The 57,671-nt window shown below is 36.7% G+C and carries 61 protein-coding genes, 1 tRNA gene, 1 pseudogene and 2 other annotated features (1 of these 65 running past the window's edge); of the genes and pseudogenes, 20 read left to right on the forward strand and 43 right to left on the reverse strand.

Annotated features, from left to right (window positions below; all coding sequences use genetic code 11):
- Positions 1–210, forward strand: partial view of a hypothetical protein gene (locus AC3WTI_RS11690; RefSeq protein ID WP_097840649.1) — the 3' portion only. Its footprint begins 117 nt before the window's first position; the window shows 210 of its 327 coding nt (coding positions 118–327); its start codon lies beyond the left edge, outside the window; it ends in the stop codon at positions 208–210.
- 127 nt (positions 211–337) lie between these two features.
- Here AC3WTI_RS11690 and AC3WTI_RS11695 read toward each other — a convergent pair whose 3' ends face one another.
- The 4 genes from AC3WTI_RS11695 to AC3WTI_RS11710 form a co-directional block, all read right to left on the reverse strand.
- Complete coding sequence (locus tag AC3WTI_RS11695) at positions 338–883, reverse strand: hypothetical protein (protein ID WP_097840650.1); 546 nt, start codon at positions 881–883, stop codon at positions 338–340.
- A 1,174-nt stretch (positions 884–2,057) separates the two neighbouring features.
- Entirely contained in the window at positions 2,058–2,630 is a 573-nt protein-coding gene (locus AC3WTI_RS11700; protein WP_097840652.1) for a recombinase family protein, read from the reverse strand.
- Positions 2,631–3,283: 653 nt separating this feature from the next.
- Positions 3,284–4,099 carry a hypothetical protein gene (locus AC3WTI_RS11705; RefSeq protein WP_097840653.1) on the reverse strand — a complete coding sequence of 272 codons (816 nt, stop codon included), beginning with the start codon at positions 4,097–4,099 and terminating at the stop codon, positions 3,284–3,286.
- A gap of 375 nt (positions 4,100–4,474) precedes the next feature.
- A complete protein-coding gene (locus tag AC3WTI_RS11710; protein WP_306615039.1) occupies positions 4,475–5,020 on the reverse strand; it encodes a TRADD-N-associated membrane domain-containing protein in 546 nt (181 codons plus the stop codon).
- A 521-nt stretch (positions 5,021–5,541) separates the two neighbouring features.
- Here AC3WTI_RS11710 and AC3WTI_RS11715 point away from each other — a divergent pair.
- Positions 5,542–5,614, forward strand: a tRNA-Val gene (locus AC3WTI_RS11715).
- 439 nt (positions 5,615–6,053) lie between these two features.
- Here AC3WTI_RS11715 and AC3WTI_RS11720 read toward each other — a convergent pair.
- The 10 genes and pseudogenes from AC3WTI_RS11720 to AC3WTI_RS11765 all read right to left on the reverse strand — a co-directional run bounded on the left by AC3WTI_RS11720 (position 6,054) and on the right by AC3WTI_RS11765 (position 10,460).
- Positions 6,054–6,242 (reverse strand): hypothetical protein, encoded by a 189-nt coding sequence (locus AC3WTI_RS11720; RefSeq protein WP_097840655.1) that lies wholly within the window; start codon positions 6,240–6,242, stop codon positions 6,054–6,056.
- A 40-nt stretch (positions 6,243–6,282) separates the two neighbouring features.
- Complete coding sequence (locus AC3WTI_RS11725; RefSeq protein ID WP_000771627.1) at positions 6,283–6,531, reverse strand: DUF4176 domain-containing protein; 249 nt, start codon at positions 6,529–6,531, stop codon at positions 6,283–6,285.
- 29 nt (positions 6,532–6,560) lie between these two features.
- Positions 6,561–6,752 (reverse strand): hypothetical protein, encoded by a 192-nt coding sequence (locus AC3WTI_RS11730; protein WP_002075027.1) that lies wholly within the window; start codon positions 6,750–6,752, stop codon positions 6,561–6,563.
- A gap of 16 nt (positions 6,753–6,768) precedes the next feature.
- On the reverse strand, positions 6,769–7,638 hold the full coding sequence (locus tag AC3WTI_RS11735; protein WP_087957859.1) for a WXG100 family type VII secretion target: 870 nt from the start codon (positions 7,636–7,638) through the stop codon (positions 6,769–6,771).
- A gap of 446 nt (positions 7,639–8,084) precedes the next feature.
- Positions 8,085–8,681 (reverse strand): hypothetical protein, encoded by a 597-nt coding sequence (locus AC3WTI_RS11740; protein ID WP_142286619.1) that lies wholly within the window; start codon positions 8,679–8,681, stop codon positions 8,085–8,087.
- A gap of 207 nt (positions 8,682–8,888) precedes the next feature.
- Positions 8,889–9,157 (reverse strand): annotated as a pseudogene (locus tag AC3WTI_RS11745) (hypothetical protein).
- Between the two features lie 18 nt (positions 9,158–9,175).
- Positions 9,176–9,535, reverse strand: a complete 360-nt coding sequence (locus AC3WTI_RS11750; protein WP_087957853.1) for a hypothetical protein — start codon at positions 9,533–9,535, stop codon at positions 9,176–9,178.
- Positions 9,536–9,659: 124 nt separating this feature from the next.
- Positions 9,660–9,842: a DUF3976 domain-containing protein gene (locus AC3WTI_RS11755; RefSeq protein ID WP_001178300.1), complete on the reverse strand. Its 183-nt coding sequence runs from the start codon at positions 9,840–9,842 to the stop codon at positions 9,660–9,662.
- Positions 9,843–9,870: 28 nt separating this feature from the next.
- On the reverse strand, positions 9,871–10,248 hold the full coding sequence (locus AC3WTI_RS11760; protein WP_087957851.1) for a permease: 378 nt from the start codon (positions 10,246–10,248) through the stop codon (positions 9,871–9,873).
- Positions 10,245–10,460, reverse strand: a complete 216-nt coding sequence (locus AC3WTI_RS11765) for a helix-turn-helix transcriptional regulator (protein ID WP_097840656.1) — start codon at positions 10,458–10,460, stop codon at positions 10,245–10,247. Before AC3WTI_RS11765 ends, AC3WTI_RS11760 begins: the two co-directional genes overlap by 4 nt.
- An 825-nt stretch (positions 10,461–11,285) precedes the next feature.
- Here AC3WTI_RS11765 and odhA point away from each other — a divergent pair.
- The 6 genes from odhA (at position 11,286) to AC3WTI_RS11795 (ending at position 21,778) form a co-directional block, all read left to right on the forward strand.
- Complete coding sequence (gene odhA / locus AC3WTI_RS11770; RefSeq protein ID WP_097840657.1) at positions 11,286–14,153, forward strand: 2-oxoglutarate dehydrogenase E1 component; 2,868 nt, start codon at positions 11,286–11,288, stop codon at positions 14,151–14,153.
- Between the two features lie 133 nt (positions 14,154–14,286).
- Positions 14,287–15,546: a 2-oxoglutarate dehydrogenase complex dihydrolipoyllysine-residue succinyltransferase gene (odhB, locus tag AC3WTI_RS11775; RefSeq protein ID WP_087957845.1), complete on the forward strand. Its 1,260-nt coding sequence runs from the start codon at positions 14,287–14,289 to the stop codon at positions 15,544–15,546.
- Positions 15,547–15,671: 125 nt separating this feature from the next.
- Entirely contained in the window at positions 15,672–17,591 is a 1,920-nt protein-coding gene (locus AC3WTI_RS11780; protein ID WP_097840658.1) for a putative thiazole-containing bacteriocin maturation protein, read from the forward strand.
- The gene (locus tag AC3WTI_RS11785; protein WP_087957841.1) at positions 17,588–19,537 is read left to right on the forward strand and encodes a TOMM precursor leader peptide-binding protein; all 1,950 of its coding nucleotides are present in this window, start codon (positions 17,588–17,590) and stop codon (positions 19,535–19,537) included. The genes AC3WTI_RS11780 and AC3WTI_RS11785 overlap by 4 nt, the downstream gene beginning before the upstream one ends.
- A gap of 16 nt (positions 19,538–19,553) precedes the next feature.
- On the forward strand, positions 19,554–21,095 hold the full coding sequence (locus tag AC3WTI_RS11790) for a SagB family peptide dehydrogenase (RefSeq protein WP_097840659.1): 1,542 nt from the start codon (positions 19,554–19,556) through the stop codon (positions 21,093–21,095).
- Positions 21,096–21,187: 92 nt separating this feature from the next.
- A complete protein-coding gene (locus AC3WTI_RS11795) occupies positions 21,188–21,778 on the forward strand; it encodes a class I SAM-dependent methyltransferase (protein WP_087957837.1) in 591 nt (196 codons plus the stop codon).
- A 30-nt stretch (positions 21,779–21,808) separates the two neighbouring features.
- Here AC3WTI_RS11795 and AC3WTI_RS11800 read toward each other — a convergent pair whose 3' ends face one another.
- The 3 genes from AC3WTI_RS11800 to AC3WTI_RS11810 all read right to left on the reverse strand — a co-directional run bounded on the left by AC3WTI_RS11800 (position 21,809) and on the right by AC3WTI_RS11810 (position 24,289).
- Positions 21,809–22,219: a DUF3908 family protein gene (locus AC3WTI_RS11800; protein WP_087957836.1), complete on the reverse strand. Its 411-nt coding sequence runs from the start codon at positions 22,217–22,219 to the stop codon at positions 21,809–21,811.
- Between the two features lie 146 nt (positions 22,220–22,365).
- The gene (locus AC3WTI_RS11805; RefSeq protein ID WP_097840660.1) at positions 22,366–22,854 is read right to left on the reverse strand and encodes a GNAT family N-acetyltransferase; all 489 of its coding nucleotides are present in this window, start codon (positions 22,852–22,854) and stop codon (positions 22,366–22,368) included.
- A 100-nt stretch (positions 22,855–22,954) separates the two neighbouring features.
- Positions 22,955–24,289 (reverse strand): CoA-disulfide reductase, encoded by a 1,335-nt coding sequence (locus AC3WTI_RS11810; protein WP_097840661.1) that lies wholly within the window; start codon positions 24,287–24,289, stop codon positions 22,955–22,957.
- 199 nt (positions 24,290–24,488) lie between these two features.
- Between AC3WTI_RS11810 and AC3WTI_RS11815 the strand changes: the two genes are divergently transcribed.
- On the forward strand, positions 24,489–24,929 hold the full coding sequence (locus tag AC3WTI_RS11815) for a hypothetical protein (RefSeq protein ID WP_097840662.1): 441 nt from the start codon (positions 24,489–24,491) through the stop codon (positions 24,927–24,929).
- Between the two features lie 185 nt (positions 24,930–25,114).
- On the opposite strand, the gene AC3WTI_RS11820 is transcribed toward AC3WTI_RS11815, so the two are convergent.
- On the reverse strand, positions 25,115–26,350 hold the full coding sequence (locus AC3WTI_RS11820) for a TcaA 3rd/4th domain-containing protein (RefSeq protein ID WP_097840663.1): 1,236 nt from the start codon (positions 26,348–26,350) through the stop codon (positions 25,115–25,117).
- A gap of 19 nt (positions 26,351–26,369) precedes the next feature.
- A complete protein-coding gene (locus tag AC3WTI_RS11825; RefSeq protein ID WP_097840664.1) occupies positions 26,370–27,155 on the reverse strand; it encodes a zinc ribbon domain-containing protein in 786 nt (261 codons plus the stop codon).
- Positions 27,156–27,352: 197 nt separating this feature from the next.
- On the opposite strand from AC3WTI_RS11825, the gene AC3WTI_RS11830 reads away from it, so the two are divergent.
- The gene (locus AC3WTI_RS11830) at positions 27,353–28,186 is read left to right on the forward strand and encodes a hypothetical protein (protein ID WP_492304366.1); all 834 of its coding nucleotides are present in this window, start codon (positions 27,353–27,355) and stop codon (positions 28,184–28,186) included.
- Between the two features lie 14 nt (positions 28,187–28,200).
- Here the strand turns inward: AC3WTI_RS11830 and AC3WTI_RS11835 are convergent, their stop codons facing one another.
- The 10 genes from AC3WTI_RS11835 to trpE form a co-directional block, all read right to left on the reverse strand.
- Positions 28,201–28,884, reverse strand: coding sequence for a DUF2278 family protein (locus AC3WTI_RS11835; RefSeq protein WP_097840666.1), 684 nt, complete (start codon positions 28,882–28,884; stop codon positions 28,201–28,203).
- 91 nt (positions 28,885–28,975) lie between these two features.
- Positions 28,976–30,475: an L-lactate permease gene (locus AC3WTI_RS11840; RefSeq protein ID WP_087957819.1), complete on the reverse strand. Its 1,500-nt coding sequence runs from the start codon at positions 30,473–30,475 to the stop codon at positions 28,976–28,978.
- A gap of 110 nt (positions 30,476–30,585) precedes the next feature.
- Positions 30,586–30,945 (reverse strand): DUF4029 domain-containing protein, encoded by a 360-nt coding sequence (locus tag AC3WTI_RS11845; protein WP_087957817.1) that lies wholly within the window; start codon positions 30,943–30,945, stop codon positions 30,586–30,588.
- Positions 30,946–31,019: 74 nt separating this feature from the next.
- Complete coding sequence (trpA, locus tag AC3WTI_RS11850; protein ID WP_087957816.1) at positions 31,020–31,796, reverse strand: tryptophan synthase subunit alpha; 777 nt, start codon at positions 31,794–31,796, stop codon at positions 31,020–31,022.
- A 3-nt stretch (positions 31,797–31,799) separates the two neighbouring features.
- Complete coding sequence (trpB, locus tag AC3WTI_RS11855; RefSeq protein ID WP_087957814.1) at positions 31,800–32,993, reverse strand: tryptophan synthase subunit beta; 1,194 nt, start codon at positions 32,991–32,993, stop codon at positions 31,800–31,802.
- Positions 32,990–33,604, reverse strand: a complete 615-nt coding sequence (locus AC3WTI_RS11860; protein WP_097840667.1) for a phosphoribosylanthranilate isomerase — start codon at positions 33,602–33,604, stop codon at positions 32,990–32,992. The genes trpB and AC3WTI_RS11860 overlap by 4 nt, the downstream gene beginning before the upstream one ends.
- Positions 33,601–34,362: an indole-3-glycerol phosphate synthase TrpC gene (trpC, locus tag AC3WTI_RS11865; RefSeq protein WP_087957811.1), complete on the reverse strand. Its 762-nt coding sequence runs from the start codon at positions 34,360–34,362 to the stop codon at positions 33,601–33,603. The genes AC3WTI_RS11860 and trpC overlap by 4 nt, the downstream gene beginning before the upstream one ends.
- Position 34,363: 1 nt before the next feature.
- Positions 34,364–35,389 carry an anthranilate phosphoribosyltransferase gene (trpD, locus tag AC3WTI_RS11870; protein WP_087957809.1) on the reverse strand — a complete coding sequence of 342 codons (1,026 nt, stop codon included), beginning with the start codon at positions 35,387–35,389 and terminating at the stop codon, positions 34,364–34,366.
- Positions 35,386–35,973 (reverse strand): aminodeoxychorismate/anthranilate synthase component II, encoded by a 588-nt coding sequence (locus AC3WTI_RS11875; protein ID WP_087957808.1) that lies wholly within the window; start codon positions 35,971–35,973, stop codon positions 35,386–35,388. The genes trpD and AC3WTI_RS11875 overlap by 4 nt, the downstream gene beginning before the upstream one ends.
- Positions 35,970–37,388 carry an anthranilate synthase component I gene (gene trpE, locus AC3WTI_RS11880; RefSeq protein WP_142305812.1) on the reverse strand — a complete coding sequence of 473 codons (1,419 nt, stop codon included), beginning with the start codon at positions 37,386–37,388 and terminating at the stop codon, positions 35,970–35,972. Before trpE ends, AC3WTI_RS11875 begins: the two co-directional genes overlap by 4 nt.
- Positions 37,389–37,440: 52 nt before the next feature.
- Positions 37,441–37,685: a binding site (T-box leader), on the reverse strand.
- Positions 37,686–37,727: 42 nt separating this feature from the next.
- Positions 37,728–37,965: a binding site (T-box leader), on the reverse strand.
- Positions 37,966–38,271: 306 nt separating this feature from the next.
- On the opposite strand from trpE, the gene putP reads away from it, so the two are divergent.
- Together putP and AC3WTI_RS11890 are read left to right on the forward strand one after the other, a co-directional pair.
- A complete protein-coding gene (gene putP, locus AC3WTI_RS11885) occupies positions 38,272–39,750 on the forward strand; it encodes a sodium/proline symporter PutP (protein WP_087957804.1) in 1,479 nt (492 codons plus the stop codon).
- Positions 39,751–39,913: 163 nt separating this feature from the next.
- Positions 39,914–40,312 (forward strand): Ig-like domain-containing protein, encoded by a 399-nt coding sequence (locus AC3WTI_RS11890; protein ID WP_087957802.1) that lies wholly within the window; start codon positions 39,914–39,916, stop codon positions 40,310–40,312.
- A 24-nt stretch (positions 40,313–40,336) separates the two neighbouring features.
- Here the strand turns inward: AC3WTI_RS11890 and AC3WTI_RS11895 are convergent, their stop codons facing one another.
- Together AC3WTI_RS11895 and AC3WTI_RS11900 are read right to left on the reverse strand one after the other, a co-directional pair.
- Positions 40,337–40,693 carry a PH domain-containing protein gene (locus AC3WTI_RS11895; RefSeq protein ID WP_253621710.1) on the reverse strand — a complete coding sequence of 119 codons (357 nt, stop codon included), beginning with the start codon at positions 40,691–40,693 and terminating at the stop codon, positions 40,337–40,339.
- A gap of 116 nt (positions 40,694–40,809) precedes the next feature.
- Positions 40,810–41,721, reverse strand: a complete 912-nt coding sequence (locus tag AC3WTI_RS11900; RefSeq protein WP_087957799.1) for a DMT family transporter — start codon at positions 41,719–41,721, stop codon at positions 40,810–40,812.
- A 199-nt stretch (positions 41,722–41,920) separates the two neighbouring features.
- Here AC3WTI_RS11900 and AC3WTI_RS11905 point away from each other — a divergent pair, with 199 nt between their 5' ends.
- The 6 genes from AC3WTI_RS11905 to exsF all read left to right on the forward strand — a co-directional run bounded on the left by AC3WTI_RS11905 (position 41,921) and on the right by exsF (position 47,138).
- Positions 41,921–42,652 (forward strand): alpha/beta hydrolase, encoded by a 732-nt coding sequence (locus AC3WTI_RS11905; RefSeq protein WP_087957797.1) that lies wholly within the window; start codon positions 41,921–41,923, stop codon positions 42,650–42,652.
- Between the two features lie 92 nt (positions 42,653–42,744).
- Positions 42,745–43,263 (forward strand): YjcG family protein, encoded by a 519-nt coding sequence (locus AC3WTI_RS11910; RefSeq protein ID WP_087957795.1) that lies wholly within the window; start codon positions 42,745–42,747, stop codon positions 43,261–43,263.
- Between the two features lies 1 nt (position 43,264).
- A complete protein-coding gene (locus AC3WTI_RS11915; protein WP_048526727.1) occupies positions 43,265–43,687 on the forward strand; it encodes a GNAT family N-acetyltransferase in 423 nt (140 codons plus the stop codon).
- 99 nt (positions 43,688–43,786) lie between these two features.
- Positions 43,787–45,853, forward strand: a complete 2,067-nt coding sequence (locus AC3WTI_RS11920; protein WP_087957793.1) for an ATP-dependent helicase — start codon at positions 43,787–43,789, stop codon at positions 45,851–45,853.
- Positions 45,854–45,996: 143 nt separating this feature from the next.
- Positions 45,997–46,467, forward strand: a complete 471-nt coding sequence (cotY, locus tag AC3WTI_RS11925; protein WP_087957791.1) for a spore coat protein CotY — start codon at positions 45,997–45,999, stop codon at positions 46,465–46,467.
- A 167-nt stretch (positions 46,468–46,634) separates the two neighbouring features.
- On the forward strand, positions 46,635–47,138 hold the full coding sequence (gene exsF, locus AC3WTI_RS11930) for an exosporium protein ExsF (protein ID WP_000492933.1): 504 nt from the start codon (positions 46,635–46,637) through the stop codon (positions 47,136–47,138).
- 74 nt (positions 47,139–47,212) lie between these two features.
- Here exsF and AC3WTI_RS11935 read toward each other — a convergent pair whose 3' ends face one another.
- A complete protein-coding gene (locus AC3WTI_RS11935) occupies positions 47,213–47,398 on the reverse strand; it encodes a hypothetical protein (protein ID WP_033657682.1) in 186 nt (61 codons plus the stop codon).
- A gap of 101 nt (positions 47,399–47,499) precedes the next feature.
- Complete coding sequence (locus AC3WTI_RS11940; protein WP_087957789.1) at positions 47,500–47,859, reverse strand: DUF1360 domain-containing protein; 360 nt, start codon at positions 47,857–47,859, stop codon at positions 47,500–47,502.
- A gap of 125 nt (positions 47,860–47,984) precedes the next feature.
- On the opposite strand from AC3WTI_RS11940, the gene exsY reads away from it, so the two are divergent.
- Positions 47,985–48,443: an exosporium assembly protein ExsY gene (gene exsY, locus AC3WTI_RS11945; RefSeq protein WP_087957787.1), complete on the forward strand. Its 459-nt coding sequence runs from the start codon at positions 47,985–47,987 to the stop codon at positions 48,441–48,443.
- 60 nt (positions 48,444–48,503) lie between these two features.
- Here the strand turns inward: exsY and AC3WTI_RS11950 are convergent, their stop codons facing one another.
- The 10 genes from AC3WTI_RS11950 to AC3WTI_RS11995 all read right to left on the reverse strand — a co-directional run bounded on the left by AC3WTI_RS11950 (position 48,504) and on the right by AC3WTI_RS11995 (position 56,526).
- Positions 48,504–49,028: a spore coat CotO family protein gene (locus AC3WTI_RS11950; protein WP_087957785.1), complete on the reverse strand. Its 525-nt coding sequence runs from the start codon at positions 49,026–49,028 to the stop codon at positions 48,504–48,506.
- A 141-nt stretch (positions 49,029–49,169) separates the two neighbouring features.
- Complete coding sequence (gene fabI / locus AC3WTI_RS11955; protein ID WP_000421885.1) at positions 49,170–49,940, reverse strand: enoyl-ACP reductase FabI; 771 nt, start codon at positions 49,938–49,940, stop codon at positions 49,170–49,172.
- Positions 49,941–50,049: 109 nt separating this feature from the next.
- The gene (gene rfbD, locus AC3WTI_RS11960; protein ID WP_097840669.1) at positions 50,050–50,904 is read right to left on the reverse strand and encodes a dTDP-4-dehydrorhamnose reductase; all 855 of its coding nucleotides are present in this window, start codon (positions 50,902–50,904) and stop codon (positions 50,050–50,052) included.
- An 11-nt stretch (positions 50,905–50,915) separates the two neighbouring features.
- Positions 50,916–51,887 (reverse strand): dTDP-glucose 4,6-dehydratase, encoded by a 972-nt coding sequence (gene rfbB, locus AC3WTI_RS11965; RefSeq protein ID WP_087957781.1) that lies wholly within the window; start codon positions 51,885–51,887, stop codon positions 50,916–50,918.
- 15 nt (positions 51,888–51,902) lie between these two features.
- The gene (gene rfbC, locus AC3WTI_RS11970) at positions 51,903–52,448 is read right to left on the reverse strand and encodes a dTDP-4-dehydrorhamnose 3,5-epimerase (protein WP_087957779.1); all 546 of its coding nucleotides are present in this window, start codon (positions 52,446–52,448) and stop codon (positions 51,903–51,905) included.
- A gap of 8 nt (positions 52,449–52,456) precedes the next feature.
- The gene (locus AC3WTI_RS11975) at positions 52,457–53,194 is read right to left on the reverse strand and encodes a sugar phosphate nucleotidyltransferase (RefSeq protein ID WP_087957776.1); all 738 of its coding nucleotides are present in this window, start codon (positions 53,192–53,194) and stop codon (positions 52,457–52,459) included.
- A 14-nt stretch (positions 53,195–53,208) separates the two neighbouring features.
- Positions 53,209–53,889, reverse strand: coding sequence for a glycosyltransferase family protein (locus tag AC3WTI_RS11980; protein WP_087957774.1), 681 nt, complete (start codon positions 53,887–53,889; stop codon positions 53,209–53,211).
- Between the two features lie 12 nt (positions 53,890–53,901).
- On the reverse strand, positions 53,902–54,588 hold the full coding sequence (locus AC3WTI_RS11985; protein WP_087957772.1) for a glycosyltransferase family protein: 687 nt from the start codon (positions 54,586–54,588) through the stop codon (positions 53,902–53,904).
- Positions 54,585–55,274, reverse strand: coding sequence for a class I SAM-dependent methyltransferase (locus tag AC3WTI_RS11990; protein ID WP_087957770.1), 690 nt, complete (start codon positions 55,272–55,274; stop codon positions 54,585–54,587). The genes AC3WTI_RS11985 and AC3WTI_RS11990 overlap by 4 nt, the downstream gene beginning before the upstream one ends.
- 151 nt (positions 55,275–55,425) lie before the next feature.
- Positions 55,426–56,526, reverse strand: a complete 1,101-nt coding sequence (locus AC3WTI_RS11995; protein WP_097840670.1) for a glycosyltransferase — start codon at positions 56,524–56,526, stop codon at positions 55,426–55,428.
- Positions 56,527–56,691: 165 nt separating this feature from the next.
- Here AC3WTI_RS11995 and AC3WTI_RS12000 point away from each other — a divergent pair, with 165 nt between their 5' ends.
- Entirely contained in the window at positions 56,692–57,597 is a 906-nt protein-coding gene (locus AC3WTI_RS12000) for a BclA C-terminal domain-containing protein (RefSeq protein ID WP_253621522.1), read from the forward strand.
- The last annotated feature ends 74 nt before the right edge of the window (positions 57,598–57,671 follow it).

Here is a 57,671-nt window from a genome sequence, read left to right on the forward strand (position 1 = left end):
GGATACATTAATGAGGGAGAATTTGAAGCTCTTGATTATGATATGACTCGTGAGGAGGTAGCTCAGTTGATTGGCGGTGTAGGTGAACTATACAAAGAAGAAGACTACATAGAAACCATAATTTACAAAGGTGAAGGCAATATAAAATTTGCTATGCTGAGATTCGAAAATGGCAAGTTGGATATGTGGAACAAACAGGATAAAGAATAATCGCTTTATAGATAGTTAGATATAAGGAGCTAGACTGAAGAGGTCTACTCCTTTATTACATTCTTACAGGTACCTCTCTTACCTACTCATGAGATACGCTATACAAATGTAACCTTAAGTGCAATAACTATATCCCTTTTCTGACCTGTTCTTGATTAGTAAATGGCTTCATTAGTAGTAAACTCAATGATAATCCACACAGTACTAATCCATTTACATATAATTGTACTGCGCTCTCCTCAGTATTCAATAGTTGAGCACGAATCTTTTTGGCAACTTCAGAGGCACCTCCTAATAGCATTCCTACTCGGAGGATAGCTCTCTTAGGAAATAATCTGCTCTCGCCGCTAGAGTATGTATACTTCTCTCCATTTCTCGATGTTACCGTATATGATCCTCTTCTTTTCATTTTTTGAAAGAAGGAACTTATTTTGTTTCCCTTCATAAGCGTGACCCCATCTGAAACAAGTTCATCCTTGTGAGATTCAAATAGATTAGTTATCTCTTTATTTGATACATCGTAAAAATCTGCGACCTGTTGAAGAGTAGCCATTTCCAACTCAGGTGGCAACAATAATTCTTTTACTTTGTTAACTACTTCCACCTTGTCAACTAAACTATCACGCTTATCTTTCGGGCTGATTACCTCATTAGTTAATTTTATGTTACTCATGAATATTCCCCCTTTGTTTATTTTTATTATATGTCATCTCATTCGATAAACCAATAGTATCCATATATTCTAAATATAGGTATTACCTAGGTGATACTGAGGAGATATGTTCTCGTATATCTAACACCCTAGCTAGCTTTCTTTACTTCCTCACTGCTTGGTAATCGGCTTACGAGATAGCATCAGTAACTCATGGATACCATCCTCAAATCTATTCAAAACGGTGTATGAGACCGCCAGCATTGAGCTAAAACAGTGTATGAAACCACCAGCATTAAAACAGCATCAACCTTACTCTCCCAAGGGATTAAACCCATTTCATTTTCGGGTTTCTCTGTATTCTGTATATAACTACATTAGTCCATCTCATAGGCAAGACTCTGAAAGAGTTCACCTAATAGATTCCAGCTCAGTAAAAAATAAATACAAATGACTACTGAGGAAGATTAATTAGTTATCCTATATAGGTTTACTACTTGGTGAAACCAAGAGAAAGACTATATAACTATCCTCAAAGAGTTTATCCTTCTCTAGGTTTTAAGTATTTAAATGCATTTAAAACAAATAACTACCTGAGGTAGAACTAATTAGTTGAACTTAATAGTTTTAACTTACTTAGATTTAACTACAGAGTATCAAAGTAAGTACTTTTAGAAGGAGCTAACGAGGACGGGCAACGGAGATGTAACTATGAGGGCGAATGTTGGAAGAATAAATTTTATAAAATTGACTGAGGAGATAAAACTTAGGGGGGCGATTTTGTGTCTGTATAGTAACGCTGTATGGCACCATCCGATATGTGCACCCACCCCTATGTTTGTAATATGTGGGACTAAGGAGGTAGGGCCAAGGAATATCCCCCACAACAGTCACAGAGGGGCAGCTAACGAGAGCAACTGTCAGAGTCTAGCCATACAAGGCGACAGCACAAGTAGTACATATGAGCTTGCACTCCTCATGTAATCAACTACCGGTCTTCACCTCATACAACTATCAATGATAGATACCTTATGAGCCGGCACTCCTCAACCGTACATACAAGTATCAGCTTACGTATTCACTTATCAGATCCACAAGAAAATACTGTTAGGTGCATACCCAAGAGATGTATCTACAGGAGTCATACTCGTATACAAATAAAAAAGAAACCACGAGGTAGCAACTTAATTGTCACTTATCTCGTAGTTCTTTCTTGTAATTTTCTCTTATTGATCTCTTTATATAGCTTACCTTGAGAGATCCCCACTTGACTAACAATGTCCTTGATAGAATATTCTCCTGAGTCGTACATCTGTAGGGCTACTCTTATTTTGTCATTGTCTAGTTGAGGTCTACCTAGTTTAATTCCACGTTTCTTTGCGCTTACTAATCCTTCTTTTGTTCGCTCCGCTATTAAGTCCCTTTCTAGTTGGCTGATTACTGCCATCATAGAGAACATAGCTTTTCCAGTTGGCGTTGAAGTATCCATGTTTTCCTTTAGTGACACGAAAGTAACACCCATGGCATTTAACTCTTCGACAGTTGTAAGGATATCCAGAGTGTTTCTCCCTAGTCTGCTAATCGCTTCTACAATAACAGTATCACCTTCTCGTACTGTATCCATGAGCTGGGTTAATCCTGCTCGGTCTTTCTTAGTCCCGGTATACTTCTCTTGGATTAATCTATCATAGCCGTACTTGTTTAGTGCTTCTAGTTGTCTATCAAGTAACTGCTCATCGGTTGAAACTCTAGCATAAGCGATTCTCATCAAGCTTCTCTCCCTTACATTTATTGTACCTTTAATGTAACATGAGCGATTATTAAATGTAAAGGTTTTGTGTAACCTTTTATGTAATAATTTTATGTAACACCAAAAAGGCTTAACAGCAAGGTTTGCTTCCCTAGTTAAATGATTACACTTATCTATCGTTTTATGTAATCTTAGGATAGACTCAAAGGTATAACTATCAGTATGTTTACAGTGAATAAAACTAGTGAGGTAGGGCTATAAAGTTTCTACTTTCTTGTTTGTATAGACGAGGTGGAACAACACGAATAGTATCTAACTGGGTATAGCCTAAGGGTATTTCGTATTCTCAAGTAGAGCTATATGCCCTTCATAGTTCCTATGTTGATGTACTGAAAAGTGACCACATCGAGGTGGGGGTTTTACCTCTAGAGTTAAACTAAAGATACTCCCCTTTTCCTACTCGTGTGTATGTAAGATATAGCAACCCTAAGATACAACTGCACAATCCTTCCACTTCTCTACTTAAAAGATGTTATTTTCAATTTCTTAATTCTTTAGTAACTTCAATCTCATCGGAAATCTTAACACGCAAAGTTGCAAACCCAAAGTTTCTATAACTCCATCGATACTCTGTGTTATCTTGTAGAATCGTTTTTATTCAATAGCTATTATTAATGTTTTCTTAACTGTTCATCTATAAGGCGATATAACTCATCCAGTTTACTATACATTTCTTGATCCACTTCAGAAACATGTCCATGTACAACTAAATTTCGATATTTACTAACTTCTACTAATTTCAGATAAGTAGTAACATCAATAACAGCTCTTTCACGCAACCTTCCAGCCATCGCCATTAAACTAACACTTGAAGAAGATTCACTATCTTTGTTTAGATACTCTCTACATAATTTTTCTAACTCAATATACTTAGAAATAAATTGATAAGAATCAATAGTAGACTCAATACCATCTTTTCTTTTATTACGCTTTTCTAGCATTTTTTTCGCCCACTCTTCTATATTAATAGGACGTATAATATAGAGTGCAATTACAAATGCACCAATTATAATAGCCACATTCATTGAACCTACTATCATGTAAACCCACGGCTTTATTACTGTAGTTTTGATTGCATTAAACTGTAAAACACATAAATCTGCAATTAATGTTATTCCTGTTGAAATTGATAATATCAGTATGTAATTATAATATTTACTAATAGCTTCATCGATAATTTCTGTTTTTCCATCATCACTTTCTCTAACGTTCCACATGAATTGATGATTGAAGGTATAAGCAGCTAATACAAATCCAACTAAACCAGCTATCGTTTGTGCACCAGTGCTAAATATATAATAAACATTATTCAACTCCTCATCTTTACTTGGTATCGTTTTAAAAAACATACCACTAACAATTATGCCAATCATAAATGCTAAAATTATCATTATTACTATTGAGTATTTCTTAATGAACCCTTTCACCCATCATTTCCTCCTCTATAATATTTCACTACATAGATTAAACTAGCTTTATTACAATATCAAACATAATCTACCTAAAAACCTCAGTTAAAACAAAACTTCGCTACATCAATAAGCGTTAGCAGTCCGTAAACATTTGGATGTTGTTCAAACTTTTGGATTTTAATTCTCAATAACCAACTGATATGACTATAGTTCTTTCATTCACCTGAGTAACATCCTCTCTCCTTCAAGCAAATCTCAGAAGCTTGTGTACCACCTGTAAGTTATACCTTCTTAAAATGAAAGCAAAAGAGATGGACTATATAGTCATCTTCCATAGTCTAACCCCATAGAAAAAACACTGCTTAGATTCAAACAGTGTTTAGGTGATACCTATTTACTTTCTTCCCCCTGAGCTGGAGCTTTTGGAGAAATACCATTAATCTTTAAAGCCAGCTCAACAAATGCATCTTCTCTCTTATCTTCATTCTTAATCTTAGATAATAAGAAGTTACTAAAGTAGAAATGATGCGTGTTCACAAAACGATTATGAAACTCTGTTAATGCTTTTACAGTCTCAGAATGCATCTTCAAGTAAATTACAGCAATAAAGTTTGATAGTATAGCTCCTATCGCTCCTACCGAAGCTACAATTATTTTGTTTTCTAGCTCGTTGGAACTGTTAGCAATTAAGAAATACAAAGTTATTCCAATTATTGCAAAACCAATTAATATACATACTATACCAACAACAAATATCCATGAGCTTTGTTTTAGGTTCTCATCATAGTATCTCTTCAATTCAAGATGATGATGCTTAAAGAGCTTCTCCGACCTTTCCTCTAATGAGGAATGAGAAATGCTTAATAAATCTAACTCATTTTCTATTTCTTGGAGTTCAACTCTAAACGCCGTTAATGATCTACTTAAAGGTTGCAAAACACAATACACTAACATGACTATGAAAAATAAAATTAGGATAAATAACGTAGGTTTTGTATATATTCCAATACTATTTTTTTTGAGCGTATCTTCTGCTTTATATACAAGAAACACCAATGCACAGATATTCACGATACCTAAAACAAAGAAAAGGATATTTCTTTTCTTATTCCAGTCAATCCATTTCTTTAAATCTATTTTTCTATTTTCCAGTAAAGATTTTCGTTGATTCGGTTGTAGATCAGTATTTACCTTAAACTCCTCCTTTCATTTATATATCTTTCTATTATAACATAACCTAACTCAACAGATAATATTTTCCAGTTCTGAATATCCCCAAGGGAGCAAAGCCTACCTAGTCTACTAATTAGCAATAAACTTGAGAACGTTAACCCAAAAGTCACATCTGTGGGGGTCGCTCCTCATTGTTATTGACTTATAATTCAAACTACTATAGAATTTTACTCAACAAATACTATTTTAAGTGGTTCACAACGAGTCAGCCTACTTATATAGCCGATCCCGTAGCTCAGCAGGGAGAGCGCCACCTTGACAGGGTGGAAGTCGTGAGTTCGAGCCTCTCCGGGGTCATAAAACCTAATAGTATCAAGGTTTGAGAGGGTATTCTCAAAAGCTAAAACTGTGGAGGTCTCCATCAGACACCACAAGTTAAAAGAGGACTACTTCTAGTCAGCAAATCAGCTGGCTCAGGGGGCATCCTCTTGTTTGTTTCCATAAAACTGAGAAAGGACCGAAAAGAAAATGCTACTTAAGTTTGTATAGTAATTAAAATTATAGTTTTTACACTCGTTGAAATCAGTTAGATAACTCTTAAGACTACCGTTTATTTAACTCAGATCCCCCTAGTTTCGCCTACAATAATCCCCCTCAGATATCCTAATTTAACGATGCTCTACTTAGTAATTCTATACAAAAAATAAAGCAAGGATTTCTCCCTGCTTCTGTTAGCTTCTTTTATTGAGAAGATTAACCACCAATATCCTTATCTGCCAGTCTATACATCTTATATCTATTTTGCCCTCTTCTTTTTTCGATTTCTAAATATTACCTCTAACACTACTACTGCGATGAATCCTACAGTTATTTGTAAACCTGTAAACAGAAGTTTAACATTTAGAGGAATGTCAGGTGCACTCCACATTAACGCTGGAGGAATAAGGATACCAATAATTACAATAATTCTCATTATCTTCCCCATTTTGTTTCTCCTATCATATCTTTAAGATTTACGTTTCTTTTTACAATTCTACTAATTTCTCACGTAGAACCAATTCACTCTCAGTCATATACCCTCTATGCATTTCCTCTACAATTTTATCATGATTAAAACATAATACTTTTTCATCACCTAGATAGCCTACTGGATAAGGAACACCCACATAATCAAAATCACGTTTATCTGCTGATACAATCATTCTTCCAATAATCATAATAATTGGTTCTACACCTTCTAGTTTTACTACTGTTCCTATTGGTAAAAGTTTCATTGATTTATTCCCCCCTCTTATATTATGTATTATTTATTTTTAAATTTACTATACATCCGTTCGTAAAGTTTATTAGTACCAAGTGCACATGCTCCTAAAATAAGAACAGCTATAATAAAGCCAATCTTTTTAGGTAATTCATAAGGAGACATAATAGCGACTACAAGAAATATAGCAATTGCGACATATGTAATATATTTTCCAGCCTTAAATGGTTGCATATAAAATGCTCCTCTCTTAATCCTCAAATTTAATGGTACCACCTAGTCCATAACCATCTCCAACATACAATCCCGTTTCTTTTCCTAATTTAAAGTCATAGCCAAATGTTCCCAAACCCAATTCCCCTTTTACGACGACATCTTTATCTCCTATAAAAGGCACAAATTCTGGGATATGAAAAAGTTCCATCTCTACTTCATACTTATTAGTAGTAACTTCCGCTGCATTTTTTAGTGTATATTCATCCACACCATACGCAAAGTTTCCTTCACCGAACTTTTGAGTAATTTTGATATCCTTCATTTCAAAACCTGCAGGAGTAAATATAGGAACTTTTGTGCTATATTCGTTTTCTAAAACTGACCCCTCTATCTTTCCACCAATAATATTCCCTGCAAATAAATCATCTTTAGCAGCATCAAAAGAATAAGGAATATTTAAATCCACTTTCCCAGATAAGGCTTTCATTGTCAATTCCCCATTTGTTCCTACACTATTCTTTGCTTCTACCACTGCTCCCTCTAACGTCCCACCAAATCGGTCTCCTTCTTTCCATTCTGCTTTCCCTTGCAAATACTCCACATCATTTTGAGATTTTGCTTTTGCTAACATATAATCCATTTGGTCTGCTTCACGAAATTTCTTAGCAGAATGTTTGAGTTCTTCTGAAATTTTATCCAATAGATTATTAACTTCAAAAATCTTTGGTTTAGCTTCATTAAACATTTGATAGAAATTTTGACTTGTTGCACCTGTCCACTGAGACGCTATGTATTCTGTTTGGTTATAAAGGTCTTTGTGCATATTGTCTAAAGTTTGTTTTATATCTTGTACCAACTTAGCAGATTGCTCCAAACGTTCTGGAGTAACTTTGATTAAATCCATAAGCCTTTCCCCTTTTTAATTTTCATATAGAATATTTTACCACAATAGGGTTTTCGCAACTATGAATATTTTATATAATCTTAAAACTTCGAAGTCTTTTTCTCCTCAGGTTTCCCCTTATGGCACTTGAATTTATAACTTATGCATTCGCGCTAACTCAATAAGATCATCTAGTCCCATTCTACGAAATTATTTCTACTATTAAATATGTAGACTTACCCCCATCCTATTTTTCTAGATAAAACTAAAGAGGTATGCCTATCAACTGTTTCCTGTATAGTATCTCTATGGAACGGAGCTACAACAACTTTCATCCCCTATCATCTGCTATAACCATGAAAGATTGTTGATGGTGATTCTGAGTTCGAGCCTCTCCAGGGTCATAAAAAAGAGAAACCATATCAACTTTCTACGTGATATGGTTTCTCTTTTTTTATCTAAGCTAATCACTTCCCACCAAACATCTTCTCCAAAGACTTCGCATTAGCAAACAATACTTCTTTCAAGTTATCATCTGCAATGATTTTATAGTCGCCATCTTTGTTTTTCTTTAAGTTCAATGTAACTTCGCGAGTTGCCATGATTGCATCTTTATCTGATAAGTGTTTGACGATTGCTGATGTCATCGTTTTTTCGATTGCTTTTTCAGACTGCTCCTTGTCTTCGCTAAAAGCACTAGCGAAAGCCATTGGCATAACTTCTCCCACTGCTTTTGTTACAGCAACGGATAGATCAGCAGATGTAATTTTCACTTTCACTTCTGCTTTGTCATCCTTTTTCGACACTTCTTCTGGCTTTTCAAATTTAAAGTTTTTCGTAATCGCACTCAGCATTGCTTTTGCCTCAGCATCATCTGTTTTTTCATTTAGTTTATTAAATTCTTTGTCACTCTCAACAAATGTACGAGCCTTTTCTACATCACCTTTTTGTATCGCAGTTAAAAATTCTTCTGTCGTATCTTTCGGGTTTGCACACCCTGCTAAAACACCTACTGTTAATCCTACTACCATCATTAACAGCAATAATTTTTGTATCTTTTGCACGTTCATTCTCCTCTTATATTTTCTAGTAAGTCATCACTATATAATAGTATGAAACTGACATTACAAACATTTTTTAGTATAGCATTTATATGATTCATTTTCTATTCATTCCCAAAAGATAAAGAACCTTGTAGCATTCCTACACGGCACCTTCAATCAATCTGTATAAATACCAAAACAAAAACCAGCAACTTTAAGATTGCTGGCTTATCCCTTATTCATTTTCGAAAATACAATTACAATTGCTCCAAGCACATAATGCCCCGCTACCATCCACATAGTCCGATCAAAGATCATAAGCGATAACCAAAGCGATATATTAATAGCAGCAAATAATACATATAAAATGAAGTCTCTCTTTTGTAGCGACTCTCGATTCATCAAAATATAAATTGCACCGATTGGCGGAAGGATGAAGCAAAGAAAAAAACAAACATTTTTCTTAACGACCATGGATATGAAGTTACTGTCTGCATATGAGTCTCCCCTTCACTTTATAGTACTTGTAACATCGGTCTTACTACTCTATATTCGTCACTATAAGGCTCCTTTATGATTAAAGGTGAGTGAGGATGTTTTTCTTCTTCTATCATTGTAAATACTTCTGTTTTTTCTTGTACTATGTTGGATTCACTGTTTTTAGTAGGCTTTTTACTTGTTTCGATTTTCTTTATTACTTCTCCAAGCCTTTGCCCAACTTTTTCAGCTTCGGCAGGTTCATGCGTTACATAGTATTCCTGACCTTCCCATACTAACATAGGTGGCACTGGTTCTCGTTTGTTACATATTATATAAGTAATACTAGCTATAAGTAGTAGACATGCTAATAAAAAGAAGATAGTTTTTTTATTCATATAATATGCTCCCTATCTATCATTTTATTAAATTATATAATATCCATTATATGTAGTAAATGGATATCGTAGGAATTTTCGGGTTTTACGCAAAAAGAAAAACCTTACTCAAGTAAGGTTCATTTTATAGTGACTGATTTATTAAAACGATCATTACGATAATCGCTATAAACATAACAACTAAACAGCCGATCATTTTATAAAAGCCTCGTTTTGTTAACGTCCCGCCTTGAACGTCTTTCCGAATAAATAAGAATACGGCTAAAAATAATACAAGCCCAATGCCAAAAGCATACATCATTTGCATATGTTAATCTTCCTTTCTCTCTTCCATCTTAATATCTTTTCGATAAAACAACAAATGAGATAAAAACTGTACTCATCGTAAGTGCCATTAGTATGTTCAATAGTTCAGTAGCGGATAGTGTAAGTATTTTCAAGTTTAAACCGAAAGAGAAAAGAAGATAATACGCTATTAATGCAAAAAATGTCACAAACATTCCTTTATAACGAATAAGTTTCATTCGCTCATCTTTTTCTTTAAATTGCGGTTGTAAATAACTTAGGCAGAAACTCATAATCATCATCCCAAGCAATGGATAAGTTGCTGGTGGTGGTGCAGAATGCGTCATTATCCCTGTTAGTATCATAAACCCACTCATAAATAGAAAGATAATTCCCATAATAACGAAGTACTTTTGTGAATAATTCATCCCTTTCCCTCCCCTTCTTTTCCTTCATAAATGAATACATGTTCTATCGTTGTCTGAAATGTTTTCGCGATTTCAAATGCTAACGGAAGTGATGGATCATATTTTCCTTTTTCAATTGAAATGATGGTTTGTCTGGAAACTCCAAGTTTCTCAGCCAATTTTTCTTGAGATAGTCCAAATTTTTTTCGGTATTCGACCATTTTATTTTCCAAGGAAATTTCTCCCTCCTTTCTTACACTGAGTATATATGTAAAGCAACCTTTACGTCAAGCTTCCTTTACACCCGTTTTATTCATTCTTCACTCTATTTATATAGAAGAAACTTTTTCAATTTCAACACGTCTATTTTGAAACGAAACGCGGAACACTGTAAGTAACCGTTACTATATCTCCTCCTCTCTTTTTTTAAAATTTAATATCTCCATATTTGTTTTATCCTTTTAAAACATTTTATTTATCTCTTTATTCCACGAAATCCGTTACTCGTTTTACCGTGTTTTTCGTCATATTTATAGAAACTAACTGTTTATGAAGCATTTTTTATGTTTAGCAACTTTTTTTATAGAAATCCTTCACTTTCCTTTCGATATTTAACACTATCTAAATGAAGTTTACGATAAATTCATAATTTTTTATTTTTTATACTATATTCCGTTATATTGTTGTATAATATCAATGAAAGCGCTTATTATTTCAATATACATAATTCGAACTCTTTTTTATCGAAACATTCTAACTATTATACTTATATTTACATGCAACACTTTTAGTTATTCGTATAGGTATACCAAATATATCCACCCTATTTTTCTGTAAAATTACTTTATAACATGAAAGATTAACTTGGGTGATAAGTTATTGTGAATGTTTTTTTACAAAACAGATAAGTAATAGTGTTTGGTATTATGTAAATTATTGTAATAACATAAGAGTAAAGAAAACATTTACATTGATTATTGGTTCATCAATTATTGAAAAGAGCAAAATGCACCTTTTTGTATGGAAAAAGGATTATATGCATTGGGAGGTTTAAACAAATGACGAGGAAGAATACAACGACAAACCCTTGGGCCAAGTTCCACGGTCCGAACCTTGGTTATGTTATTGAACAGTATGATCTTTACGTAACTGGAGCAGGTTCTGTTGATCCGGAATTACAAGAGCTTTTTGAAATTTTTGGAGCTCCTTCGTTTCAAGATGATGTCGTAACAGGGGACAACACAGCAACATATTTTTCTCCTCAAAACACAGGGAACATTGAAAAAATTCTTAAAGTCGTTCAGCTTGTTGAACAGATTCGTTCTTTCGGGCATACGTTGGCTCACATCAATCCGATGGAAGATGCTGCAAATGGACAATCTCTTCTTGAGAAAGCAATAAACGAATTGAGCGATGCTGACTTGAAAGCGATTCCAGCGAAGACAGTATGGCAAGATGCACCAGAAGGTATTCACACTGCACTTGATGTAATTCATAGATTAAAAGACGTTTATACAAAATCTTTAGCTTATGAATTTTCTCATATACAAGATAGTGAAGAACGCGCGTGGTTGCATCAAATGGTGGAATCAAATTCATTGCGTCAACCACTATCAAATAAAAAACGAACTGCTCTATTAAAACGTTTAACAGCTGTTGAAGGTTTCGAGCAATTCTTGCATAAAACATTCGTTGGGCAAAAGCGTTTCTCTATCGAGGGCGTTGATATGCTTGTACCTGTTCTAGATGAGATTGTGCTAGAAGGTGCTAAAAGCGGCGTAGAAGATGTCATGATTGGTATGGCTCACCGCGGTCGTTTAAGCGTACTTGCACACGTATTAGAAAAACCATATAGTCACATGTTTGCTGAGTTCAAACATGCAAAAATAGAAGGCGCAGTAGCTAATTCTGGCTGGACTGGCGACGTAAAATACCATTTAGGTAGAGAACAAGTCGTTGGTAATGAAGAAGTTAGTACGCGCGTTACATTAGCAAATAACCCGAGTCACCTTGAGTTCGTTAACCCTGTTGTAGAAGGTTTCGCACGTGCGGCTCAAGAAAATCGTAAAAAGTCTGGTCTTCCAGAACAAGATACTTCAAAATCATTCGTAATTTTAGTTCATGGTGATGCTGCATTCCCTGGTCAAGGTATTGTATCTGAAACGTTGAACTTAAGCAGATTGAACGCGTACCAAACGGGCGGAACAATTCATGTTATCGCAAACAATGCAGTTGGTTTTACGACTGATAGCTATGATTCTCGTTCTACGAAATATTCAAGTGACCTTGCAAAAGGTTTCGATATTCCGATTGTTCACGTGAACGCTGATGATCCAGAAGCTTGTCTTGCTGCTGCTAACCTTGCGATTCAATATCGCACATTGTTCAAGAAAGATTTCTTAATCGACTTAATTGGTTACCGCCGCTACGGTCATAACGAAATGGATGACCCAGCAGTTACACAACCACAAGTGTACAAAAAGATTAAAAATCACCCAACTGTAAGAGCAATTTATGCAGATCAATTACAAACTGCTGGCGTTCTAAACGCAGATGAGGTTGAAACGATTACACAGTTTATACAAGAACAATTAAAGTCTGATTATGCACAAGTACCACCAGCTGATACGAGCGATGCAACAATTCACGTTAAAGTACCAGATGTTGTTGCAAAAGGCATTCAGCCAATTGATACTGGTATTGAGCTTGACTCACTTCGTGCAATTAATGAAGGTCTACTATCTTGGCCAGAAGGCTTTAACGTATATCCGAAAGTGAAGAAAATTCTTGAGCGCCGTAAAGATGCTCTTGAAGAGAACGGTAAAATTGAATGGGCACTTGCTGAGTCATTAGCATTCGCTTCTATTTTACAAGAAGGTACGCCAATTCGTTTAACTGGTCAAGATTCACAGCGTGGTACATTCGCGCACCGTCATATCGTATTACACGATACTGATACAAATGAAACATATTCACCATTACACCGCTTACCAAACATTAACGCTTCATTCTCTGTTCATAACAGTCCGTTATCAGAGGCCGCTGTTGTTGGTTACGAGTATGGTTATAACGTATTCGCTCCAGAAACTCTTGTTATGTGGGAAGCACAATATGGTGACTTCTCAAATACTGCGCAAGCATTATTTGATCAATATGTTTCAGCTGGAAGAGCAAAATGGGGTCAAAAATCTGGTTTAGTTCTTCTATTACCACACGGTTATGAAGGTCAAGGACCAGAGCACTCTAGTGCACGTCCAGAGCGTTTCTTACAGTTAGCTGCTGAGAATAACTGGACAGTTGCAAACTTAACGAGCGCGGCACAATACTTCCATATTTTACGTCGTCAAGCATCTATCTTAGGAACAGAAGCTGTTCGACCATTAGTATTGATGACGCCGAAGAGTTTATTACGTCACCCACTTACGCTTTCAACTGCTAGTCAGTTAAGCGAAGGACGTTTCCAACCTGCTCTAGAACAAGAAAACCTTGGCACAAAACCGAACAAAGTAAAACGTCTTGTTTTAAGCACAGGTAAAATGGCGATTGACTTAGCTGCAGAAATTGAGTCTGGTAAACATGAGTACAACTTAGATGAAGTTCATGTCGTTCGTATTGAACAGCTGTACCCATTCCCTGCTGAGAAAGTTCAATCTATTATTAAACGCTTTAAAAACTTAGAAGAAATTATTTGGGTTCAAGAAGAACCTCGTAATATGGGCGCATGGCATTACATGGCTCCAATTCTGTTCGAACTAGCTGGAGACAAAGTGAAAACAGGTTACATTGGACGCCCAGATCGCTCTAGCCCATCTGGTGGCGATCCATTCGCTCACAAAGCTGAGCAAGAGCTAATTGTTGCACACGCTTTAGACGTGAAGTATAACTTCCGTCAAGATAAACAAGAAATTGAAGTTTACAGCAACTAAAAAGTAACAATGAAGGTTTCTAGCTTGTTCCCCGGGCAGAATATCTGCCCGGGGGCAGGTTAACAAATGGAGATTACCGAAGACAAAAGAAGAAAAAACACACCGTTAGGCAAATAAGGGGAGGACATTTAAAATGATCGAAATTAAAGTACCTGAGCTTGCAGAATCTATTACTGAAGGAACTATCTCACAATGGCTTATCAACGTAGGCGACAAAGTTGAGAAAGGTGGCAGCGTTGTTGAGCTTGAAACTGATAAAGTCAATGTAGAAATCATTGCTGAAGATTCAGGTATTGTATCGAAATTACTAGGCGAACCTGGGGATACAGTTGAAGTTGGCGCAACTATCGCAATTTTAGATGCAAACGGAGCACCAGTTGCAGTAAGTACACCTGCACCAGTAGCTGAGCAACCAAAACAAGAAACGGCTGAAGCACCGAAAGCTGCGGCACCAGCTGCTGAGCAAACTGCAACTCTACAAGGTTTACCAAATACGAACCGTCCAATCGCATCACCAGCTGCTAGAAAAATGGCTCGTGAATTAGGAATCGACTTAAATGACGTACGTAGCACAGATCCACTTGGACGTGTGAGACCACACGATGTACAAGCTCATGCTGCAGCACCAAAAGAAGCACCAGCTGCTCCAAAAAGTCCAGCTCCTGCTCCAGTTGCAAAAACGGAATTCGAAAAACCAGTTGAGCGCGTGAAAATGTCCCGCCGCCGTCAAACAATTGCAAAACGCCTTGTAGAAGTTCAACAAACATCTGCAATGTTAACAACATTTAACGAAGTTGATATGACTGCAATCATGGAATTACGTAAAGAGCGTAAAGACGCTTTCGAGAAAAAACATGATGTACGTCTTGGTTTCATGTCATTCTTCACAAAAGCAGTTGTTGCAGCATTAAAACAATTCCCATTATTAAATGCTGAAATTCAAGGCGACGAGCTTATCATTAAAAAATTCTATGATATCGGTATTGCAGTAGCAGCTCCAGATGGATTAGTTGTTCCAGTTGTGCGCGATGCGAACCAATTAAACTTCGCTGAAATCGAAAGCGAAATTCGTAATTTAGGTATGAAAGCACGTGACAACAAACTTTCATTAAAAGAACTACAAGGTGGTACATTCACAATTACAAACGGTGGTGTGTTCGGTTCTCTAATGTCAACACCGATCCTAAACAGCCCGCAAGTTGGTATTTTAGGAATGCACAAAATCCAAGTACGTCCTGTTGCAATTGATGCAGAACGTATGGAAAACCGTCCAATGATGTACATCGCTTTATCTTACGATCACCGTATCGTTGATGGTAAAGAAGCAGTTAGCTTCCTTGTTGCTGTTAAAGATATGCTTGAAGATCCAAAATCATTATTATTAGAAGGTTGATAGATTAGTAATCTATTAAAGGCTGTAGAATGAATCATTCTACAGCCTTTTTTTCTTGCATTCATACGGGACAAATCGCATGACATATGCTAATAATGTATGCCTAAAACGTAAGGAGGATTAAAATGAGTACCCTTCCAATTCATGCAAAACTTAAGGCAAATAAAGATACCTTCTTCCTCCCCGACTCAAACGGGGGTGTCTATTTTCGAAATAACGCCAGTTCATTTCGTATGGACGGTGACGGAATTTATAACTGGATTGAAAAATTAATGCCCATGTTTAACGGTAATTATTCTTTAGCAGAAATAACGGATGGTCTCCCTCTTCCCTATCAAAATCGTGTGTTTGAAATTGGAGAGATTTTATATACAAATGGGTTTGTCCGTGATGTAAGTCAAGACGCACCTCATGAATTAAACAGCGTGTTACTCGACAGGTATGCGTCGCAAATTGAATTTTTAGAAGCAGATTCTCATTCAGGCGCTTTAAAATTTGAAACGTATCGCGCGGCAAATGTCCTTATAGTTGGTTCTGGAGATATGCTTACTTCCTTAGTTTCTTCTTTATTAGAATCCGGATTACCTACCTTTCATTACCTTGTGACGGATTACGAGGATACGAATTACGAACGCATTTATGAGCAAATCGCACTTGCACATGAAGTAGACGATACTGTACTTGTTCAAGAAATAGATACAACAATTGATCGTCCCCTTCATGAAGTGTTCGAGCCTTTCGACTGGATTTTGTACGTTTCTCAAAATGAAGATATTGGAGGTTTAAGAACAGTTCATACGATTTGTAGAGAAATAGGAAAGAATTTCATACCAGCCGTCTGTTTATCAACACTTGGTATAGCTGGCCCTGTCGTAACAGCGAATCGTGAAGAATGCTGGGAGTCCGCATGGCATCGGCTACATGAAACAACTTTACAAAATGAACATTCAGTAGCATCCTTTTCACCTATTACCTCTGCAATGTTAGCAAATATAATCGTTTTTGAATTATTTAAACATGTTGCTGATGATTCACATCGGGAAAAGAATCCACAATTCTTTTTATTAAACTATGAAACACTCGAAGGAACGTGGCATCCTTTTATAAAACACCCTCTCGCAACTGATGAAAGTTTTACAATTGATACGATAGAAAATCTTTCTGAACAACTTGAGCATCGGTCCAGCCAACATACTTCAACTGATTTATTCCGTTTTTTCGATTCATTAACTTCTAAAGAAGCGGGGATATTCCATATATGTGATGAACAAGATTTATATCAATTACCGTTATCACAATGCCATATTCAAGTAGCTTCACCACTATCAGATGGTCCTGCTTCCCTCTTGCCTCTTATGACTTGCACTGGTTTAACTCATAATGAAGCGCGCCGAGAAGCTGGTTTAGCAGGAATTGAAACATACGTAGCAGAAATTATGCACCGCCTTATCCCTGAACATAACGATATCGGTATTGGCACTGGGGAAACGATGACAGAAGGTGTATACCGGGCATTACAACAACATTTAAATAATAAATTGTATGAACGGCAATCACATATGCTAGAAGAAATTACGACGGTCGACTTAACCGAAATTCATGATAAACATTGTAGATTTTATTACGATGCTCTCGCTACAATTCATGAAACACCTAAAATAGCAGTAAGTGAAGAGATTCTCAGCTTTCCAGTCGTTTGGGTCGGTATAAATGATCGATGGTACGGTGCGTCTAATATTAATACGACGTTAGCGTTACGAAACGCACTACAACTATCACTTCTTCACATTCAAAATGAAGAGACTCCTTACAGAGCTAATATCTTGCCTGAATCCTCTATTATTTTATATGACACGGATTCTTTTAGGTTAGAAATACAAGCAGAAGAAGAAATTCCAAGCACGCAATCAGTACAGCTTGCCTTACAACATTTAGAAGAACATAATTTTTATCCATTCGTGTTTGATTTAGCAATTGAACCTTTTTTGAAAGAAAACTTAGATGGTGTGTACGGGGTATTAATTGCAAAGGAGGATAGTCTATGACTCAAAATATATTGCTTATAGGAGATGGCTTACTTGCAGACTATGTACACAATCAATTAAGCGAACAATTTCCCATCATTCGCCAACATACTATTACAGACGAACTCCCTGAAAATATTCAACTCGCTCTCGTATTACACGATGGCTCTCCTTCTGCTATTCATCATGATGCGGAGCTAATTTTCCGTTCCAATCAAATTCCGTGGTTACGCGGGTTTACTTCATTTGGTGAAGGTATTATCGGTCCTTACATTCATCCTCTTGCAACTGGATGTACCCATTGTGCCGATGGACGACGCTTTATCGCTGGCTTTGATCAAAAAGAAATGTGGGAGCTACAGCGAAAATACGCGGTAAAAGAAGATAACGTAACGAGGCGTGATGTGCGTGCCACCCAAAATGGCATGTTACAAATGTGCCATCTTATTTGCGCAGAAACAGAGAAGATATTAGCTCATGACCATTCTTCTTTAGAAAATGAACTCATTTTACTAAACTTACAAACACTGCAATGTACGCGGCATTCTTTTCTTCCAGATCCGCTCTGCCCTGTATGTAGCAATTTGCCTGATGACACAGCAGATGCAGCTGTGATTTCATTACAACCGAGCTTAAAAACAAGTGATACAACATATCGCTGTCGTTCCATTCATGAACTAAACACATTTTTAACGAGAGATTATTTAGATTACCGCGTCGGTATGTTGAACGGAAAAATGCAACATTCTTTATTACCGTTTGCTGACGTTATTATAAACATGCCATTAATGTTTGGAAATGAAGGAGTTGCAGGTCGAACTCTTTCATTTGCAATAAGTGAAGCAACTGCTATTTTAGAAGGTTTAGAACGATATTGTGGTATGTCACCTCGAGGAAAAAAGACGAATGTGCATGGTAGTTTTCATGATTTAGAGGATTATGCACTAAATCCACTCTCGCTCGGTGTACATACAAATGAACATTACAATCGTGATAGTTTTCCGTTTAAAGCATTTGATCCTGACTATGAACAAAACTGGGTATGGGGATACTCTTTACTACAAAATCAGCCAATTTTAGTTCCTGAATCAATCGCTTATTATAGCCTCGGTCATCGAGATGCTTACGTATATGAAACATCAAATGGATGTGCTATTGGTGGTAGTTTAGAAGAAGCAATTTTTCACGGCATTTTAGAAATTGTAGAACGTGACGCCTTTTTACTCACTTGGTATACCGAACTACCTCTTCCCCGCCTTGATCTTAGTTCGGCAAATGATACGGAATTACAATTAATGATTCAGCGGCTGTACACGATTACCGGTTATGAATTGTATGCTTTTAACGCAACGATGGAACACGGCATCCCAAGCTTATGGGTAATTGCGAAAAATACGCGTGAAAATGGAATGAACGTTGTTTGTGCTGGAGGCTCTCATTTAGACCCAGTCCGCGCTTTAAAGAGTGCCATTCACGAAATAGCAGGCATGTTACTTATAACAGACGATGAACTCGAACAAAAAAGAGAGCACTACGAAAACTGCTTACAAGACCCTTATCTCGTAAGTAAAATGGAAGACCATAGTATGCTGTACGGATTAAAAGAAGCGGAAGAACGTCTTCACTTCCTTTTACGTGACGATGCACCAGTGCAATCGTTTCAAGAAATGAATGCATTACAATCGGTTGATCTAGATTTAACATCCGATCTTCATCAACTTTTAAATCGTCTAGAGCAATCTGGACTTGACGTAATCGTTGTAGATCAAACAGTACCTCTCATAGAAAAAAACGGATTACATTGCGTAAAAGTCATTATTCCAGGCATGCTACCGATGACGTTCGGCCACCATCTCACTCGGGTTACAGGACTGGATAGAGTGTATACTGTGCCGATGACACTTGGATATACAAATGAACCTTTAACGAATGAACAATTAAATCCACATCCGCATCCGTTTCCATAGTAAAGGAGGGGATTCTATGCAGCTGGATACTTTTTTACATCATCTCCATTTTTCTATCGATGAAATTATGCCGAATCAGGAAGTGGACTGGGAAGATGCACCACTTCCTTATAAACTATATCGAAATGTACCTATCATTCCACTCTCTTTAGAAATCCCATTATCTTTACCTAACTCTTCTACTACACCTACTTTGAATGAGATTGGTCATTACCTTTGGGTCTCATTTGGTTTAACACAGTTATGTCAGCTAAATAGCGAGAAAATTTTATTTCGAAGATCTATCCCTTCAGGCGGCGCTTTATATCCAAATGAATTGTATATATATTTAAAGATTGACGATTACCCAGACGGTATTTACCATTACGATGCTGCACACCACCGACTTATTTTACTTCGCGAAGGAAATTTCGATTCTTACATTATAGAAACACTTGGCAATCGTTGTAACATACAGTCTTGTTTTGGCGCTGCATTCGTATCCACTATGTTTTGGAAAAACTACTTTAAATACAATAACTTTTCCTATCGACTTCAAGGATTAGATAGTGGTGTTCTCATCGGACAATTACTTGAATGTGCCAAACAATTCGGTTACACAAATGGCGTATACTTTCAGTTTCTAGACCGGGCAATCAATCATTTACTCGGACTGTCAGAAAGCGAAGAAAGTGTGTATGCTGTCGTTCCTTTAAGTACAGAACCGCAAACGAAATGGTTTCACAATGATTACCGTGAAAATAAAACCATTACTTCTCATGAGTTGTTACAGCAAATTCCGCCGTTAGCACATGAACATTTCGTTCGCTCAAAACATGTAAATGAATATCCGATGATAACAAAAATAAATGAAGCTTCTATGATCGAATCGACAGCGCACTTCCAAACACTACATCATGAAGAGCACTACCAACATCATCCACACGCTGTACAACTACCGAAAGTAGAACGATTATCGTACGATTTCTTACAACTTTGTAAACAACGATATTCTCCTGATGCTGACTTTACTTTAACGAAATGGAATGTAGCCGAGCTCGCTACTTTACTACAAGAAGCGAGCCTCTCCTTCCCTTATTACAATGACCTTGATGGTCAGTATGTAAATGAAAATGCGCGCGTTTCATTATATGGATGTTTTTATAACGTAAAAGATATAGAAAACGGTGCTTACACTTATAACAGTAAAACTCATTCCATACAGCCGCTTCGGTACGGAGACCTTCGTTATCCCCTTCAATCTAGTATGACGATGGATAATGTAAACCTGTTTCAAGTACCGCTTTGCCTACATGTAGTCGGAAAGAAAGATTACTATACAAATGCATTACACTATAGAGGATACCGCATTCACCAAATGGAAGCTGGTATCCTCGTTCACAAACTCGTTTTCGCAGCGACCGCAATGGGAATGGCTGGGCACCCTTTACTTAGTTTTGACACAAATTCATGTGATCAGTTGTACGGAATAGATGCTGGAAATGAAACGTCTCTCATTCAAATTCCCGTTGGGGCTTATCGGGCGCGGAATTGGTTAAAAGGGGATTTGCGTAATTAGAAGCACGCCGGTGTACGGCGTGCTTTTTTTAAAGGACTTAATTTATAAAAAGCGAAATGAGTATATATTCTTACATAAAAGGAGAGTTTAACTTGAGCATTTTACAACGATTAATCCAGCAAGCAAAAAATCCTCGCGGGACAATTGGTTCTTCCATGCTTTGTATTATGAACAGTGCACATACGAGACTAACCAATTGGGCACTACAGAAAGTACATATAAAGAAAGATGCAATCATATTAGATATCGGTTGTGGCGGCGGTAAAACGATACACAATCTTTCAAAACGAACTCCACTTGGGAAAATATACGGGATTGATTACTCAGACCAAGCTGTAAAAAATTCTATACAGACGAATATAAAGGATGTTCAAAAACAAAAAGTCATTGTTCAACAAGCAAGCGTTTCTTCTATTCCCTATCCTACAAACTTCTTCGATCTCGTTACCGCTTTTCAAACACACTACTTCTGGCCTGATGTGGAACAAGATATAAAAGAAGTATTTCGCGTCCTACAGCCGAACGGATCCTTTTTATTAGTCGCTGAAACTTTCAAAATTCAATATCATATGGAGAAATATAAAACGACTGAAGGATTAATAAACCTATTTTATAAAACAGGTTTTACAAGCGTGAAATGCTACGAAGAAAGAGGATGCCTTTGTGTAATAGGAAACAAGTAAAAAGCAGACCTTTTAAGGTCTGCTTTTTCATTAGATTAGCTTAAAAATACTCTTAATTTGTCTCGCAAATAACCAGTTTTTCGTACCGTAGTTATCATTTAAACTATCTAAATTGATAGATTGTCCATTAGCAAACTTTAATTCTAGCGTTGTATTTTTATCATTTGTTTTTAAGTTACTATGTGTAATAGCATCATACTTTAATTTTTCAATTTCAATATATTCGTCTTTTTCTTGCCCGATCACGACATGGTCTTGGAAGAAGAATAATATTTCTACTTTCTTACCGAAACAAAATACATTTTTCGTATAAATTAATGTCGCATTATCAAGTCCGATGCATACTTCTTTCATCTCTTCAATAACGTGTCCAAAGTCTTCTTCATGTCTTGCGTTTGATTCAGCAATCCATTCTTCGATTGTTTTCATATTAATTGCCATACTGCGCCCCCTGGTTCGTTCATTGCTTTATTTTAAAATAAATACTATATGAAAATATAAGCGATACGTACTATGTTTTCAAGGGCGAATGGTATATTCAAAATAAAGTTAAATTTCAAAGTAATATATAAGTAGAATCTATTTCATTATATTTTAAATGTTTGAACGAGACATTCTTCACCATCGATTAACTGTGTTTTCTCATCAAATTCGATGTTTAGTTCCCTATATACTTTCTTCCAAAAAGAAACTGCTGGTACATTTTTCACAAGTTCGATAACGAAATACTGCCCTCGTTTCTCTTTTAGGACATTCTCAATAACTCTTTTACCAATCCCTTTCCCCTTGTACTGATTCAATATGAAAATGTCATTTATGCCAAAATCGTTTTCCTTCTTCAAAAATGGGCGTTCCAATAGTAATAAAAATCCTACAATATCATTACCACCTTTAATAAAATACGGAGTGATTCCGTCATTTTCCCAAAACATGTGCAAATCTTCGTATTCAAAAAATCCATTTTCCCCAATCGTTATATTAGGAGTGAATGTAGAGAGGTCATGAAGATATAGTGCGTACAAATTACGTAATATTTCTTTTTCTGATTCTTGAACTGTTTGAAGTGTTACAAACATTTTTAATGATCCCCTTCCCTATATGTAACTATTTCCAATTCACTTCATTCGCCACAAATGATGATTCCCCTTTAACGAAAAAAATAGCACTTAAAAAGTGCTATTCCGCTCTCCTTGCCGCTTGCTGAATTGGATCCCAAACGCTGTTATATGGTGGTGCATAACTTAAGTCGACATCTTCTAAATCGTGAATGCTCATTTTATTGAAAAGTGCCATCGCAATTACATCAATCCGTTTATCTACACCTTCTTCTCCAATTACTTGTCCGCCCAATAATTGTTTCGTGTCAGAACGGTATAGTAATTTCAAGTAAAGTGGTTTCGCATTTGGATAATAGCCCGCCATATTTGTAGAATCTACTTTAACTGTTTTATACGGAATATGTAGTCCTTTTGCTTCTTTTTCATTTAAACCTGTTCTAGCAAGCGTCAAATCCATAAATTTAATAATACCTGTACCTAACGTACCTTTAAAGGCTCTTCGTTTATCAAGCATGTTCAGTCCTGCAAGTCGGCCTTGTTTATTCGCAGTCGTTCCAAGCGGGATATGATCATGAATTTCCTTTATAACGTGGTAATGTGTTGCACAATCACCAGCTGCATATATGTCCTGCACATTCGTTTGCATATATGCATTTACTTCAATTGCCCCTTTATGATTTGTACGTATGTTTGTTCCTTCAAGAAAATCAGTATTCGGCTTCACTCCAACCGATACTAAAACAAGATCTGCTTTATATGTTCCTTTATCTGTTTCAATTTGTTCTACTCTTTCGTTCCCTTTAAATGCCTTTACATTTTCATTCGTTAAAATTTCAATATGATGTTTATTTGCTTCTTTATGTATATATTCAGCCATATCTGCATCATAAATCGTACCGATATGATCATTTCGCTCAATCATTCTTACTTTCTTACCAAGTTCGACGAATGTTTCTGCCATCTCCAGTCCAATCGCACCGCCGCCAATAATAATTACATCCTCAACTTTATTCGTTTCTAGCGTTTTTAATATACGCTCAGCATCAGGAATTGTTTTTAAAAGATGAACACCTTGCAAATCTCGTCCTTCCCATTCTGGCATAACAGGACGTACTCCAGTTGCAATTAATAAACGATCGTACGGAAATTCAAAAATTTCTTTCGTCTTCGTATGCTCTGCGTACACCATTTTCTTTTCCGTATCTACTTTCGTTACCTCATGCCGTACTTTCGCATCTATTCCGTATTTATCACGAAACGTCTTTACGTTACGCGCGATTAATTTTTCCGTTGAAGCGATAGCACCACTAATGACATATGGTAACCCACACTGCGCGTACGAATAAATTTCACCTTTTTCTAACGTTACAACATTTGCATTTTCATCGTTTCTTACAATTTGCATCGCTGCACTCATACCAGCTGCATCTCCGCCAATAATGACATAGTTCACTTTACCACTCCTTCTTTTCTACATACTCTTTACGTTTTCCATATTTTTCAGAAATAACACCTACTTCCATTGTAAAGAAAGATAATTTCATCTTCAAATTTGGCGCACAAACCTATGCCTAAATAGGTAGCCGTCGTGTCTTATAAACAACATGTTTAATATGCTATAACAGTTACTATTGAAAGTAGGTGAAATATACATGTGCGCCGGCCTTCTCGCCCAGCTTCCAGAGGAACCGCAAGAACCAAAAGAACCGAAACCCGCCGTCTCCCTTGACCAAGAATTTTCTATTAATGCAACAATATACAGCGCTCGCGCTTGGTTATCTAACGATGATACGTTTGCACAAGATATTTGGAAAGCTACCCAATTCGCTTCAGCATCACATGCTGGCAAATCCATCTTTCCAGTCGGTTCCGTTAAAATTTTGAACTTTTCTGACGATACAATAACTGTTACTGCTTCGCCAGATTCAGATCATGTGCTCAAAATAGTCGTGCCACCCCATTCCGAGGCAGCTCTAACGTCTGGTCCTTTATCCCATATACAAGCTAGTACATCAGGAGGATCAAGCAAAGTCACATTTCTCTTTCACATCTTTTTCTCAAGAGATCCTGGTTCAGATAAAGTGAAACTTTAATCAGTGGAGGTTTTGTTCATCCCCACTGATTATTAGTTGAACCAATCGGACGTTTACGGACAGTTGATCTCCCACCTAACTTCTTTGCTCCAACTGAATTTTTGGGTGGGAGTTTTACTGTCCGTTAACGCGGGATAAATAACCATAAAAAAGGTACAGTTATGCCCTGTACCTTTTTCACGTGTTTATTCTCTTGATTTGATGAGTTCAACATTATAAGTTTCAATATCTGTTAGCTTTCCTGTAAAATATGGATTTTCTCTATACCAAGACTGTTTTGAGAAATATGATTGCATATCTTTCGTTTGAAACATATGTCCATGTCTTGCGTATATTTCGTTTCTCGCTATTTTCAATTGTTCTTTTGATAAATATGCTAAGTCCGTACTCGTTAGTTTTCGAATGTCACTATCAGGAAAAATGAAGCCATTATATACATACCGAGTCGTAGGCGATGGGGTAACATTATAAACAACTGTTTTTTCTGTACCTTTCTTTTGGAATGGAAGATTATACGACGACAGTGCCGTTACCGTTTCTACCTTCGTCGTTTCCCTTCCGTTTTCTCCATTTCGTTCTAAATAAATCGTCGTACTTCCATCAGTTGATACCGGCCCCCACGTAATTTCTTCGCCAGCCAGCGCTGTGACTGGTTTTTGATTCACATACAATGTTGCACCAGGCGCGTTCGTTTGAACTGTAATATATTGCCCTTGCAACGTTAAATCTATCGTTACGTTATTTTGTCCTTGTTTCATAAGTACAACCTTTTCTTCACGTGATAGTTTCACATAGTCATTTTTATATTCCGCTTGAAACACTTGAGCCCCTGGAAGAAACGGTCCATATTGCTTTTCAAACTTTTTGTCATCAGACTTATCAATTTCTTTTCCGTTCATTTTTAAAGATGTACCTTTTTCATTTGTAAGTAGCGTCGTATAATACGTCTTCGCTTTCAATTTATACCGATCAAAGATAAAGAAATACTTTCCGTCCTTCGTTAACGAAAAGTCTGCTCTTTCGATTCCGTCCCCTCGTTTTTCACCTATCCTCAACTGTTCCTTCAATTCATTCACGTAAGATGGATTTTCTTTTATATATGAAAATAAAGGCTTTACACTCTCTCCAGTTACAATAACTGACGGATCATCTGCTGTGACGATTTCAGCTAACTGCTCCCCGTTCCTCTCTTGTATAATAGTAATGATCCGATCTACTTGTGCCGACTGCTTATAGTACGATGATCCGTACAAATACAGTCCAACAATCACTACAGCAAGTAATGTTAAGAGTGTAATGCCAACCTTTGTACCGCTGCTCATTTTCTTCTTTACTGCAAGACTCTCCCTCTTCTGACCGCAGCTTTGACAAAATTGCACACCGTCTTCAAGCTGAATCCCACACTTTGTACATACATTCATCCATTCAACCACCTTTTCTTTAGAGGCCAGTTAATCCCTGTGTAAAGGTTTGAATTATCGTGCTAATGTAAGACCACAGTACAATGAATGTTGCAATTCCAATTAAAACATTTGCAATAAGAAGAGTGTAAACAAGATCTAATCCACCGTTATCTAGTTTTACTGTAGCTACAATAATACTAATTCCCATATACGTTGTAGCCAGCCCTAATAAGATTGGTAAGAAAAAGATTAATAAAAAGCTAAAAAGAAACGAAAGAACTAATATCACAATAGCTGGCGTCGCTATCGTTCCCCATATACCGAATACTTCAAGAAACGAAAAAGATGATTTCATCATCTTCCCACTTACAAAAATAATAAATCCGACAAATAAAGTTAAAATGAGTAAAAATAAAAAGACCGTTACAGAGTCCAAAAAGAATGTAGGAGTAGATATATCTGGTGCAAATGTTTTTGTAACAGCTGCTGCAGCACTCATCATTCTATAAAAAATACATGCCCCTAAAAAACAAATAAGAACAAGACTTACAATTCCATTTCGTACTTCAACCTTGCCGCTTTTCATAATCGCTGTCGGTGCTTGTAATGCGTGTTTAAAGAACTGAAAGTAGCTACTTGCAAACCGCTTCGCTTGCTCTACCGTTTCATTTGGCCGAGTTTCCTTTGCTTCTGCTACGCGTGCTTGTTGCTCATCTTCTTCCTGTGCACCACTTGCTACTACTTCCTCCGTCAACGAATGTCCACAATTCCCGCAAAATTTTGCCTCTGCTGCATTTTCCATCTGACACGCCGGACATTTCATTCTCTCATTCCCTCCCTTGAGCAAATACCATATAGGGTGTTACAAATTCAATATATGACTTTGTACATAAAACATGACTACAAGAAAAAGATTCTGAAATCCTTCTTTCAAAAGAAATATATGTGCTAGCAATCTTGAAAAATAATGCTATTATGAAACAGAACAAATAACGTTTTTAATAGATTGGATGACTGAAAATGGAATTGGTAAACTCAATTTTTCAAATACTCCTTACAAGCGTAATCCAATTATTTTCTTTAATTGGCGTTATCATTGTAATTGGATTTCTATTAGGCTATTTAGAATCTCTCACACGTATGTATTGGTCGAGAGTTTTCGGAAGAAAAGGATTCCTTTTAACGGCTTGGATTGGTGTTCCTATTCACGAACTTGGACATGCCATTATGTGTGTACTATTTCGTCATAAAATTGTAGCAACGCAGTTTTTCCCAACAGATACAAGTCAAGGTGCTTTAGGATACGTACAACATCAATACAATCAAAAAAGTGTATATCAACGTATCGGGAATTTCTTCATTGGAATTGGTCCTATTATTTCCGGTATCACTGCATTAATCCTTTTAATGCGCTATTTCGTACCAAATTCATATTTCTTATTTAATACAACTCTCGAAAAAACAATTGCTTCTACTTCTATTAATATAGAAATGGTTCAAAACATGCTCTTGTCGACGTTCGTATTATTGAAAAGCTTATTTACAATAAGTAATGTATTGAATCCTTCCTTTTGGTTATTTTTATTTATCGCCATTTGTATTTCTGCACATATCGCTTTAAGCAAACCAGATATTAAAGGATCCATAGACGGTGTGATCGTCATGTTTATCGTGTTATTTTTATTCAACATAATCGCAGGACTGTTTCAGTTCGACAGTAACCAGCTCATTAGCAAAGTGATGAAGTATAATATGTATCTCATTGCTTTTTCTAGTGTTGCACTGCTGTTCTCTTGTATTTCTACACTTGTTAGTTTTGGGTTTTATAAAATAAGAGGAGGGCGTTCATTTTGAACGCCCTCTTCTCCTCAATTATTACTCTTATAATCACAATGCTCAACGGGAACGCGAGCATGTCCCTCGTCATCCGTACACCATGACTGCGACTGGAAGGCTAGAAAGATACCAATCCATTCTTCTTCCTTTTCAAAGTGAATGAGTATCCCTCCGTCTTGCCATATACCATTATCCCCTTTCCATTTCTCTACATTTCCTTGATTCATATGAATATCGTGTATACCGTTTCCTGGTTCGAAATGAAAGTAAGAATCAGGTGTATTTTCTTCTGGTCCCCATCTTTCACCGAATGCGTATATAATTGCTTTTTCTTCTATCGCTCGTTTTATATACCGTTCTATTTTTTCATTTAAGTCATTATCAACACCTGCTTTTTCAGCAGGTAAAGGAATCATTTGCTTGGAATCAAATACATTACCTCTTACATAATCTAAAGCTACTTCCGGCTCATTGTTTTTTATTTCGGTAAAACCAAATGGCAATGTCGGTAAAATATGAACTACTTCTGACCGGATATCGTTACTCGCAAAATATAAAACTTCTGATGGATAACTTTGCGACTTTACGTTAATTGCAATACGATACTCTACTTCTACTTCACCTTGTAAATGAACTTGATAATGAGGAGTTTTCCCTTTTCCGATCTTAGATTGTATAACGGTACCTTTTAACACACCATAATTTTTTAAGGGCATACATTTCATCTCCTATTCATTTAGTAGAAGCTTTTCATACTTAAGGCATTATCCATATAAAAAGAAAATCCTCCTTTCTCAGGAGGATTTCTTATTTTCTCAACATATACCAAACAATAACCTCCACCACTACGAGCAACACCGCGCCAAAAATCATTAACGTCGTCTTCTTTAATAGTTCATTTTCACGATATGGGATGTTACATAAATAAGCACCGAGTGTAATCCTTGACGGGCAAGCGATTGTCGCTACTGATGATGCGGTGTTTTGAAGCGTTGTGACGTATTGCCACGGGAGTGCTACGTTTTGCGCCGTTTGCATTTGTAGTTTTATAAACATCGCATTTGATCCTGCGTTACTACCTGTTAAGAATCCACCGATTGCTCCGATAAACGGAGCAACGAAAACGAAAAACGTTCCGAATGTTTCACCAGCTGTTTTTGCCAGTAATGAATGCATGCCAGATGCACCCATTAGTTCTGAAATGGCGATAAACATTGTTGTCGTAATTGCAAACGGAATCCATTGTTTTATCGTTTGTGAGAGTGATTGTTTCATAATATGAGATGGAATGCGGAAGAAAATAATAGTAAATAAACAAGTCATACCGAGCCAAAATCCTGGTGAATATAGCATTTCTAGCTTGTAAGAGTATGATTTTAAATCAAGGACTGCATATGATCTGAACAAATCATGTAATGCTGGTACGAGGCGAGAAAGCAATATACAAACAGTTAAGAATATATAAGGGCTAATAATTTTTATAATAGATGCTTCTCTTTCCGTTGCCGCAGCATGTTCTGTCATTAAACTTTGTTCATTTTTCCCTTTCAATTTAATGATAAGAAAGCCAAATGTAATTGTAACGATAGAACTTAATATACCTGCTAGTTCAACACTTACGTATGCATTAGAAAGATAGATTCCGAGAGAGAATAATAGAAAGAAACCGAATCCTTCTTTCCACTTTTCAATCACGGCCTGCCAGCCACCAACAACATGTAAAGAAAGAATGACGAAATAGGCAAACATCGGAATGCTTAATAGTGCCGTATTTGTGCCAAGTGTTGTAAGCGGCATGTTTATAAGCTGCGAACCGATAATCGTACCAGTTGCCATTGCGCCCCATGAACTAGCAAGTAAGCCGATAAATGAGAGCAGTACAGCTTGAAACGGTTTATAGCCTAATGAAAGAAAGATAGGTGCTGCAACCATGAAGCCGATTCCGAATCCACTTACTGATTCAATTAGTGGGCAAATCCCAAAACACATGAGCAGCATTTGTAATAAACGATCATGCGTCACTTCTTCTAAAAAACGTGCTACTTGATCGATGTACCCCATTTTGTTCATGAGGTGAAATAAAAAAATACCAAAAAACAACACGTATCCGACAATAAAACAAATTAACCATCCTTTAATCGTTGCGTGCACAGTTTCACTTATCCCTAGTTGAAACGTTGGCGAGAGTAAAACGATTCCAACAGACACAACGTAAGCAATTAAAGAGGACCGTAATGACGTTTGTTTAAATAAAAATAAACAAATGAAAATCATCATAATTGGGATAAGTGCCAACAATATGGCCATGTTATCATCTCTTTTCATTTAAAATACAATTTTTAACTATTATATAACAGATGTAATAATTTTCAATTGTTTTTACAACAGATTCAAAAAAGGAGCCAAATGACTCCTTTTCATTCCCATTTTCTATGATCCTGAAAAACGTTCTGCTGCCTCATTATTTTGTCTAACAGAACAAACACAATATAAGCACATATGACTTGCAATACAACATTTCCAAATTTCATTAATTCAAATGAATGGATCCATCTGAATAATTCATTTAATAATACAATTGAAACGATACTAAATAGTTCTATACTAATCGAAAATATACATATTTCTAAAATAGATTGTTCTTGAATGCGATTTAAGTTGGAAAAGATGAATACATATCCTAAAAATAGAGCCATCACCTCTATTTTCGTCATGCTAATGAGCCAAGCGTATAGTGGTACAGTTAAAAGAAGATATAGTAGTTTCCGTCTTAGCATGCTTTCTCACCCTCTAAATTATATGTATTTTCTGTATATTTTAACATTTATTAAACAAAACAAAAAGAAGAGACTTATGCCTCTTCTTTTTGTTTTGTTACCTGTATTAATTCACATATTTCTTCTCGCTTTTCATTTTCTAACAGCTCAATAACCTTACTTCCAACGACAACGCCGTCACATATTGTAATCATTTCTTCTACATGTGCCTTCGTTGAAATACCGAACCCTGCCACTACGGGTAAATGCGTATGTGATTTTACTTTTTCTAAGTAACTATGAATCTCCTCTTTAAAATTTTGACGTACTCCTGTTACGCCCGCTACTGTAACTGCGTAAACAAATCCTTCTGATTCACTCGTAATTTTTTCAATCCGCTCAATTGGGCTCGTTACAGTAACGAGTGGAATTAGCGCAATGTTTGCCTCTCGAAGTAACGGGGCAATGATATTTTGCTCTTCATACGGTAAATCTGGAACGATGATGCCGTCCACACCCGCTTCTAAGCATCTCTCAATGAATTGTTCTTTTCCGAATGCGAGTACTGGATTTAAATATGTCATGAGTACAAATGGAATTTGTACTTCTTTCCTTACCTCTATTAATGCTTGAAAAATGCCTTTTACTGTTACACCGCCATCTAGCGCTCGTTTTCCTGCTCTTTGAATCGTTGGACCGTCTGCGACTGGATCTGAAAACGGGATGCCAATTTCAACGATGCTCGCTCCCGCTTCATCTAAAAAACGAATTCTTTCTTTTAATTTTTCAAGACCACCATCTCCGCCCATTACGTACGGAACAAATGCTTTCTTACCATTTTCAAACGCTGCTTTAATTTTTTCTACTCCCATTTTTTACACCTCTTCCATATAACGTTTTATACTCTCTACATCTTTATCTCCGCGACCAGATAAACAAATGACAAGCCCTTCGTCTTTCTTCATTTGCGGCGCTAATTTTAATGCGTATGCGACAGCATGTGAGCTTTCTAAAGCTGGAATAATTCCTTCTTTTTTCGTTAATAATTGAAACGCTTCTAACGCTTCATCATCTGTAATGGAATGATAAGAAACGCGGCCAATATCTTTTAGTAAACTATGTTCTGGTCCAACACCTGGGTAATCAAGTCCCGCTGAAATAGAATGTGCTTCTTGAATTTGTCCTTCTTCATTTTGCAGAAGGTACATCATCGATCCGTGTAAAACACCAACGCTTCCTTTCGTTAAAGTAGCTGCATGCTTTTCTGTATGAACGCCTTTTCCAGCTGCTTCTACGCCGTAAAGAGCGACTTCTTCATCATGCACGAACGGATAAAACATGCCCATCGCATTACTACCGCCGCCAATACAAGCAACTACAGCTTCTGGCAACTTCCCTTCTAACGCTTCATATTGTTTTTTCGTTTCTTTCCCAATTACACTTTGGAAATCACGAACAATTTGCGGGAATGGATGCGGTCCGAGAACTGATCCCATAATGTAGTGTGTATCATGCACGTGTGAAACCCAGTAGCGAAGCGCCTCATTCACCGCATCTTTTAATGTGCCGCTACCTGCTGCTACGCTTTCTACTTTTGCTCCAAGTAATTCCATTCGGAACACATTTAATTTTTGACGTCTCACATCTTCTTCTCCCATAAAGATGACGCATTCTAATCCGAGTAGGGCACATACAGTAGCTGTTGCAACACCGTGTTGTCCTGCCCCTGTTTCAGCGACAACTTTTTTCTTGCCCATTCGTATCGCAAGAAGTGCCTGACCGATTGTATTATTAATTTTGTGAGCTCCTGTATGGTTCAAATCTTCACGTTTTAAATAAATCTTTGCACCGCCGCAATACTTCGTCATATTTTCAGCGAAATAAAGTGGTGTTTCTCTTCCGACGTACGTTTTTAAATAATGATTTAATTCCTTTTGAAACGCTTCATCTTGCATCGCTTCTTTATATGCTTCTTCTAGTTCTAATACAGATTGCATTAACGTTTCTGGAACGTATCGTCCTCCGTATATACCGTAGTGACCTTTTTCATCTGGATATGCGTAATTCATTTAGAACACTCCTTCGCTTTTTTAATAAATTGTTTTATTTTCTCTACATCTTTCTTTCCTTCTGTCTCCACGCCGCTACTTACATCGACCATGTACGGCTGAATCGTTCGAATCGCTTCTTCTATATTAAGAGCGTTTAATCCACCAGCTAATATTGTTTTCTCTCGCAATTCTTTTGGCATATGCGTGAGTAACTCCCATGAAAATGTCTTTCCATTTCCTCCATGAAACTTTTCTTTCGGGCTATCAAACAATATATAATCCGTTTCATATGCTTGAGCATTTTTCAAATCACTCTCTGAAGTTACTCCGAGTGATTTTATAGACGCAATATTCAATCTTCTAATCTGATGATTATCTTCATCACCATGTAATTGCACGTGTGTTAACCCACATTCCTCTGCAATTTTCTGAATAGCTTCTACTGATTCATTTACGAAAACACCGACCTTTAACACGTTTGCTGGAAGCTCCTGAATAATTTCTTTCGCTAGCCCTGGAGTGACTTTCCGCTTACTTTTTGCAAAAACAAATCCGAGTGCATCTGCTCCGTATTCGCAAGCACGTTTTGCTGTTTCAACATCAGTGATCCCGCAAATTTTCACTTTCATATGTTCACCTTACAATCTTCAAAAAAGGTACGAATAGAAGATGATGTCATAAGCGCTTCCCCAACTAATACACCTTTCGCTCCTGCTCGTTTGACACGAATAATATCTTCTTTTGAATGAATCCCGCTCTCACTAATCCAAAGTAATTTCTCCTCATTTAATCTTTTTCCAAGCTCTTCTGTTTGGCTTAAATCGACTTCGAATGTTTTTAAGTTACGATTGTTAATACCGATAACATGTGGATTTAATTGGATTGCAATTTCTAATTCCTGTTCATCATGAACTTCAACAATTGTTTCTAATCCTTTTTCTAGCACGTAGTTATACAACTCTTTTAACTTTTCTTTCGTTAACGCCGCTACAATTAATAAAATAATATCTGCGCCAGCTTCATACGCTCTATCAATTTGAATTTTATCGATTATGAAATCTTTGCATAAAAGCGGAATGTTACTTTCTTCTCTCGCCGTTTGTAAATCATGAAACGATCCTTTAAAAAATTGACCGTCTGTTAAAACAGAAACTGCTCCTGCGCCACATTCTTCATATGTTTTTACTTGTTTTCGTACATCAACGTGTAAATTAATATCTCCTTTTGATGGTGATGCTCGCTTCACTTCTGCAATGACAGTAAACTGCTGTAACGCTTCTACAAGAGAACGTGTCTTTCTACTTTCTTCTATTGGTGTATACGTTTCATATAATGCCGCAACTTCTTTTTTCTTTTGGTCTACAATTTTGTCTAAAATCGTCCCCACTTTAATTCACCCTTTCTAATTTTTCATGGCTTGCTACAATTAATAAGTTTAGTTTGGCTAATGCTTTTCCAGAGTCAATGCTATGCGCTGCGAGTGTAATTCCTTCTTCAATCGTTTCTGCTTTTCCATTTGCGAAAAGGGCTAAACCTGCATTGAATAACACTGTATCACGGTAAACGCTCTTTTCTCCGCTCAACACTCCGAGCGTAATCTTTGCATTTTCTTTCGAATCTCCGCCTCTAATCTCTTCGTTTTTCACTATTGAGAAACCATATTTCTCAGGTTCAATACTCGTTTCTACTATTTCATTACCTTTTAAAATGACAACGTGATTTTCTCCTTGCAATGATGCTTCATCTAAAAATCCACTTCCATTTACAACAAGCGCTTGTTTTCTTCCTAGTTTCTGTAATACTTGTGCAACTGGTAGTAACATATCTCGTTTATAAATACCGACAAATTGTGTTTCTAGATTAACTGGATTCGTTAACGGTCCAATTAAATTAAAGATCGTCGGCACGTTCAATTCTTTTCTTATTTTCATAATGCGTCTTAATGCTGGATGCATCGCTGGTGCGAATAAAAATGCAATGCCGACATGCTTTAATAAATAATCAATTTCGTTTGGCGTACTGCTAATATTTACACCGAGTTCTTCTAATAGATCCGCGCTTCCTGTTTTACTAGAAACAGCTCGGTTACCATGTTTTGCAACCTTTACGCCAGCTCCTGCCAGTACAAATGCTGATGTTGTACTAATATTAAACGTTTGGGCACCGTCACCACCCGTCCCGCAATTATCCATTGCTCCTTGTATATGGTTCGAAAACGGTAATGCCTTTTCGCGAAGAGCTCGAACGAGTCCGTATATTTCTTCTGCTGTTTCACCTTTCGCTTTCAGTAAGACTAAGAAAGCTGCAATTTCACTTTCCAATATGTTTTCATTTAATAAAAGAAGCCCTGCTCTATACATTTCATCTTCTGTTAAATGTTGTCCCTCCACTAATTTACGAAGATAGTTATTCATACTCTTTCCTCCTCTTTCACTTCGCCTAAAAAGGCACGTATTAACTTTCCGCCTTCTTCTGTTGCGATTGATTCTGGATGAAACTGTAAGCCGAATAGCGGATAATAATTGTGACGAACTGCCATAATTTCTCCGTCGTCCATCGCTGTCGCTAGTATGTCAAAACACTCTGGCAAGCTCGTTTGCGCTGCAACAAGAGAATGGTAGCGCATCGCTGTTAATGGCTGTGTTACATATGAAAAGATTGAAGTTCCCTTATGTTTCACACTTGATGTTTTTCCGTGTTTAATGCGTTCTGCTCTTACAATCTCTCCTCCAAATGCTGATATAATCGCTTGATGACCAAGGCAAATACCCAATATGGGAACGTTCTTATAAAAGTGACGAATCACTTCGATACAAATGCCGGCATCCTCTGGTTTTCCTGGCCCTGGTGAAAGTACAATTCCTTTCGGCTTCATTTCTTCTAATTGTTCTATCGTTATTTGATCATTTCTTACGACTACAATATCTTCTTCGTATTCTCCTAACAGTTGATACAAGTTATATGTGAATGAATCGTAATTATCAATTAGTACAATCATTTCATTACCTCCAATAGTGCTCTCGCTTTATTTAACGTTTCTTCATATTCAGCTACTGGATTTGAATCATAAACAATGCCCGCTCCTGCCTGAACGTATGCTTTTTCATCCTTTACGACCATCGTTCGAATAGCAAGCGCCATATCAAGATTCCCTGAAAAACTAACGTATCCAACTGCACCTGCGTATACATTTCTTTTTTCATTCTCTAGCTCATTTATAATTTCCATCGCTCTAATTTTCGGAGCGCCTGACACTGTTCCTGCTGGCAAGCAATATGCTAATGCATCAAATCCACTCATTTGTTTTCTCAATGTTCCGTAAACTTCAGATACAATGTGCATGACGTGAGAGTATTTTTCTACTTTCATATATTTATCTATCGTCACGGATCCAATTTCACTTACTCTGCCAATATCATTTCGCCCAAGATCTACAAGCATCATGTGCTCCGCTCTTTCTTTCTCATTTTCTAACAGTTCTTTTTCAATTTCCGCATCTTCCTGCTTCGTTTTCCCTCTCGGCCTCGTACCAGCAATTGGATTCGTCATCACTTTATCCTCTCTTATCGTTAACAAACTTTCCGGCGAAGAACCGAGTACGACATAATCTTGAAAATCGATATAGAACATATATGGTGATGGATTGGCTATTCGCAGTTTTCGGTATAACGCGAATGGATCACCAATACATTCGCTTTGCAAACGCTGGGATAATACGACTTGGAATATGTCCCCGGCCCGAATATGTTCTTTCGCCTTTTCTACCATCGCGCAAAATTCTTTTTCCGTTATAGAAGAAGTAAATGATAACGTTGATTTTATTTCAGTTACTTCCGCTTCTTCTCCCTGTAGCACTTCCTCTTTGTATACTTGTAATCTTTCATATACTTCTTCATAAGAAGCTATATCATCTTCCCTGCATACATATACAAATGATAATTTTTGGCGTAAGTGGTCATACACGATAAACTCACGGTACAGTAACAGGTGTACTTCTGGAATATTTAGTGGATCGTGTAAATCTGCTCCAATGTTTTCATATTGCCGAATGACGTCATAGCCAATATAACCAACTGCTCCTCCGCAAAACGGGAATGGACTGTCTACTTGAGCTGACTGGGTTTCTTTTTCTAACACTTGTAGTACGTTACCTTGCAGCTTTTCTGCTCGGCCGTAAATCGTTCGTTCCACTTCCGTACCGACGCTTTTCACTTCACCATACGGATTACATCCTAAGTAAGAATAACGCCCTTTATCTTGATGAAGCTGGGAGCTTTCTAATAAAAACTTTTTCTTTCCTTCCATACGTCTATATAAAGAAATTGGCGTAATGCTATCTCCTTCTTCTTCGGTAATTACTAAAAATGTTTTTTCTTCTCTTTTTCGTTTCATAAATTCTTCTTTCGTCATCATGTCCTTCACCTCACCCTGAAAAATAAAAAAGTCCCCTACATATCGAAAATATGTAGAGGACGATAAATTTACCGTGGTACCACCTCATGTTGGACGCAAAAGCATCCCGCTTTATTCAGGTACAAAATATATACCTTATCCTTGTAACGGCGGAACCCGGGTTGCCTACTGAAAATAATTGTTCAGCATACCTCTCGTAAGCCCATTCCGTATATGGCACCGCACCGGGCTCCCACCTATCCCCGGCTCTCTGTAACGTCTCCAACATACGTACTCTTCTTACTTCAACGATTTCAATTATTTAATTTTTTGTACACAAAAAGGGAGTACTCATCCTATAGAAAGGACGGGTACTCCCGTGGTGCCACCTTAATTCGTTACGAATGTAACGCACTTTACCGTATCAAAAACAATACGTGTCTCTTGTATCGATGAGATCATGTCGCCAAAGCCTACTTCTTTCGTTTCGGTTTGGAAGCTCCGAAGCCCATTCCACATTAATCCCATACTGATTCGCACCAACCATCAGCTCTCTGACATGTTCATCATGTGTACTCTTCTTCATCAACGCTTGCATTTTTTTAAGTTGCACTCATTATAGACTTAACTTTTTTCATAAGTCAATACTTTTTAAAAAATTTTATTTTTCTCTCCTTTCAATATTATATTGACAAAACAACCTCTTTTTATGTAAATATAATAAATACTCTATTAAAAATAAGGTTTTTTGTATGAATATTATATATTAAAAAAGTAAAATGATATCAAAAAACGCTTACATTTCTGAAAATTCATATTTCTGTATGGATTTTTCAGAATAATCATGATAGATTATAAATATGCATAACGCATCAAAAGACATGACAAAAGGAAGGGGAACTACATGAGTACGCAGATGTTAACTTTAACTTCAATCTCTATTTACATGCTCGGGATGTTAGTCATTGGCTATTTCGCCTATAAACGAACGTCCAACTTAACAGATTATATGCTTGGCGGCCGTACACTAGGCCCCGCAGTAACAGCATTAAGCGCTGGAGCATCCGATATGAGTGGTTGGCTTTTAATGGGACTACCCGGTGCAATGTTTAGCGTTGGATTAAGTAGCAGTTGGATTGCAATCGGCCTAACACTAGGCGCATACGCAAACTGGCTATATGTTGCTCCTCGCTTACGTACCTACTCTGAAATTGCAAACAACTCTATTACTATCCCAGAATTTTTGGAACACCGTTTCCACGACAAATCTCATATGCTACGCTTAGTATCCGGACTTGTTATTATGATTTTCTTTACTTTTTATGTAGCTTCAGGATTAGTTTCAGGCGCTGTATTATTTGAAAATTCATTTGGTATGAACTACCACGTTGGATTATTCATTGTTGCAGGCGTTGTTGTAGCTTACACATTATTTGGTGGTTTCTTAGCCGTAAGTTGGACAGACTTCGTGCAAGGAATCATTATGGTAGTCGCTCTTATTCTTGTTCCTATCGTAACAATTATGAATTCGAACGGACTTGGACCTGCATTTGATACAATTCGTTCTGTAGATCCAACACGTCTAGATATTTTTAAAGGTGCCTCTACTTTAGGAATGATTTCTCTATTCGCATGGGGCCTTGGTTATGTTGGACAACCTCATATTATCGTACGCTTTATGGCGATTTCTTCTGTAAAAGAAATTAAAAGCGCACGAAGAATTGGTATGAGCTGGATGATTTTCTCTGTTGTCGGAGCTATGTTTACTGGTCTTATTGGTATTGCTTACTATTCACAACAAGAGTTAACATTGTCTAACCCAGAAACAATTTTCCTTGAACTAGGAAAAATTTTGTTCCATCCACTTATTACTGGATTTTTATTAGCAGCTATTTTAGCAGCGATTATGAGTACAATCTCATCTCAATTACTCGTTACTTCTAGTGCTATAACAGAAGATTTATATCGTACATTCTTTAAACGTTCTGCTTCTGATAAAGAACTTGTATTTGTCGGTCGTATGGCTGTACTTGTTATTGCATTAGTTGGGTGCGCATTAGCGTTTAAACAAAATGATACGATTTTAGCTCTTGTTGGATACGCTTGGGCTGGTTTTGGTTCTTCATTCGGACCTGCTATTTTATTAAGCTTATATTGGAAACGTATGACAAAATGGGGCGCGCTTGCTGGTATGATTTCTGGTGCCGCTACAGTAATTATTTGGACTCAGTTTAAATTCTTAAAAGAATTCTTATATGAAATGATTCCTGGTTTCACTATTAGTTTACTAGTAATCGTAATTGTTAGTTTACTAACGCAACCTTCAAAAGAAATCGAAGAGCAATTTGAAGATTTCGAAAAACAACATAGTCATAATCTATAAAAGGAAAGCTCTGCTGTTATCACAACAGCAGAGCTTTCTTTATATCAAAGTTCGACAATCTTCTGCTCGAATTTAACAATTTCTTTATGTTTCGTTAAATTAAACATAACACTACTCCTTTATAGTAGTACTATCAGCACTTATACAGAAAGGGGACTCCAACATGTTAGCAGCTTTCCAGCAACAACACACACGAAAATTTTCACCTATCACAAATACTTCTACGTCTTGTTTAAACATACAACCTAATCCACATAAAATTTCGATCGCTCCTTCTGTTATTTCAGTCATCGGTGTTCATATGGAAAAAAATAAGTTGAAAGTAAGAACTGGACAAAGCACTGAGTTATCAGCTTCCGTTTTGCCAGTGCAAGCGACGAATACAGAACTTATTTGGACGAATATGAATGCTGATGTCATTACAATGTATCCAAAAGGGGATACGGTAACGATTACTGGAAAAAGTGCGGGAAGAGCAGTCGTAATTGTCACAACTGCTGAAGGAAAGTTCCGGGATCTATGTATGATTCATGTACAACCTTATATGACAAATCCAAAGTAAAAGAGTGGCCTCGTAGCCACTCTTTTACTTCATTTCAATGTATGGATTTTTACTTGTAACGAGATTGATGAATTGCGCTTTATCTTTAGGAGAAATAATTTCGGTTTGATGTGATCCATAAATAATTTCAAGCCGATCAAATGATAAGGCATGAGCTGCTACTGGATTGTTCGTATTTGAAATTTGTTTTCTCTCTCGTATAAATATGCGCTTTTTAACGAAACCTGATCTAATTGTAATTGTTTCTTCTCCGACTATGTATTTTGTCGAAAACCAACTCCACATAAATAATATGGCTAATGGAATTGTAAAAAATAAAAGAAAATATTCTCTACCTGCAAATAGGGGAGCAAAACACGCTCCAATGACAACGAAAAAAATTGGATATAACTATACATCTTTTTTTGATGGGAATTCCATTTCCTCCCCCCTTCCACGCCCGTATTTCTATAAAACAAAAAGAGAAGTATCACAACTTCTCTTTTCTTCCCCTAATACTATAATTCCTGTGTATACGCTGGCTCGTTTACTACATTTTTTGCTGTTCGTTTTTGTTGCTGTAGTAAGAACACCGATACTCCAAACAATACGAGCATGCTACCGATAATTTGCATTGCATTTAGTCTTTCCCCGAGTAAGAAGAACGCTAGTATAGATGCTCCAACTGGTTCCCCTAAAATACTCATTGAAATTGTTGTTGCATTTACGTAGTTTAATAACCAATTATTAATGACGTGTGACACTGTCGGTACGACCGCAAGTAAAAGAAATACGGTCCAGTCCCACTTCGAATAACCTGTAAAAGGCACTTGCAATACTATATTATAAATTCCCATAAAAATACCTGCGAATGCAAAGACTGTAAAGCTGTAAATCCAGTGTGATACTTTCTTTACTGTCGTTTGCCCGATAAATAAATAACCGACAACCGCTATTACACTTAAAAAGGATAATATATCTCCATAAATTGCTTGTTCACTTAGCCCTAAATCTCCCCAACCAATACACATTACGCCTAATATCGCAATTCCCATCGTTGCAATAGCTGAGTATGTTGTTCTTTCTTTAAATAAGAAAAAACCTCCAATTAAAGATACGATTGGTTGAAGCGCTAAAATAATCGTCGAACTCGCAACTGTCGTATGCTTTAAAGATTCAAACCATAATAGAAAATGAAGTGCTAAAAAGAAACCAGATCCAATTAAAAATCCCCAATCTTTTATTTGAATCTTACTAAACTCTTCCCGTTTTTTCCAAACGATAGGCAGCATAATAAGTACGATAATCCATAATCGATACATACTTAATATGGAAGATGGTGCTGAGGACATCTTTACAAAAACTGCTGCGAATGAAATGGCTATAATGGAAATAGCTAATGGTAGTGCGATTGATCTTTCTTGTTTCAAATTCCGTCTCCCCTCTCACCTGTCAAAAATCCCACTTCATTATATCCGTTTTCTTTCCTAACTTAAATACTAATTTTTTAGATTCTTCATACCATTATGGTAAAATAGAAATGAAGGCACCTATTAGTGGATATTTCTTTTTCACTACAAGCGTCGCTCTTACAATCATTACAGTAAATTTTTATTTAGGGGGATCCACATGAATCAAACAATCGGGAGAATTGAAGAAATTTCATTTTATAGCGCATCACTTCAAGAAGATGTTACACTTCTCGTTTACTTACCGGTAAATTACACACCACTGCACAAACATACAGTTGTCATTGCACAAGATGGTAGAGATTACTTTCAGCTTGGTAAAGCGCACCGTGTAATTGAGCGCCTTCGTGAAACTGAAGAAATTGACCGTACAATTATTGTCGGTATTCCATATAAAAATGTACACGATCGTAAAGAAAAATATTTCCCAAATGAAGTAAAAAACGCTGCTTATATTCGTTTCCTTGCTCATGAACTTGCGCCATATATTGATGAAAACTATCCAACGTATCAAATGGGAAAAGGACGTGTGTTAATTGGTGATTCTCTTGGCGGAACAGTTTCCTTCATGACTGCACTTATGTATCCGCATACATTCGGTAAAGTCGTTATGCAATCACCATTTGTGGACGAAACCGTGATGAACTTAGCAACAGAGTTCAAACATCCGGAGGCGTTAGAACTTTATCACGTCATTGGAACAGAAGAAACAGCTGTAAAACGCACGGATGGACAAGTATCTGATTTCGTAGGGCCGAACCGTGATCTCAATACGCTTCTAACAGATAGAAATTTCATTACACATTACGAGGAGTTTGAAGGTAATCATACGTGGAAATATTGGCAAACTGATTTACCGAAAGCTTTCTCTCATATGCTATCAATGAAATAATAGAGAGCAGTATTCAGAATAATTTGATATAATAGATTAAGAGAGTTATTTTCTCAAAATCTAACTAGACTTACAAAGGGAGGAATTGGAACATGAAATTAGGCATTGTAATTTTTCCATCTAAAATGATTCAAGATAAAGCGAACGGATTGCGTAAACGTTATGATCCGCATTACGCATTAGTTCCGCCACATATTACATTGAAAACACCCTTTGAGACGCAAGATGAACAATTAGAATCGATTGTAAACGAGTTACATACAATCGCAAGTAAAACGAACCCTTTCACCCTTCATGTTGGGAAAGTTGGTTCATTCGCACCTGTTAATAATGTTCTTTATTTTAAAGTAGAAAAAACACCAGAACTTACTTTCTTAAATGAGGAAATGCATAACGGGTTCTTCACACAAGAACGCGAATACGCTTTCGTACCTCATTTAACAATTGGACAAGGCTTATCAGATGCAGAGCATGCTGATGTATTAGGTCGATTACGTATGAAAGATTTCTATTATGAACAACCAATTGACCGCTTCCATCTTCTATATCAATTAGAAAACGGAACATGGACTGTACACGAAACATTCCACCTTGGAAAGGGGAACAACTAATTTGCACGCACAGATCGTACAAACGGACGAACAACTAAGAGATGCATTCTCTGTACGTAAGCAAGTATTTGTAAATGAGCAGCAAGTTTCTGCCGAAGAAGAGTATGATGAGTTTGAAGAAACTTCTATACACGTTGTTATATATGATAATGATGTTCCTGTTGGTGCTGGACGTTTTCGCACCATTGATGGAATCGGAAAAATGGAACGCATTTGCGTACTAGCTTCCCATCGTAAAAAAGGCATTGGAAAAATTGTTATGGATGCACTTGAAGCATATGCGAAAGAAAACTCGTTGCCAAAATTGAAGTTGCATGCTCAAACACATGCTGAAGATTTCTATAAGAAACTTGGATATGTAACGAATTCTGATGTATTCATGGAAGCAAATATTCCTCACATCGTTATGATAAAAGAATTGTAATTTGAAAACAGGAGGTATCCCCTCCTGTTTTTTACATTGCTATTTTCTTTTTCTTCCGCTAAAGTTAAATGTTGATGCTATAGTTTTGAAGGTGAATATATGACACAAGAAAAATTTTCACAAAAATCATTAACGCACGCTGACATTCCGCGTGCAACATATCATATCCCGAAAACATCTACCCATTTAATTATGGAAGAAGATGCAGATGCGGCTTATTTCCGCGCGCTCGAACAACAAAATGTATTTTTAAACGAAAAACAATTAGAGGCCGTACGAACGACAGAAGGTCCTGTTCTTACATTAGCTGGTGCCGGAAGCGGGAAAACATCTGTTTTAACAACCCGCGTAGGTTATTTAGTAAATGTAAAAAAAGTTCATCCGCGCAATATTTTATTGCTTACATTTACACAAAAAGCGGCTGAAGAAATCCGAAATCGCGTAGCGAATTTACCCGGTATGAATCACGCAGCAAGTAACTACGTTGTTGCTGGTACGTTCCACTCTGTCTTTTTAAAATTGCTTCGTAGTCAAGGATATAATCAGCAAATTTTAGCAAACGAAAAACATAAACAGATTATGATAAAGAAAATTTTAAAAGAGTTACGCTTAAAAGACGATTATGATGCTGAAACGATGCTCGCGATGATTTCACTTGAGAAAAACAAATTGAATCGTCCGAAAGATGTAAAAGCAAAAACACCCGTTGAACAAGAATTTAAAGAGGTATACGAGCGTTTTGAAGAAGTGAAACAACGATATAATTATATCGATTTCGATGACATCTTATTAGAAACATATTATATGTTAGAAAATAATGCTCCTTTGCTTACCCAACTACAACAACGGTTCCACTATATCGAAGTAGATGAGTTCCAAGATACATCGTATGCACAATATGAAATTGTAAAATTGTTAGCTTCGCCGAGAAATAATTTGTTTATCGCAGGTGATGACGATCAGGCGATATACGGCTGGCGAGGAGCAAGTCATCAAATTATTTTATCTTTTCCAAAAGAATTTGATAACACTACGATTATCGCACTTAATACAAATTATCGATCCAATCCTTTTATCGTCGGACTTGGAAATGAAGTTATCAAACTAAATCAAGAGCGTTTTGACAAAGAGCTATATTCTGTACGTGAAGAAGGTGTACAACCTTTTTACGCAAGACCAGCTACAACTCTTGATGAAGCAAATCAAATTTTGCAGCTCATTCAAGAAAAAGTAGATAGCGGCGAACGAAACTATAAAGATTTTTGTTTACTGTATCGCACACATTCTGTAAGCCGTTCATTACTTGATCAGCTTACCATTCACAAAATCCCGTTCATTAAGCACGGTGCGAGCCAATCATTTTATGAACATTCTTTAATTAAGCCTGTATTAGATCATTTACGACTAGTGATTGAACCGTTTCGACTAGAATCACTTTCAAATATATTGCCAACGATGTATATCGGACGTGATGATTGTATTTCATTTATTGAACGTGAACAATGGAAATATGGTGAAGGTCGTTTCCCTTCTCTTCTTCATTTCTTATTATTAAATCCGAGCTTAAAACCTTTTCAAGTGAAAAAGGTAAATGAGCGTATCGATTTTATTAAATTTATAAAAGAATTAGAACCGAAAAAAGCATTAAAAGAAATTATTCATGGTAAAGGGAAGTATTTAGAGTACTTACAAAGTAACGATCGTTCTTCCTTTACGATGCATAAGGATATACAAGAAGAAATGTTAGAAGAGTTAATGGAGTCTGCAACTCGTTTCACCGATATTCCAGCTTATTTACAATTTATTGATGAAGCAATTCAAGGACAAAAAGAAATGGAAGCATTAAAAACAATGCCACAAAAAGATGCTGTTTCGCTTATGTCTATTCATAACGCAAAAGGCCTTGAATTTCCATGCGTCTTTTTACTTGGAGCAAGCGATGGTATTCTGCCTCATACTTCTTCTTTAAAAGATGCAAACGATCGTGTTACAGAGACTTCTGAAGCTTTAGAAGAAGAACGCCGATTACTTTATGTCGCTATTACACGTGCGAAAGAAGAACTTTACATTTCCTCTCCGCAATTTTTTAGAGGAAAAAAATTAGATATATCTCGCTTTTTATATACAGTGCGAAAAGATTTACCTGAAAAGACATCCACTAAATAAGGATGTCTTTTTTTTATATGGCAATATGTACATCCCTACTATATAAATTCCATCTTTTTATCATAAGAATTAACGTAATATCAACCATATCCCACTCATATTGTAATAGTGTATGTCAGAACTCACGATAAGGAGTGAACATAATGAGCTGCAATTGTAACGAAGACCATCATGACCATGATTTTGATTTCAATTGTGTATCTAATGTCGTTCGTTTTATACATGAATTACAAGAATGCGCAACGACAACATGCGGATCTGGTTGCGAAGTTCCATTTTTAGGTGCACATAATAGTGCATCCGTAGCAAATACACGTCCTTTTATTTTATACACTAAAGCTGGAGCACCTTTTGAAGCATTCGCACCATCTGCAAGCCTTTCTAGCTGCCGATCTCCAATTTTCCGTGTCGAGAGTATAGATGATGATGATTGCGCTGTATTGCGTGTATTAACTGTAGTATTAGGTGATACTTCTCCTGTACCACCTACTGATGACCCAATTTGTACGTTTTTAGCTGTACCAAATGCACGATTAATATCGACTAACACTTGTCTTACTGTTGATTTAAGTTGCTTCTGCGCTATTCAATGCTTACGTGATGTTACGATTTAAAACTAAATAATGAGTTAAGCATGGATTGGGTGGCAGAAAATTCTGCCACCCAATCCATGCTTAAAAGGTATTATTATGTATTTTTCATAAAATTGGGAACTTGTCTAGAACATAGAACCTGTCCTTTTCATTAACTGAAAGTAGAAACAGATAAAGGAGTGAAAAACATGTTCTCTTCTGATTGCGAATTTACTAAAATCGATTGTGAGGCGAAGCCAGCTAGTACACTACCTGCCTTCGGTTTTGCTTTCAACGCGTCTGCACCTCAGTTCGCTTCACTATTTACACCACTACTATTACCTAGCGTAAGTCCAAACCCAAATATTACTGTCCCTGTAATAAATGATACAGTAAGTGTCGGAGATGGCATTCGAATTCTACGAGCTGGTATTTATCAAATCAGTTATACATTAACAATTAGTCTTGATAACGCACCTGTTGCACCAGAAGCTGGTCGTTTCTTCTTATCATTAGGTACACCAGCTAACATTATTCCTGGGTCAGGTACAGCGGTTCGTTCTAACGTTATTGGTACTGGTGAAGTAGACGTATCCAGTGGTGTTATTCTTATTAACTTAAACCCTGGTGATTTAATTCAAATTGTACCAGTTGAGTTAATTGGAACTGTAGACATCCGTGCTGCAGCGTTAACAGTTGCACAAATTAGCTAGTAAAAAGCGGTATTTCACCTTTGAAATACCGCTTTTTATGTATAATAAAAAACACTCACAGTAACATGAGTGTTTCATTCTTCATAGTGTTTTATTGTATTCTTCTTTTTCCCGCAATTGCATCCCTTTTTCTTCACAAATCCTTGTTGTTGTAATTGTTCTTGATATGCCTGTTGTTGCGCTTGGTGTTGTTGCTGTATATGATACCATTGCTGCAGGTCATATGAATTTTGCCTTGGACTATTACTCACAGCAAACATCTCCTCTACTGTCAATTCTGTCTATTTACTATATGAACAACTCTTTATTTCCGTTCCCTCATTCTTTTAAACTCCGCTTTTTCTCGTATTATGAAAATATATTATTCTCCCATAAAATATCCTGTAATTGTTTCAATGATTGCTGCTGCACCTGCAATAGCTAATAATGCAAGTAACGGCTCTGCTACGATAGGAATCCAATTATATAAAACTAATAAAAAAGCACTAACCCATACACCTGTACACCAATAACAGCTTAATAATTCGCCAATCCACTTTCTTAATCCTTTACCTTTTACTTTTGTATAAGTTGATACACTTCCATCTGGCTCTGTAATCTCTAATTCGTCAATAAACGGTCGCCGCAAAAAAGCTGTAATTTTATCATACACAATTAAACGGGTGAGCCTAAAAGCAGCTAACGCGAAAATAAAAAATAAAAGCCAACTTGTAAACAGCATGATTCCACCTTCCCTTATCTTCTTTCGCCTATTTAAAAAAAAAGGTCTTGAGATTGTGACCAAATCTCCTCGACTCCAATATCTTATTAATGTAAATACAAACAAGAAGATAAGGAGTGACATTAATGAGTTGTAACGAAAATAAACACCATAGCTCTTCTCATTGTGTAGTTGACGTTGTCAAATTCATTCATGAATTACAAGAATGCTCTACAACAACATGTGGATCAGGTTGTGAAATTCCATTTTTAGGAGCACATAATAGTGCATCAGTAGCAAATACACGTCCTTTTATTTTATACACTAAAGCTGGAGCACCTTTTGAAGCATTCGCACCATCTGCAAGCCTTTCTAGCTGCCGATCTCCAATTTTCCGTGTGGAAAGCGTAGATGACGATAGCTGTGCTGTACTACGTGTGTTAACCGTAGTATTAGGTGATACTTCCCCTGTACCACCTACTGATGACCCAATTTGTACGTTTTTAGCTGTACCAAATGCAAGACTAGTATCGACATCTACTTGCATTACTGTAGATTTAAGCTGCTTCTGTGCGATTCAATGCTTACGCGACGTTTCTATCTAATAAATGAAGTAAACTAAAAAACTATTGGGGTGGTAGAAGATTTCTACCACCTTTACATATTTAAAAGCCGGCCATACTAATTGATTGGATATCATCTATAGATAACTTAATATCTCGCATACTATTTGGCGGCATAATAGCTACAATTCCATTACGATACGATATGATTGATCCAACATAAGAAACTGTAGCGGTTTTTATTCTGCACCTTACTTTCGGGATGTAATGAGGACGATTTAATAAAAAATGAATTTTTTCATCATTATTCATATCCTTAAATGATTTATTATATGGAACAGTTCTCACTGGCTCTTGCTGCCCTTGTACTTGTTCCTCTTCTTCTATTGTTTCTTCTACTTGCTGCTCTTCTTGTTGTTGTTCTATTACCTCTTCCACAGCACTACTTACAACATTTTCATTTCTATTACTTTCCTCGTTTCGATCCTCATTTTCAAAGTTTGTTAAGATAATTCTTTTTATTTTCGGTGCAGCAAGTTCCAAATTTACTTGCGCAATATATAACAACGGTTTTCCAACTGTTGAACTTTTATTTTTATTCTTCACACTCGTCCCTCCCACTTCCATACGTAGCTGAATAAATCGTGTACTATTATAGTTATATTCATAACGTGGTAAGAACTTTCGTTAAAAATCGTTCTTTCTAAGAACAAATAAAAAGGACAATCTCAACATGTAGAGATTGTCCTTTAAAAATTCATATTATATTTATCCTAGGATATGATACCCTGAATCAACGTGAATGTTTTCTCCTGTTACACCGCGTGCTAAATCACTGAATAAGAATACTGCTGTATCCCCAACTTCTTCCGGAGTTGTTGTACGGCGAAGTGGTGCGCGCTCCTCAATTTCTCTTAAGATTGAGTTAAAGTCGCCTACACCTTTTGCAGATAACGTACGAATTGGACCTGCAGAAATAGCGTTAACACGAATGCCATGTTGACCTAAATCGTTAGCTAAATATTTCACGCTTGCTTCTAATGAAGCTTTCGCAACACCCATAACGTTATAGTTTTTCACAACGCGCTCACCGCCAAGGTATGTTAACGTTAAAATATTTCCGCCTTCTGTCATTACTTTCTTCGCTTCTCTTGCTACAGCTGTTAAAGAAAATGCACTAATATTTTGTGCAAGTAAAAATCCATCGCGAGAAGTATCTACAAATTCGCCTTTTAAGTCGTCACGATTTGCAAAAGCAATACAGTGCGCTACACCATGAATTGTACCAACTTCTTGCTTGATTGTTTCAAAGCAAGCTGTAAGTTCTTCATCATTTGTTACATCACAAGGTAATACAAGTGATTCTTGTCCTTCTAATGTGTCCGCTAATTCACGAACGTTTCTCTCTAAACGTTCTCCTGCATATGTGAAGATTAATTTTGCACCTGCATTATGCAAAGAGCGAGCAATTCCCCACGCAATACTTCTTTGGTTCGCAACGCCCATAACAACAAATGTTTTCCCTTGTAATAGTTCCATGATATATCCTCCCAGAAATACTTATACTTGTTATTAGTACCTGATACTATAATTATAGTACCATAAAACCTCTTAAAGGCAAACAAAAAAGTCATTAACGTAAATTTTGTTAATGACTTTTTGTTTCTATAAAAAACCGCTCTAATCCTTCTTCCCAAGAAGGCATTTGTAAAAAACCATTTAATCGTAGCATGTTATGTTGAAAAACAGAATATTTCGGTCTCGCTGCTGCCGCCCCAAATTCTTCTGTTGAAACAGGTAATACGCTCACTTTCATATTTGCATACGAAAATATTTTTTGTGCAAATTCAAACCAAGAACATGAGCCTCTATTTGATACATGATACGTACCGTATAAAGAAGTATGAATGAGCTTATTAATCATCGCATTTAAATCCGCCACATACGTAGGAGAACCAATTTGATCTGCTACAACAGACACTTCTTCTCTTTCTTTCCCTAATCGCATCATCGTTTTCACAAAATTATTTCCATACTTACCATATAACCACGATGTGCGAACGATAAAATATTTATTATGTAACTCTTTGACGAACTGCTCTCCCACATACTTAGAAGCTCCGTATATATTTATTGGCGCCGGATTATGAAATTCATCATACCCTTCCGGTCTGTCGCCCTGAAATACATAATCAGTACTAATATAAACTAACTTCGCGCCTACTAATTGTGAAGCAACCGCTACATTTCGAGCTCCTATTGCATTTATTCTATACGCAAGATCTTGTTCTTTCTCAGCATGATCAACCTTCGTATACGCTGCACAATGAATAATAATATGTGGCTTTATTTCTTGTACTACTTGCTGCATTCGGGATATATTTGTTATATCTAGTAACTTTTTATCAAATGGATATATGTCATATTCTTCAGGATTTAGCTCTTCTTGTAGTTGCTTGCCCAATTGACCATTTGCTCCTGTTATGATAATCCGTTCTTTCATTTATATGCCCCTTACTTTTCTTTTAGTGGTTTCCACCATTTCTTATGATGTTCATACCATTCCACCGTTTCTTTCAGCCCTTGTTCAAACGTATACTGAGGCTCCCAATCTAGCTCATTCTTCATCTTTTGTGCATCAATCGCATAACGACGATCATGACCTAAACGGTCTGTCACATACGCAATGTCTTTTTTCGTTTTTCCTAAGAGAGAGAGAATTTGTTCTACAACATCTACATTTGTTTTTTCATTATTTCCACCTATATTATATACTTCTCCTATACGTCCCTTATGCAAAACAACGTCAATCGCACTACAATGATCTGTTACATGTAACCAATCTCTTACATTTAATCCATCGCCATATAACGGTAATTTCTTTCCTTCTAGCGCATTCGTAACCATTAACGGAATTAATTTTTCCGGATATTGATACGGCCCATAGTTATTGGAGCAACGCGTTACTATAACTGGTAATTGATACGTTTTATAATAAGATAAAGCTATCATGTCTGCACTCGCTTTGCTTGAAGAATACGGACTATTTGGAGCTAACGGCGTTTCCTCGGTAAATCGACCTGTTTTCCCTAAAGAGCCGTACACTTCATCTGTTGATACTTGCACAAGTTTAATATGCGGATATTTTTTTACTGATTCTAATAAGGTGACTGCCCCAATTACATTTGTATCATAAAAAGGAATCGGATTTTCAATACTACGGTCCACATGTGATTCAGCTGCGAAATTGACAATTACTTGTACGTCATGTTCCTTAATAACATGCTCCACCAGCTCTCCATTTTGAATCTCCCCTTTTACAAAAGAGTAATTCGGATGATTTTGAAGAGACTTCACGTTATTTAAATTCCCGCTATATGTTAATGCATCGAAATTAATAATTTTATATGTTTCATAGCTTTGTAACATGTAATGAACAAAATTACTTCCAATAAATCCGGCCCCACCTGTTACTAATATATTCATAAACAACTCTCCTACTCAAAAGCTATCTTCACATTCCTGAAGTAACGGTAATATTCGATCTTTGTCAGACAAAATAGGAATTGTTACCGGCCATGGAATTGCTAAGTCTTTATCGCTCCAAAGTACTCCTGAGTCATGCTCGGCACTATAATACTCATCTACTTTATACATAACAATCGTATGCGGAACAAGTGTACAAAAACCATGTGCAAATCCTTTTGGCACTAATAATTGCCGATGATTATCCGCACTTAAAATATATCCTCTCCACTGCCTAAACGTGGGTGAATCTTTTCGCAAATCAACGATAACATCATAGATTGCTCCTTGCATAACTTGAATAAGTTTCGTTTGTGCTTTCGGATTTTTTTGAAAGTGCAATCCCCGAATCGTTCCCGCTTCTGCTGAATACGAAACATTATCCTGTACAAATGAATACGTAACCCCTAATGTTTCTAGCACCTTCTTATTATAACTTTCAGTAAAAAAGCCACGCTCATCTCCAAATAACCTCGGTTCTAACAATTTTGCGTCGGTAAAATTTGTTTCTACAACTTTCATATTCTCACCTATTCTCCGTTAAACTGTTTACCAAAGTTTATATCCCGCGCTAACGTATTCGCCTTTTGAAGAGAAACATGAGTTCCCGCATCCGTCCACCAACCGCTCATTTCATTATAAGTAAGTACCCCTCGTTTTAAATACCAATTATTGATATCTGTAATTTCAAGTTCTCCCCTTGCGGAAGGTTTCAATTCTTTTATATAAGAAAAGACTTTTGGATCATACAAATAAATTCCCGTGACTGCATAAGAACTTTTCGGCTCTTTCGGCTTTTCTTCAATTTCAATTATTTTTCGGTTTTGAATATTTGCTACACCAAATCTCTCCGGATCATCTACAGATTGCAGCAGTACTTTCGCACCTTCTTTTTGATTTGCAAACTCTTCAACATACGGACGAATGTCATCTGAAAAGATATTATCGCCTAAAATAACTACCATGCGATCTTTCCCGACGAAATTCTCACAAAGCCCTAATGCTTGCGCAATTCCGCCAGCCTTATCTTGCACACGATACGTAAAAGACACGCCAAACTCTTGACCGCTTCCTAAAAAACTAACAACATCTCCCATATGCTCTTTACCTGTAATAATCATAATATCTGTAATCTCGCACTGTTTTAGCTTATATACTGCATGATAAATCATTGGATAACGTCCAACAGGAAGCAAATGTTTATTCGTTACTTTCGTTATTGGATATAATCTCGATCCCGTTCCACCAGCTAAAATAATTCCTTTCATCCTGTATCTCTCCCTTATGATGGAGATAGTATATCTTTGTAATGTTCTACAAACACTTTCCGATATTTCTCATATGTATCCGCATCAAACTCATCCCCGTTGTAGTGAATACACCATAAATTCGCTTGATTAGGGATACCAATTAAATAACCCGCCTTTTGAAACTCTAAAGACTGCGAAACATCATAAAAGTGGAATCCTTGAAACAAGTCTTCTCGCCACGGAATATCATATTGTGTGGCCATTAATAATCCATCAATTGCCTGAACTGACATAAATGATTGATTCCCATAAAACAATTGATCTAAATTTAATAATTGATAATTCTGTCTTCTATACTCAATCACTTTCCCTACCAAATTTTTCCCTTCCCACCATATCCCGTTGCTCGGTAAAAACTGGGCTCCAGCTACACCAATTAAACCGAGTTTTTCGTTATCTTTAAAAAGAGAAATGAGTGTATAAAACATATCTCGATTAATAAGATACGTATCTTGATGTATATAAACCTTATACTTCGCGGGATATGAAAGTGCTCGGTTGTATGCACTTGCCATACTTTTCGCATCTCGTATCGGAAAAATTTGTACGACATAACCAGGGGGAACAAAAAGGTTTCTTATTTGTCTCTCACATTGTTCAAACAGCTCTTCATTATTTATACAAACAACGACTAATATTGTATGATCTTTCATTTTGTAGCCCCTCTATTCGTCTTGATTTACATCTGACATATAGTGCTCCACAAATATCTTTCTATACTTTTCATAGTTGGTCATATCCACATCAATATGATAGTGAATGCACCACGCATCACGCTGTACAGGAACCCCAACTGTATAGCCTGCTTTTCTAAATTCAAATGATTGAGACACATCATAATAATCAAACCCATCAAACAAGTCTTCCCGCCACGGAATATCGTATTGCGTTGCCATTAATAATCCGTCAATACATTCAACTGGCATAAATGTTTTTGAGTCATGGTACGGTTTTTCTTGACTGGCCATATAAAATAAATCATTCATATAACCAATGACTTTTCCAACAACTCCTCTGCCTACATTCCATATTCCATTAGGAGGAACATATTGGGCTCCAACCATACCAATCATTCCAAGATGTTCATGTTCTTGAAACAATTGCAGTAATCCATATAAAAATCCTACATTTACAATGAAAACATCTTGATGTATATACACTTTATATTTTGCTGGATGCGAAATTGCTTGATTATATCCGCTCGTCATACTTTTCGCATTCCGAATCGGCATAAACTGTACCGTGTATCCTGGAGGAACTGGCAATTGTAATATATGTCGCGCACATTGTGCATACATTTTCCGATCATTTATACACGTAACAAATAATATTGTTTTATCTGCTGCACTCATAATTGTGATTTTTCTGCTTCAATAATATATTGAAATACAACCGTCTCAGCCATGAAGCCACTTCCAAGACGATATTTTTTACAAATTCCATATAACTCCTCAATAAGCGGTTCATACATTTTATGATCAACATATACACGATCCACTTTACTAATCGAATAACCTGCTTTTAAAAACATTCGTAGCATTTCATTAAATGTAAAGAAACGAATATGTGTTTTATCTAATAAACCATATTCTGTATACGTCCAGTTTCCAGCTAGTAAAGGAGCTAATACTGAAATGTGAGAAATGTTCGGTATACTAGCCAAAATTACACCATTTTGCTTTATATATGGTTTTACTTTTTCTATTACAGCCCACGGATCAAATAAATGCTCTAATACGTCACCAAATATAACGCAATCAAATTGCTCCTCCCCATACGGCATATCCATTGTTTCTATATCGCCTAAAACAACATGATCTAGTTTTTCTTTTGCTTGTTCTGCCGCCTCTGGAAATGCCTCGATTCCGGATACACGTGTGCCATTTTCTTTTATGGCAGCTCCCAATGCACCACTCGAGCAACCGATATCAAGAACTTCTTTCCATTCCTTTTTTATATGCTTTAATAAATTCGGATTCACAGCATTATAATAATGCCCTGACTTTTCTTCATATAAAGAATTTTTTGGGGAATTCATTTCACACACTCCTTATGCAAATTGAATTTGAAATATAAACCTCATATGAAGTCTATACATGTAACCAGTACTGGTTACATTGCCTATACTTTACTATATAGCCAATCTATTAGAGTTAGAATCATGATAAATCATTTCTAAAAAACGCAACCTATAACGATTTATATTGTTTATCAAAAACACTTCGAAAATATTTGCGGTTATATTCAATTGCAGCATTATTCGGAACATAAGAAGCTGCCAATTCATTGTAATAATAAGCTTTATCTTGCTCTCCTAACTTGCTATAACAAATGCACATTTGTAAATAGGGAATCCATGTGTAACTAGCTGGACTATGAAAAGGACTGTCTGTTGCCATCGTCACTTCTGTTGCAAGTTTAAACCAAAAAATTGCTTCATTGTATTTTTCTTGTTCCATATATATATATCCTATTCTTGTACAATTCTCTCCTCTAGGGACATCATACCGAAATGACTTTACACACGATTCAACTGCCTTCTCCCACATTCCAAGCTTTGCATAGCAATCTCCTAATTTACCACATGCATAAATTTTCTCTTCATACCAACCTTCGTCTTGATTAAGAAATGCTTCATATAATAGAACTGCATCATCATATTTTTGATTATCCATAGATTCATTCGCGTAATAAAACAAATCTCTCGGACTCAATTCTTCCCCAGCTGCTACAGCATCTTGAAAAATTTTCAAATTGCGGTTCGTTACTTTCTTTTCTTTCTTATGTGTAATCGCAACATTACTATTAAAAATCTCACCAAAAATAGCTAAATACTCATGTACCTTTCCAAACCATTGAAATTGTTTTTCACGCTTTACAAGCCGATATCTTTTTGTACAATATAACGGTTTCCCGTTAGAATCCATTACAAGATGATACGGCATCGAAACAGCATCGACATTAGGATCTAATTCTCGTTTTAATTGGTTCAATGCCTCTTGAGCATCTTCTAATAACACATCATCAGCATCTAGCCATAATATATATTGTTGCGTTGCTTTCGAAAAAGAAAAATTTCTAGCTGCCGAAAAATCATTAATCCATGGAAATTCATATATGTTAGAGGTATATTGAGCTACAATTTCTTTCGTTCGATCAATGGAACCTGTATCAACTATAATAATTTCATCAACGATTTTTTCTACTGCATCTAAACATCGACCAATTGTATTTTCCTCATCTCGAACAATCATACATAAACTAATTGTAATTCCTTGCTTGGTCAACATAATCACCCTCTTCCAAATCAATCATATGTTATACATACAATAAACTTTCCACTTTTTTAACTTGCACAAGCAGTTTAAGATTTCTTTTCAATAATTCAAATGTCCGTGTCATTTTCTTCTAGTTTTGCATCTACTATATAATGAACGCTTTATGGAGGTGAATTTATGTCAAATAATAATTATTCAGATGGATTAAATCCCGATGAATCTTTATCAGCTAGTGCATTTGACCCTAATCTTGTAGGACCAACATTACCACCAATACCACCGTTTACCCTGCCTACCGGGCCGACTGGACCGACTGGACCGACTGGACCAACTGGGCCAACTGTACCGACTGGGCCGACTGGGCCAACTGGGCCAACTGGGCCGACTGGGCCGACTGGGCCGACTGGACCAACTGTACCGACTGGGCCAACTGGAGACACTGGTGCTACTGGACCAACTGGGCCAACTGGAGACACTGGTGCTACTGGACCAACTGGGCCAACTGGAGACACTGGTGCTACTGGACCGACTGGGCCAACTGGAGACACTGGTGCTACCGGACCAACTGGAGACACTGGCGCTACCGGACCAACTGGGCCAACTGGAGACACTGGCGCTACTGGACCGACCGGTGCTACCGGACCAACTGGACCGACTGGGCCAACTGGACCATCTGGATTAGGACTTCCAGCAGGATTGTATGCCTTTAACTCAGCTACAGTTTCTTTAGCTCTTGGAATTAATGATCCAGTACCATTTAATACTGTTGGATCTCAGTTTGGTACAGCTATTTCTCAAATGGATGCCGATACTTTCGTAATTAGTGAAACTGGGTTCTATAAAATTACTGTTATTGCTTATACAGCGGCAGTAAGTTTATTAGGAAGTCTTGCAATTCAAGTTAATGGCGTGACAGTACCGGGTGCGGGCACAAGCTTAATTTCACTTGGAGCTCCTATCGTTATCCAGGCCATTACACAAATTACGACAACACCATCACTCGTTGAAGCAGTTGTTACAGGAATTGGATTATCACTAGCTCTTGGTACAAGTGCATCAATTATTATTGAGAAAATCGCTTAATTTCGCACTTAGCAGTAAGACTGATATCAGTCTTACTGCTTTTTCATTTGTAAATTCAATCATTAAATCTTACT

This window comes from Bacillus sp. EB106-02-03-XG38 (assembly GCF_058792175.1).

Bases quoted from the DNA above. Each gene is read 5' to 3' on its own strand.
- AC3WTI_RS11805 (WP_097840660.1), bottom strand. From the start codon at position 22,854: ATGTTTGTAACACTTCAAACAGTTCAAGAATCAGAAAAAGAAATATTA.
- cotY (WP_087957791.1), top strand. From the start codon at position 45,997: ATGAGCTGCAATTGTAACGAAGACCATCATGACCATGATTTTGATTTC.
- rfbD (WP_097840669.1), bottom strand. From the start codon at position 50,904: ATGAAAGAACGGATTATCATAACAGGAGCAAATGGTCAATTGGGCAAG.
- AC3WTI_RS11890 (WP_087957802.1), top strand. From the start codon at position 39,914: ATGTTAGCAGCTTTCCAGCAACAACACACACGAAAATTTTCACCTATC.
- AC3WTI_RS11755 (WP_001178300.1), bottom strand. From the start codon at position 9,842: ATGCAAATGATGTATGCTTTTGGCATTGGGCTTGTATTATTTTTAGCC.
- exsF (WP_000492933.1), top strand. From the start codon at position 46,635: ATGTTCTCTTCTGATTGCGAATTTACTAAAATCGATTGTGAGGCGAAG.
- AC3WTI_RS11910 (WP_087957795.1), top strand. From the start codon at position 42,745: ATGAAATTAGGCATTGTAATTTTTCCATCTAAAATGATTCAAGATAAA.
- AC3WTI_RS11735 (WP_087957859.1), bottom strand. From the start codon at position 7,638: ATGGATTTAATCAAAGTTACTCCAGAACGTTTGGAGCAATCTGCTAAG.
- AC3WTI_RS11780 (WP_097840658.1), top strand. From the start codon at position 15,672: ATGAGTACCCTTCCAATTCATGCAAAACTTAAGGCAAATAAAGATACC.
- rfbC (WP_087957779.1), bottom strand. From the start codon at position 52,448: ATGAAAGTTGTAGAAACAAATTTTACCGACGCAAAATTGTTAGAACCG.
- AC3WTI_RS11935 (WP_033657682.1), bottom strand. From the start codon at position 47,398: ATGTTTGCTGTGAGTAATAGTCCAAGGCAAAATTCATATGACCTGCAG.
- trpB (WP_087957814.1), bottom strand. From the start codon at position 32,993: ATGAATTACGCATATCCAGATGAAAAAGGTCACTACGGTATATACGGA.
- trpD (WP_087957809.1), bottom strand. From the start codon at position 35,389: ATGAATAACTATCTTCGTAAATTAGTGGAGGGACAACATTTAACAGAA.
- AC3WTI_RS12000 (WP_253621522.1), top strand. From the start codon at position 56,692: ATGTCAAATAATAATTATTCAGATGGATTAAATCCCGATGAATCTTTA.
- AC3WTI_RS11825 (WP_097840664.1), bottom strand. From the start codon at position 27,155: ATGAAATGTCCGGCGTGTCAGATGGAAAATGCAGCAGAGGCAAAATTT.
- AC3WTI_RS11995 (WP_097840670.1), bottom strand. From the start codon at position 56,526: ATGTTGACCAAGCAAGGAATTACAATTAGTTTATGTATGATTGTTCGA.
- AC3WTI_RS11985 (WP_087957772.1), bottom strand. From the start codon at position 54,588: ATGAGTGCAGCAGATAAAACAATATTATTTGTTACGTGTATAAATGAT.
- AC3WTI_RS11980 (WP_087957774.1), bottom strand. From the start codon at position 53,889: ATGAAAGATCATACAATATTAGTCGTTGTTTGTATAAATAATGAAGAG.
- AC3WTI_RS11785 (WP_087957841.1), top strand. From the start codon at position 17,588: ATGACTCAAAATATATTGCTTATAGGAGATGGCTTACTTGCAGACTAT.
- AC3WTI_RS11720 (WP_097840655.1), bottom strand. From the start codon at position 6,242: ATGGGGAAGATAATGAGAATTATTGTAATTATTGGTATCCTTATTCCT.
- AC3WTI_RS11860 (WP_097840667.1), bottom strand. From the start codon at position 33,604: ATGAAAGTGAAAATTTGCGGGATCACTGATGTTGAAACAGCAAAACGT.
- AC3WTI_RS11845 (WP_087957817.1), bottom strand. From the start codon at position 30,945: ATGCTAAGACGGAAACTACTATATCTTCTTTTAACTGTACCACTATAC.
- AC3WTI_RS11975 (WP_087957776.1), bottom strand. From the start codon at position 53,194: ATGAAAGGAATTATTTTAGCTGGTGGAACGGGATCGAGATTATATCCA.
- AC3WTI_RS11835 (WP_097840666.1), bottom strand. From the start codon at position 28,884: ATGCCCTTAAAAAATTATGGTGTGTTAAAAGGTACCGTTATACAATCT.
- AC3WTI_RS11990 (WP_087957770.1), bottom strand. From the start codon at position 55,274: ATGAATTCCCCAAAAAATTCTTTATATGAAGAAAAGTCAGGGCATTAT.
- AC3WTI_RS11800 (WP_087957836.1), bottom strand. From the start codon at position 22,219: ATGGCAATTAATATGAAAACAATCGAAGAATGGATTGCTGAATCAAAC.
- exsY (WP_087957787.1), top strand. From the start codon at position 47,985: ATGAGTTGTAACGAAAATAAACACCATAGCTCTTCTCATTGTGTAGTT.
- AC3WTI_RS11725 (WP_000771627.1), bottom strand. From the start codon at position 6,531: ATGAAACTTTTACCAATAGGAACAGTAGTAAAACTAGAAGGTGTAGAA.
- AC3WTI_RS11905 (WP_087957797.1), top strand. From the start codon at position 41,921: ATGAATCAAACAATCGGGAGAATTGAAGAAATTTCATTTTATAGCGCA.
- AC3WTI_RS11875 (WP_087957808.1), bottom strand. From the start codon at position 35,973: ATGATTGTACTAATTGATAATTACGATTCATTCACATATAACTTGTAT.
- AC3WTI_RS11700 (WP_097840652.1), bottom strand. From the start codon at position 2,630: ATGAGAATCGCTTATGCTAGAGTTTCAACCGATGAGCAGTTACTTGAT.
- odhA (WP_097840657.1), top strand. From the start codon at position 11,286: ATGACGAGGAAGAATACAACGACAAACCCTTGGGCCAAGTTCCACGGT.
- AC3WTI_RS11730 (WP_002075027.1), bottom strand. From the start codon at position 6,752: ATGCAACCATTTAAGGCTGGAAAATATATTACATATGTCGCAATTGCT.
- trpA (WP_087957816.1), bottom strand. From the start codon at position 31,796: ATGGGAGTAGAAAAAATTAAAGCAGCGTTTGAAAATGGTAAGAAAGCA.
- AC3WTI_RS11820 (WP_097840663.1), bottom strand. From the start codon at position 26,350: ATGAATGTATGTACAAAGTGTGGGATTCAGCTTGAAGACGGTGTGCAA.
- AC3WTI_RS11815 (WP_097840662.1), top strand. From the start codon at position 24,489: ATGTGCGCCGGCCTTCTCGCCCAGCTTCCAGAGGAACCGCAAGAACCA.
- rfbB (WP_087957781.1), bottom strand. From the start codon at position 51,887: ATGAATATATTAGTAACAGGTGGGGCCGGATTTATTGGAAGTAATTTT.
- AC3WTI_RS11790 (WP_097840659.1), top strand. From the start codon at position 19,554: ATGCAGCTGGATACTTTTTTACATCATCTCCATTTTTCTATCGATGAA.
- AC3WTI_RS11760 (WP_087957851.1), bottom strand. From the start codon at position 10,248: ATGAATTATTCACAAAAGTACTTCGTTATTATGGGAATTATCTTTCTA.
- AC3WTI_RS11695 (WP_097840650.1), bottom strand. From the start codon at position 883: ATGAGTAACATAAAATTAACTAATGAGGTAATCAGCCCGAAAGATAAG.
- putP (WP_087957804.1), top strand. From the start codon at position 38,272: ATGAGTACGCAGATGTTAACTTTAACTTCAATCTCTATTTACATGCTC.
- AC3WTI_RS11940 (WP_087957789.1), bottom strand. From the start codon at position 47,859: ATGCTGTTTACAAGTTGGCTTTTATTTTTTATTTTCGCGTTAGCTGCT.
- AC3WTI_RS11750 (WP_087957853.1), bottom strand. From the start codon at position 9,535: ATGAATAAAAAAACTATCTTCTTTTTATTAGCATGTCTACTACTTATA.
- AC3WTI_RS11920 (WP_087957793.1), top strand. From the start codon at position 43,787: ATGACACAAGAAAAATTTTCACAAAAATCATTAACGCACGCTGACATT.
- AC3WTI_RS11950 (WP_087957785.1), bottom strand. From the start codon at position 49,028: ATGGAAGTGGGAGGGACGAGTGTGAAGAATAAAAATAAAAGTTCAACA.
- trpE (WP_142305812.1), bottom strand. From the start codon at position 37,388: ATGATGACGAAAGAAGAATTTATGAAACGAAAAAGAGAAGAAAAAACA.
- fabI (WP_000421885.1), bottom strand. From the start codon at position 49,940: ATGGAACTATTACAAGGGAAAACATTTGTTGTTATGGGCGTTGCGAAC.
- AC3WTI_RS11830 (WP_492304366.1), top strand. From the start codon at position 27,353: ATGGAATTGGTAAACTCAATTTTTCAAATACTCCTTACAAGCGTAATC.
- AC3WTI_RS11840 (WP_087957819.1), bottom strand. From the start codon at position 30,475: ATGGCCATATTGTTGGCACTTATCCCAATTATGATGATTTTCATTTGT.
- odhB (WP_087957845.1), top strand. From the start codon at position 14,287: ATGATCGAAATTAAAGTACCTGAGCTTGCAGAATCTATTACTGAAGGA.